Raw genomic sequence first — 57671 nt, 5'->3', positions numbered from 1 at the left:
CCTTGTGGCTTTTCTGAATGACGATCCGCAAACCAGCCGGGTGCTGCAGCCCGTCCTTCAGGGCATCGCCCAAGGCAGCTGGCAAGGGGTGATCAGCAGCATCAGCCTGATGCAGGTCATGGAGACTGCCCTCTGCCAAGGAGATGAAGCCCTGGCCTTGCGTTACAGCACCGCCTTTGCAAACCCCAGACAGTGGCTGCAGGTGCCGCTCGATGGCGGTCTCGCCCTGGCCGCCAGCCGTCTCAAGCAACAGGAACCGCAACTGGAGCTCCACCACGCGATCGAACTGGCCACAGCAATTCAGAACGAGGTGGCTGTGTTGGTCACAGCCGATGGGGATCTGGCGCAAACTGCACTGCACCCTGTGCTGCCATGCCGATCCATCTGATCTGGGGCGACGACGAAGCCGCGCGCAGCAGAGCCGTCGAAGCACTGGTCAAGAACCAGGTCGATCCCTCCTGGCAGAGCATCAACCTCAGCCGTCTAGACGGCAACGACACCAATCAGGCCGCTCAAGCCCTGGAGGAAGCGCGAACGGCCCCCTTCGGCGGCGGCGATCGGGTGATCGTGTTGCAGCGCAGCCCCTTCTGCAATCAGTGCCCGGCTGATCTGGCGGAGCAGCTGGAGGCCAGCCTCAATCTGGTGGCGGAGAAGTGCCATCTGGTGTTGGTGAACGCCGCCAAACCGGATGGGCGGCTCAAGACCACCAAGGCCCTGCAAAAACTGGTCAAAAGTGGCGAAGCCCAGGAACGCAGCTTCCAACTGCCAGCGATCTGGGATGGATCAGGGCAAGTGGAACTGGTGCAACGCACAGCCCAGGAGCTGGGCCTGAAACTGCAGCCCGACGCCGCCCAAGCGCTGAGCGATGCCATCGGCAGCGACAGCGCCAGGCTGGCGAGCGAACTGGAAAAACTCTCCCTTTACGCCGGAGCAGGCCAGGCCATCACATCCCAAGCCGTGGACGCCCTGATCGGCAGCCAGGCCACCAATGCCCTGCAGGTGGGTGATGCCCTGCTGGCGGGACAACCTGCAGCAGCCGTAGCGCTGGTGGATGTGCTGCTGGCCGCCAATGAGCCCGCCCTACGGATCGTGGCCACCCTCTGCGGGCAAATCCGCGGTTGGCTTTGGGTGAGCCTGCTGGATCAGCAGGGCGAGAACGATGTCAATGCCATCGCTAAAGCCGCCGGTATTGGCAATCCCAAGCGGATCTACGTGATGCGCAAACAGATCCGTGGCCGCAAACCCGAACGCTTCCTCGCTCTACTCAGTCAGCTCCTGCAGGTGGAGGCCAGCCTCAAACGCGGCGCCGACCCCGCTGATGCCTTCCGCGACGGGTTCCTACTGACGCCATAGGACAATCATCGATCACGCACTTGCGCCCACCCATGGCCCTGCTGGTCCAGAAATTCGGCGGCACCTCCGTGGCCGATGTGGAGCGCATCCAGGCCGTGGCCAAGCGCATTGCCGCCAGCAAAGAGGACGGCAACGATCTAGTGATCGTGGTCTCGGCCATGGGGCACACCACCGATGAACTCACCGGGCTCGCCCAGGCCATCAGCAGCAACCCGCCCCAGCGGGAGATGGACATGCTGCTGGCCACCGGGGAGCAGGTCTCGATCGCGCTGCTCTCGATGGCCCTACATGCCGAAGGCATCCCGGCGGTCTCGATGACTGGACCCCAGGTGGGAATCCTGACTGAATCCGCCCACGGCCGCGCCCGGATCCTGGAGATCAAAACCGAGCGGGTGCGCCGGCTGCTGGATGACGGAAACGTCGTTGTGGTCGCCGGATTCCAGGGCACCAGCAACAGCCTCTCAGGGGTTCCCGAGATCACCACACTGGGGCGGGGCGGCTCAGACACCTCCGCTGTGGCCCTGGCCGCGGCGATCGGAGCCGATGCCTGCGAGATCTACACCGACGTCCCCGGCGTCCTGACCACCGATCCCCGCAAGGTGGCCGATGCCCAGTTAATGGAGACGGTGACCTGCGACGAGATGCTCGAGCTAGCGAGCCTGGGAGCCGCTGTCTTGCATCCGCGCGCCGTCGAGATCGCCAGGAACTACGGCGTGCCCTTGGTGGTGCGCTCCAGTTGGAGCGATGCACCGGGCACGTTGCTCACCAGCGACAGCACCAGCCATCGCGGTAGCGGTGAGGGCCTGGAGCTGGGCAAGCCCGTCGATGGCGCGGAGCTGGAGACGGATCAGGCCGTGCTCGCCCTCTCCCATGTCCCCGATCGCCCAGGAGTCGCGGCTCAACTGTTTGAAGCGCTCTCTAATGCGGGCTTGAGCGTGGATCTGATCGTGCAGTCCACCCACGAGGGCAGCAGCAACGACATCGCCTTCACCGTGGCTGAGGCGCAACTGGAGGAGGCCAAGGCGGTCTGCCAAAACGTCTTGGACGCCATGGATGCCGCCGCGGCCGGCGCCACCCTGAGCACCCAGGCCGGGATGGCGAAGCTCAGCATCGCTGGCGCCGGAATCATGGGCCGTCCGGGGGTCGCAGCACGCCTGTTCGACACCCTGGCCAAAGGGGGCATCAACCTGCGCCTGATCGCCACCAGCGAAGTGAAGGTGAGCTGCCTGGTCGCGGGTCATCAGGGCAACAAGGCCCTGCAGGCGGCAGCCCACTGCTTTGAACTGAACGAGCGGCAGCTGCATCTCAACCCAGCCCCCTCTGGAGCGGGTCAACCGGAGGTGCGGGGTGTGGCCCTTGATCGGGACCAGGCCCAAGTCGCCGTGCGGCGCATTCCCGATAAGCCGGGAACGGCCGCGGCGGTTTGCCGTGCTCTTGCGGACGCAGGGGTGAGCCTGGACGCCATCGTGCAGTCGGAGCGCACCCATGGCTCAGGCGAACAACTCAGCCGTGACATGGGCTTCTGCCTCAAGCGCGAGGACCTGGGCCGGGCGCGAACTGCCCTGCAACCGCTGCTGAATCAGTGGCCCGGCGCCAGCTTTGAAGAAGGAATGGCAATCGCTCGGATCAGTGCCGTCGGTGCGGGCATGCCCTGCACCGCTGGGACGGCCGGTCGCATGTTCCGCGCCCTCGCTGACGCACAGATCAACATTGAGATGATCGCCACCAGCGAGATCCGCACCAGCTGTGTGGTTCCCGAAGGGGAGGGCATCAAAGCCCTTCAGGTGATCCACGACGCCTTCGGCCTCGGGGGCGAGGTGAAGCACCAGGCCCAGGGAACCGAGGCACCGGTTTAAACCGTTGCTGCGATGCCGGCAGGCTCAAGCATCAGCTTGCTGCCGCTGACGGAGGAGTCCATCTCAATCGGATAGGCCCCGTCAAAGCAGGCGGTGCAGAAGTTCTCGGCATTGGCGTGGGCTGCCTCAACCATGCTCTCTTTGCTCAGGTAGGCCAGGGAATCGACCCCCAGGTGCGCGGAGATCTCCTCAAGGGTCAGTCGGGCCGCGATCAGCTGGTCCTGGGTGTCGGTGTCGATCCCGTAGAAGCAGGGGTGGGTCACCGGCGGTGAGCTGATGCGCATGTGCACCTCGGTCGCACCGGCATCGCGGATCGCCGCCACCAACTTGCGGCTCGTGGTGCCGCGCACAATCGAGTCATCGATCACCACCACGCGCTTGCCAGCCAGGACATCCGGTAGGGGGTTGAGCTTCACGCGAATGCCGGCTTCGCGCATGGCCTGGGTGGGCTGAATGAAGGTGCGGCCGACGTAGCGGTTTTTGATCAGGCCGTCACCGAAGGGGATGCCGCTGTACTGGGAATAGCCAATCGCGGCGGGGATCCCGGAGTCAGGAACACCGATGACGATGTCCGCTTCGATCGGGGTTTCGCGGGCTAACACCTCGCCGATGCGAACCCGGTAGCTGTAGAGGGATTCGCCGAAGAAACGGCTGTCGGGCCTGGCGAAATAAATCATCTCGAAGACGCAGAGCTTGGAGGGCTCCTCCACCCAGCGACTGCGGACCGGCTCGGACTGCCCCAAGCGGAAATGGACGATTTCGCCGGGCTCGATGTCCCCATCGAAGCTGGAACCAATAATGTCCAGGCCGCAGGTCTCGCTGCTCACCACCCAGCGGGCCTCGCTGATCTCACCCATGTGGCCAAACACCAGGGGACGGATGCCATGGCCGTCGCGCAGGGCAAACAGGCCTTCGGGGGTGCCGATCACCAGGCTGAAGGCGCCTCGGCAGCGTCCGGCTGCTGCACGGATGGCGCTGTCCCAATCACTGCCAGCGTTCACGGCCTGCTGAATCGCAAAGGCGATCAGCTCTGAATCGGTCGTGGAGGTGAATTCCGCTTCAGGGAGATCACTGGCTAGGGCCGTCCGCAGTTCGCCGGCGTTCACCAGGTTGCCGTTGTGGGCAAAGGCCATCGGGCCCAGCCGAGTGTTGAGCAACACGGGCTGGGCGTTGCAGGCCTTGCTCGAACCCGTCGTGGAATAGCGGTTGTGGCCGATGGCGAGCTGGCCGGGGAGGCGCTCGAGGACTTCGGGGGTGAACACCTTGCTCACCAGGCCCATGTCCTTGTGCAGGCGCACCTTGAGGTCGTCAAAGACGGCGATGCCCGCCGATTCCTGACCGCGGTGCTGAAGCGCGTAGAGACCGAAGTAGGTGAGGTTGGCCACCGGCTGGTCACTGGCCAACACCGCAAACACGCCGCAGGCCTCTTCCGGCTTGTCCGGACGATCGAAGCTGGGTGTGGCGTCTGTCACAGCAAGTCCCAGCTTCAGATTTCCTTCAACATTGTGCATCAGGGTTCTCCTCAGGCTGTCGGAGGCAGGTCGACGCCCATGCGCCGCGGAATCGCCTGCTCAAAGCGCTCACGTATCTGGGCAATGGGCGTGGTGAGCAGGTTCGAGCCCGCCTGGGTGATCGAGAGCTCACTGTCGTCCTCCACCACACCGAGGCACTGCGCCGGAATGCCGCTGGCATCCACAGCCTCCTGCCAAGCCACCGTTTGAGCCGGGGAGACGCTGACCAAGATGCGGGCGCCGCCTTCGGCAAACAGCAGGCGATCGAGGCGAGCGGCGCTGGAGGGAAGTTCCAGGTGGGCACCCAAGCCAGAGGCCATGCAGCACTCCGCAGCGGCCACAGCCAACCCACCATCGCTGAGGTCATGGGCGGACTTCACCAGACCCTGGGTGATGGCCTGGCGCAGGAACGCCTGAACCGAGCGCTCCAACTCCAGGTCGATCTCCGGCGGGCGCCCCGTCACGGCTCCATGGATTCGCTCGAGGTAGCTCGTGCCAGCCAGGCCCAAGCGGCCATCGGCTGGAGTCTCCCCCGCTTCCAAAGGCACACCGAGCATCCAGATCACATCACCGGCGTCCTGCCAGGCCTGGCCACGGACCTGGCTGAGGTCATGAACCAAGCCGACCATGCCCACCACCGGGGTCGGATGGATCGGCAACATCGAGCCATCGGGCATCCGCGTCTCGTTGTAGAGGGAGACGTTGCCGCCGGTCACTGGGGTATCAAGGGCCGAGCAGGCGGTGGAGAGACCGCGGCAGGCCATGGCCAACTGCCAATAGCCCGTTGCAGTCTCTGGGGAGGGGAAGTTGAGGTTGTCAGTGACCGCCAGGGGCTCAGCGCCCACGCAGCTCAGGTTGCGGGCGGCTTCGGCCACGGCCGCCATGCCGCCACGCTCTGGATCGAGGGCCACCCAACGGTTGGGGCAATCCACCACCGCCGCCACGCCACGGGTCGCGGCCTGGGTTTCAGCCTGGGGGCGCAGCCGCACCACCGCCGCATCGGCGCCGCCCGGGGGAACGACCGTGTTGGCCTGCACCTGGTGGTCGTACTGGCGATAGACCCAGCGCTTGGAGGCGATCGTGGGATCGTCCAGCAGGGTCAGCAGGGTCTCGCTCCAGCTGACTCCATTGATCCCCGAGGGGGATGCAGACGGGAGCCGGTCCTCAGACCAGCGCCAGTGCTCCTGAATGGGCGAAGGAGGCTCACTCAGCAGTTCATGGCGGTTGATCGGGGTGTCATCCGCCAGGGCGCTGGCGGGCACCTCAGCGGCGACTTCGCCGTTCTGAAGCACCCGAACGATGTTGTCCTCAAGGACGCGGCCCACCACGGCAGCCTGCAGGCCCCAACGGGTGAAGCGCTCCATCAGCGCCGCTTCCCGCCCGGGCTTCACCACGAACAGCATCCGCTCCTGGGACTCGCTCAGCAGGAACTCGTAGGGGGTCATCCCGGCCTCTCTGGCGGGCACGCGATCGAGATCCAGCTCAATGCCCAGACCGCCCTTGGCGGCCATCTCTGAGCAACTGCAGGTCAAACCTGCGGCTCCCATGTCCTGCGCCGCGACAACATCACCGCTCTGGAAGGCATCGAGGCAGGCCTCAATCAGGCCTTTCTCCAAAAAGGGATCGCCGACCTGCACGGCCGGACGATCGTCCAGGGAGGCTTCCGTGAGTTCCGCCGACGCAAAGCTGGCGCCGCCCATGCCATCCCGGCCAGTTGTGCTGCCGACGTAGACCACCGGGAAGCCGACGCCCTCGGCCCCGGAGCAGACGATCGTCTCGGTCTCCATCAAGCCCAGGGCCATGGCGTTGACCAGGGGGTTGCCGGAATAGCTGGCGTCAAAGGCCACCTCACCGCCCACCGTGGGCACACCGACGCAATTGCCGTAGTGGGCAATGCCCGCCACCACACCCTCCATCAGGCCGACGTTGCGCTCGTCCTCCAGCGGGCCAAAGCGGAGGGCATTCAGCAGGGCAATCGGGCGGGCACCCATGGTGAAGATGTCCCGCAGGATGCCGCCCACGCCCGTTGCGGCGCCTTGAAACGGCTCCACCGCTGAGGGGTGGTTGTGGCTCTCGATCTTGAAGGCCAGGCGTTGGCCTTCTCCTAGGTCAACGACGCCCGCGTTCTCACCGGGTCCCACCAGGATCCGCGGGCCGGTCGTGGGGAAGCCCTGCAGCAGGGGTCTGGAATTGCGATAACAACAGTGCTCAGACCACATCACACCGAACATGCCGAGCTCAGCTCGGTTGGGGGCTCGGCCGAGGCGGCGGCAAATCTCGTCGTAGTCGGCTTGGCTGAGGTTCTCCTTTTTCAGCGCGTCAGCAACGGAGTAGTCAGGGGCTGCGACCACGGACCAGGGAGCGAGATCATTCCAGTCTCGCTGAGCGACTCACCCCCTCTCAAACCCAGGGATCGTCCTGGTGGCGGCGGGGCTGTGGCTCGTCGGTTTCAGTCCAGTCATCCCAGGCCTCCTGGGATCGCGCTGGGCGGTCCAGGTCTGGTTCCCGCTCATCCCAGGGGGGTTCCTCCAACCACCCCTCGAGCCGCTCTTCGAAACGATCGCCGGCGTTCTGGACTTGATCGCGCCAGCGGGAGGTTTCCTCCTGCATCTGCTCGCGCCAACGCCTGGAGCGACGCAGGAACTCCTGACGAACACTGGCTTTCGCCAGGGGAAGGTCATCCAGACCCGACAGGGACGTGAAAACCGTTCCGGGTTGTTGATCGTTGATGCGCGCGGGGGCCAAGCGCCACCGACTGGTTCCGGGCAGTCTCGGATCACTGCGGGACACCAGGTAGTGGAGGATCTGACCACTGCTGAGATCGACTGCCGCATCTGCGATCTGCCCCAGGGGTTCGCCATCTTGGCCGAGGAGAGTCGCCTCGATCAAGGTGGGCAAGCGATCCATGGTGGCGATTTCGGTCGCAGCCGCATCCCCACGGACAAAGAGCTCCAGTTCCGCCAGACCGCACAACTGATTCAGACGCCAGACCTCACGGCGATCACCCAAGGCGGATGGCTTGGAGAACCAGCCAAGGAGCCGATGCACCGGAGGGTGCATCCAAGCGGCGACACCAACCCCATGGTCGAGGCCTTGATCGCAGCGAACGCGGCGGCGCAGCAATTCGCTGAGCAGCAGCTGTTCGGGGAGGCTCACTGGCGGATCTGAACCGGCATCACCAAGTAGGTGAAGCTGGAGTCGTCTTGGGGAGCCAGCACCACCGGAGTGGTCGGGGCATTGCACTGCAGCTGGACCTGCTCGCAGCCCATGGCCTTGAGGCCTTCCAGGACGTAGCGGACGTTGAAGGCGATCTGGATGGCGTCGCCGCTGACCTGGGCTCCGATGGCCTCTGAGCCACTGCCCACGTCTTGCGCATCGGCACTGATGGACAGCTGACCGGCTGCGGGGTCGCTCGTGAGTTTGACGACGTTGTTGTGTTGATCGGCCAAGACCGCCACACGCTCCAGGGCTCTCAGGAGACCCTTGCGATCGACCTGAAGCTGGCGACCGAAGCTTTCGGGGATCAGCTGCCGGTAGTTGGGGTAGGTGCCATCGAGGCTGCGGCTGGTCAGGACCTGGTCAGCCCATTGGAAGACCACCTGACCGCGATCACAGAAGAGGCTCACAGCATCGCTGCCGCCGCGGCTGGAGAGCAACCGCTCCAACTCCCGCAGGGAGCGGGCGGGGACCGTCACATCCAGCTCCGCTTCACTGCTGGAGGCGTTCTGCAGACGCAGGACGGCCAGACGGTGGCCATCAGTGGCGGCGCATTCCAAACCGTTCTGATCCAGGCCCAGGTGAACACCGGTCAGCAGCTGCTTGGCCTCATCACCACTGCTGGCGAAGAGGGTTGCGCGCAAACCCTTGATCAGGACCTCGGGATCCAACTTGATCGGAGTTCCCGCTTGAGCCAGAGGGAGCTCAGGAAAATCATCGGCGGGCATCCCCCGCATCTGATAACTGCCCGAGAGGCTGGTCAACTCGACCTGCTCACTGCCCTCTTCGCAGCTGAGGGTGATCGGGCTGTCGGCCGGCATCCGCGACACGATCTCACCAAAAAGTCGGGCGGGAAGGGTGATGGCACCGCTGGTGGCGACTGAGGCGCTCAGGCTGGTCTGGATGCCCAGGCTCAGATCAAATCCGGTCAAGCTGAGGCGCCCCGTTCCGGCATCTGCGGTCAGCAGCACATTCGCAAGGACCGGATGGGTGGGACGTGCGGCAACAGCCCTGCTCACCAGTTGAAGACTGGAATTCAGTTCGGCCTGGGAGCAGACCAGCTTCATGGCAGGACTGAAGGGCCCTCCACGCTTCCACAACCCAAGCGGAAGCGCAACGGGTCGAGCGATCGGGTTCCCCGGCAATCCCCAGACGACCGATTAAGGATTAAAGGATCAAGAAGAAAGAAAACCAAATCCGTAGTCGTAGGTCTTGGGGAAACCCTGGGAAATTACCAACTCCTATTGACTGCAAAGGGTTTCGCTTCCCGCAGGCCTGTGGAACCAGGATTTGGAATGCGAGCCATCGAAGCCCTTTCCCCTTTTTCCAGGGATTGCGGAAAAGGAGGTGAGCCTCAGCGGTTTCCGGTTCTCGCTGTTTCCAGTCTTCTTTCCACAGGTTGTGGGCAGTCGCTTTTTGGATTGGTTGGCTTTCTTGGACGCAAAAAAAGCCCGGCTTGTGGCCGGGCAAAGCGGTCTCGGGGGCTCAGAAGCCCATCACTTGCGCCACCTTGGCGGTGTCGGCATCGAGTCCGGTATGGAACTTGGAGTCGTTGTGCTCGATTGCGGTTGTCGGGTCCTTCAGGCCGTTGCCTGTGAGGACACAGACCACCGTGGCGCCTGCAGGGACTTCGTCGCGCCGTTTGATCAGACCCGCGACGGAGGCTGCGCTGGCGGGTTCGCAGAAGACGCCTTCGCCACTGCCGAGCAGTTTGTAGGCCTCGATGATTTCGGCGTCTGTGACGGCCATGAAGTCGCCGTTGCTCTCAGCCCGGGCCTTCAGCGCGTTCTCTTTGTTCACCGGGTTGCCGATTCGGATCGCAGTCGCGATGGTGTCGGGCTGCTCGACGGTGTGCCCCAGGACCAGGGGGGCTGAGCCGGCCGCCTGGAAGCCCATCATTCGGGGCAGTTTGCGGCTGTGGCCGGCGGCCTTGTACTCGTTGAAGCCCATCCAGTAAGCGCTGATGTTGCCGGCGTTGCCGACGGGGATGCAGAGCCAATCCGGGGCCTCGCCGAGGGCATCCACCACCTCGAAGGCCGCGGTTTTCTGGCCCTGCAGTCGGTAGGGATTCAGGGAGTTCACCAGCGTGACGGGGTATTGGTCCGCCACCTCACGAACGATCGCCAGGGCCCGGTCAAAGTTGCCCTTCACCGCCAGCACTTCCGCGCCGTAGAGCAGGGCTTGGGCCAGCTTGCCCTGGGCCACATAGCCATCGGGGATCAAGACGAAGGCCCGCATGCCACCGCGCTTGGCATAGGCCGCTGCCGCCGCCGAGGTGTTGCCTGTACTGGCACAGATCACCGCCTCGGAACCCGCTTCCTTGGCCTTGGAGATGGCCATGGTCATACCCCGGTCCTTGAAGGATCCGGTGGGGTTCAGGCCGTCGTATTTGAGGTAGACCTTGACCCCCTTGCCGATCCGTTGAGCAATGGAGGGGGCAGGGATCAACGGGGTGGCCCCTTCCCGCAGGGTGATCACCGGGGTCTTGTCGCTGACGGGCAACCAGCGGCGGTAGCCCTCGATCAGGCCCGGCCAGTCCTGCATTGTTGCTGTCTTCAATCCCAGTCGCCGGCGGATGGAAGTCAGCAGGGGCACGGTCGACTGGGACGTTCTAGACCCGAATCTACGGGGCAGCCTTGTTGTCGCCCCTCAAACCGTCTAACGGCGAATCGGAGAAGAAGGAGATCAACTGGCTAATGGATTTTGCCTTCTCCAGCACGCTCATGAGCGCTGGGATGCTCACCTCCAACTCATCGACTGGGTAGGCCTGCATGAAGTTGACCGCATTGAGCTTGTCGTCCCCAGCGACCAGTGCATTGATGACACCGGCTCGCAGGGCGGGGATGCCTGCACCCGGGGCCTTGAGCGGATAGATGATCTTGGCCACCCGGGCCAGGATCGCTTCGCCCAGACGGGTGTTCAACAAGCGGCTGGTGAGCACCAAGGGGATCGCGAGCTCCGCCTTCAGCAGCTTGGAGACCTCCTTGGGCTCCATCTTCGTGAACTTCAGGAGATCCGAGAGCAGACCCCTGGCCTGATCGGTCTCGGCCAAGTATTCGAAGTCCGCAACCGGGATCGAACGCCGGAAGGCGCCGGTGACGAACACCACGTTCTCTGCCGCTAGTGCTGGCGTCCCACCGAGTAACCCCAGGCCAAGCGCTGCAGCGAGGAGGCGCTGGCGTTTGCAGGTCGGCATGGGGCCTCGAAACAGTGCGGTGACCCTAGGCCGGACTCACCAGGACGTCGCGCACGAGCCTGACCATGCTGCGTTCCGCCAGTCCTTTGGCCATCTCTGTCCCCATGCGCCGCAGTTCGGTTTCCTGCAGCAGCCTTGGGACCCGTTTCAGCAGCAATTGCGGATCGAATCCAGGCAGTTGGTTGAGGATGGCGACGAGGCGTTGGATGGGCTCCAAGGAGAGCAATTCCACGTCGCTGGCGGTGATCGCCACGCGATCCCGCAGACCAGGTGGCCTCAGGGCTCGAGGCAAGCGTTGGCTCAGGCGGACCGCGGTTTGCCAACCCAGGGCATCGAGTTGGTCGACGGCGGCTTCAACGAGTTGGTTGCGCAGCAGCCCCGCCTTGGGGGAGAAGAGGAAGTCGAGGACTTGATCGAGCAGTCCCTCCAGATCCAACTGGCTGCCGCTGGCGGCACTGCTGATCAGGTTGTCCAGCCGCTGCCAACGGAAGATGTCGCCGTCGAACAGCATTTCCTTGAGGCTGTTGCGCAGTTGCGGGTCCGGGTCCTCCATCAGCCGGCGGGCGAAGTAGGGGTAGGCCGCACCCAGGATTTTGAAATCAGGATCGACGCTCAAGGCGATGCCCTCGAGCGTCACCAGGGAGCGAATGATGAGTGCGTAGTAAGGGGGGACGCGGAAGGGGAAGCGGTACATCACACCGCTGAGGTCGTCCGTGACCGCCTTGAAGTCCATCCGGCTGACGCCCATTTCCAGGGCTTGGCCAAAGACCTGCTCAAAGGCCGGAACGATCGGCTCGAGATTCACGTCCTCCGCCAGGAAGCCCAGGCTGACGAAGTCATTGCTCAGCTTTCCGAAATTGCGGTTCACCAGGTGGACCACCGCTTGGATCAAGCCGGTGCGGCTTTCACGGCTGACCTCGCTCATCATTCCGAAGTCGAGATAGGCCAGGCGACCATCGGCCAGCGCCAGCAGGTTCCCGGGATGGGGATCGGCGTGGAAGAACCCGTGCTCCAGCAGTTGCTGCAGGGAGCAGTTCACCCCCACGGTGACCATGTCGTCCGGGTCGATCCCCAGTTCGCGCACGGCCTCAAGGTTGGTGAGTTTCACCCCGTCGATCCACTCCATCGTCAGCACACGCCTGGCCGTGGCATCGCGGAAGATCCGGGGTACGGCGATGCGGGGGTTGTGGGCGTGGAGCTCTGCGAACGTTTCGGCGTTGGTCGCTTCGTTGCAGTAGTCCATTTCCTCGAACACCCGCTTGCCCAGCTCGTCGATCAGGGCCACCAGATCGGAGCGGATTAGGCCGATATTCCGGTTGAGCCAGGCAGCGATGTTGCGCACGATGTAAAGATCGAGCGTGATCTGTTCGCGCAGGCCCGGCCGTTGCACCTTCACGGCCACCTTCTCGCCACTGAGCAGCACACCCCGGTGGACTTGGCCGAGGGAGGCCGCTGAGATCGGCTCCCGTTCCAGCTCGGCATAGATCGCTGAAATCGGAGCACCGAGGTCTTCTTCGATGCAGGCCATCGCCAGGCCGGAATCGAAGCCGGGCAGTTGGTCCTGGAGTCCGGCCAGCTCCTCCAGTAGGAGTGGCGGAATGATGTCGGGGCGGGTGGAGAGGGCCTGACCGGCCTTGATGAAGGCGGGACCGAGGGAGGCCACCAGATCGGCGGCTTCTTTGGCCCGCGCCCGGGCGTACTCGGGATCCTTGAGCCTGCGGGTCAGCCAGTCGAAGCCGACACCGAAGAGATAGAGGCCGATCGGAACGAGCGTTTGCCACAGCCGGCGGATCAAACGCTGGGGGGCGCCGGCGTAGATCCGACTGATCGCGGCTGGGTCGTATTCGAGTAGGCCAGCGGCCTCAATGAAGTCGGAGAGCTCCTCGCGCTGGGGCTCCACCGTTTTGGTCGGTTCAGCAGGGGTGTTCGGTTCGGCGTCGTCACCGAACACGCTGCGTTGCATGGCAGCCGCCGCTGCTTCGGCAGGGGTGAGGCCGGTCTCTGACATGACCCCCTTCTAAACGAAAGAGACAGCCGCTACGGTCGGGCCCAACACCAGGCTGCTCGTGCTTACCGGTCTGCGCCTCGAGAACATTGCTCTGATCGAGGAGCTGCAGCTGGAGTTTGGAGAGGGCTTCACGGTGCTCACCGGTGAGACCGGAGCCGGTAAGTCCATTCTTTTGGATGCCCTGGATGCCCTACTGGGTGGACAGGGGCAGCGGCTGTTGCGGCAGGGCAGCAGCAAAGGGGTGATTGAAGCCAGTTTTTCCCTCAGTCCCCCTCTGCTGGAGTGGTTGAACGAGCAGGAGTTGGAGTGCGATGAGGAGGAGTTGCTGCTGAGCCGTGAATGGCGCCAGAAGGACCATCGCCTCAGCAGTCGCCATCGACTCAATGGCGTTGCAGTCAACCGTCAGCAGATTCAATCCCTGCGCCCCCTTCTGTTGGACCTGACGGTTCAGGGTCAGACCCAACAGTTGGCTCGGCCTGGTCAACAGCGCCGTTGGTTGGACCGTTTTGGTGGCGCTGAACTCCAGCAGCATGCGGCTCCCGTTCAGGAGAGCTATCGCTCCTGGCGCCAAGCCTCGGCGGCCCTGGAGCAGGCCAAGGCCGATTGGTTGACGCTGCAGGCCGATTTGGAGCGTCAGCAACAGCTCTTGGATGACCTGGAGGCGGCGCAGCTGGAGGACCCTTCAGAGCGCAGCCAACTGGAGAACGAAGAGAACCGTCTCGCCCATGGGGTGCGTTTACAGGAAGGGGTGATGACCCTGATGGGACGGCTGGTGGATGGCGCTGAGGAGGCGCCATCGGTGTTGGACCACCTGGCGGCCTGTGAGGCCGAGTTGGCTCAGATGCAGCAACTCGATGGCAGCTTGTCGGCGGTAAGCGCTCGTTTTGGCGATGGCTTAGCGGAGCTCCAGGACTTCATCCGTGAACTCGATCGCTACGGCTCGAGCCTGGAGAGTGATCCAGACAGCCTGGGTCAACTGCAGGAGCGGATGGCCTTGCTGAAGGCGCTCGAAAGGCGCCATGGCAAGGATCTTGCCGAGCTGATCGTTTGCCGTGATCAGCTGCGCGAGCAGCTTGTCCCCGGCGGCGCTCAAGCCAGCCTTGAGGCTTTAGAGCAGGACGAACTCCAGGCCCGCCAGCGCCGTGATCGCTGCAATGCCCAACTGACTCAGGCTCGCCGCGTTGCCGCTGAGGCCTTGGAACAAGAGCTGATGCAGGCCCTGCGGCCGATGGGTTTGGCCAACGTTCGCTTTCAAGTGGGTATCGAACCCGCGGCCCCCGCGGAAGAAGGGGCGGACGCGGTCCAGTTCCTGTTCTCCGCCAACCCCGGGCAGCCGTTGGCTCCCCTGTCTGAGGTGGCCTCAGGGGGTGAGATGTCGCGCTTTCTCTTGGCGTTGAAGACCTGCCTGGCCGCGGCTGATCAGCACGTCACCTTGCTGTTCGATGAGATCGATACCGGTGTCAGCGGCCGAGTCAGTGGTGCCATGGCGGAGCTACTGCAGCGCCTGGCCCAACAGCGCCAGGTCTTCTGCGTCACCCACCAGCCCTTAGTCGCCGCTGCTGCGGACCATCACTTCCAGGTGGCGAAGGAGGTGCGGGATGGGATGACCCACACGCGAGTGTCCCAACTGCGGGACACTCAGGCCCGGCAGTCGGAACTGGCGGAATTGGCCGGTGGTGATTTCGGCGAGACCAGGAGCTACGCGGCCAGCCTGCTCAAACGTGCTGCCTAGACTCCATCCCTCTTAGAGCCGCCTGGATGCCCCGCGCCCTCGCCAAAAGCGTGAACGAGAAGGCTGCGCTTCAGGCCCTCAACGGCGGCTCCTTGGAGGATGTGATCCGGGTGCGGGGTGCCCGTCAGCACAACCTCAAAAACGTCGACGTCACGATCCCTCGTAACCAGCTGGTGGTCTTCACCGGGGTGAGCGGCAGCGGTAAGAGCTCCCTGGCCTTCGACACGATCTTTGCTGAGGGACAACGCCGCTACGTCGAAAGCCTGTCGGCCTACGCCCGTCAGTTCCTCGGCCAGGTCGACAAGCCTGATGTGGACGCGATCGAGGGCCTCTCTCCGGCGATCTCGATTGACCAGAAATCCACCAGCCACAACCCCCGTTCCACGGTGGGAACGGTCACGGAGATTCAGGACTATCTGCGTCTGCTGTTCGGTCGTGCAGGGGAACCCCACTGCCCTGAGTGCGATCGCTCGATTCGGCCCCAGTCGATCGACGAGATGGTTGACCAGATCCTCACCCTGCCGGAGGGCACCCGTTATCAGCTTCTGGCGCCCGTCGTCCGCGGCAAAAAGGGCACCCACGTCAAGTTGTTGTCCGGTTTGGTGGCCGAGGGCTTTGCTCGGGTGCGCATCAACGGTGAGGTGCGCGAACTCGCCGACAACATCGAGCTCGACAAGAACCACTCCCACAACATTGAAGTGGTCGTGGATCGCCTGGTGGCCCGCGAGGGCATTCAGGAGCGCCTGACCGATTCCCTCCGCACCGCCCTCAAGCGCGGCGATGGTTTGGCCTTGGTGGAGGTGGTGCCGAAGTCCGGTGAAGAGCTTCCGCCCGAGGTGGAGAAGGAGCGCCTCTATTCCGAGAACTTCGCCTGTCCGGTTCACGGGGCGGTGATGGAGGAGCTCTCGCCGCGGCTGTTCTCCTTCAACAGTCCCTATGGCGCCTGCGCGGATTGCCACGGCATTGGACACCTGCGCCAATTCACCAAAGAGCGGGTGATTCCGGATCCTTCGCTGCCGGTGTATGCGGCGGTGGCTCCTTGGGCAGAGAAGGACAACTCCTATTACTTCTCTCTGCTCTATTCGGTGGGAGAGGCCTTTGGCTTTGAGATCAAGACCCCCTGGAATGAGCTGACGGAGGACCAGCACGACGTGCTGCTCAATGGTTCAAGGGAGCCGATTCCCATCCAGGCCGACAGCCGCTACAAGAAAAACCAGACCTATCTGCGGCCGTTCGAGGGAATCCTGCCGATCCTCGAGCGCCAGTTGCGTGACGCCAGCGGTGAGTCCATTCGCCAGAAGCTGGAGAAGTATCTGGAGTTGGTGCCTTGCTCCACCTGCCACGGCCTGCGACTCAAGCCCGAGGCCCTGGCCGTTCGGGTTGGTCCCTACCGCATCCATGAGCTGACCAACAGCAGCGTTGGCGAGAGCCTGCGCCGCATTGAGGAGCTGATGGGCGTTGAGGGCCCGGCTTTGCTCAACGCCCGTCAAATCCAAATTGGTGACCTGGTGCTGCGGGAGATCCGCATGCGCCTGAAGTTCCTGTTGGATGTGGGCCTGGACTACCTGAGCCTGGATCGTCCGGCGATGACCCTCTCCGGTGGTGAGGCCCAGCGCATCCGGTTGGCCACCCAGATCGGAGCAGGTCTGACGGGCGTGCTTTACGTACTCGATGAGCCGAGCATCGGTTTGCACCAGCGCGACAACGACCGGCTGCTCAACACCCTGGTGAAGCTCAGGGATTTGGGCAACACCTTGATCGTGGTGGAGCACGACGAGGACACGATTCGCGCCGCTGACTACATCGTCGACATCGGTCCCGGCGCTGGGGTCCATGGCGGCAAGATCGTTGCCGAGGGCGACTTCCAAACGCTGCTCGCTGCTGAGGAGTCGTTGACCGGTGCCTATCTGAGTGGTCGGCGGGCTATTCCGACCCCCGCGGAGCGCCGCGCCAATGGTTCTCGCAAGCTCACGCTGGTGGGTTGTGCGCGCAACAACCTCAGCGGTTTTGATGTGGAGTTCCCCTTGGGTCGCCTGGTCTGCGTGACCGGGGTGAGCGGCAGCGGCAAGAGCACCATGGTCAATGAGCTCCTACACCCCGCGCTGGAGCACAAGCTTGGGATGAAAGTGCCCTTCCCGGCTGGGGTGGAGGACCTCAAGGGCATCAAGGCCATCGACAAGGTGATCGTGATCGACCAATCACCGATCGGCCGCACGCCTCGCTCCAACCCAGCGACCTACACCGGAGCCTTTGATCCGATTCGTCAGGTCTTTGCCGCGACGGTCGAGGCCAAGGCTCGCGGCTACGCCGTCGGTCAGTTCAGCTTCAACGTCAAGGGCGGTCGCTGCGAAGCCTGCAGCGGCCAGGGCGTAAACGTCATTGAGATGAACTTCTTGCCTGACGTCTACGTCCAGTGCGACGTCTGCAAGGGTGCTCGCTACAACCGCGAGACGTTGCAGGTCAAATACAAGGGCCACACCATCGCCGATGTGCTGCAGATGACGGTGGAGCAGGCCTGCGAGGTGTTCTCGGCGATTCCTCAGGCGGCCGATCGGCTACGCACCCTGGTGGATGTGGGCTTGGGTTACGTCAAACTCGGCCAACCCGCACCGACCCTCTCCGGTGGTGAGGCCCAGCGGGTGAAGTTGGCCACCGAACTCTCGAAACGGGCCACCGGCAAGACCCTCTATCTGATCGATGAGCCGACGACGGGTCTGAGCTTCTATGACGTCCACAAGTTGATGGACGTGATGCAGCGTCTTGTCGACAAGGGGAATTCGATCTTGGTGATCGAGCACAACCTGGATGTCATTCGATGCTCCGACTGGATCATCGATCTCGGCCCCGAGGGTGGTGACAAGGGAGGCGAGATTGTGGTGACGGGGACCCCAGAAGAGGTCGCGGAGCATCTGAGCTCCCACACCGGGCGCTACCTCAAGCAGGTGTTGGAGCAGCACCCGCCCGAGCCGGTTGCGGCGTAGTTCAGCTCAGCAGGGGGACCAACTCCGCCAGCGCTTCCTTGCTGCCGAGCCCCAGTTGTTGCGTTCCATCAGGGCTTCCAGTGAGTTCCGCCGAGTCGATCCTCACGCTGCGGCCGTCGCTGAGCAGAGCCCCGAGGACAGCAGCGTTGCTGCTTTGCAGGTCCACGACTTGATCATCCCGTTGACCAAACCGAATGCAGATCTGACCGATGTCTCCTCGATGGCATTGGCGGATGTCAGAGGCATCCAATTGCTTGATGGAGCCTTGCCTCGTTGCAACCCAAACAGCCCCATCAGTATTGACTGCCGCAGCGCCGATCACCTCTTCCCCAGGCAGCAAGCGCAACAGCACAGGACCTTGGGCATTACGGCCCATCACGGGTAGGTTTTCCTCATTGACCTCCAGGCGCAGCAAGCGACCGGTGCTGCTGCCCACCATCAGATCGTCCCCGTCCTGGCAAAGCACGACGCGCTTGAGGCTGACCCCTTCCTTGAGCTTGAGGATTGACGTGGCTCGACCGGAAAGGTCCTGGAACTCAGCGAGGGGAAGACGCTTGAACCGGCCATCACTGCTGAGCAGGCCCACGCTTTTTCCTTCCGCTTCTTGCGGCAGCGGCAGTAGTTGCACTACCCGCTCCCCGCTCATCCCCTCGGGCAGGAATTTCTCGAGGGTGCCTGGGTTCTGCCCGGCAAACTCCCAGCGCAGCAAGGCCACACGACCTGCATCGGTGAAGGCCAATAGCGCGGGCCTGCTGCTGATCGGCAGGATCAGTCGTGCGGGTGAGGGGTTGTCCCCTAGGGGCGCTGGCTCATCGAGGTGAAGTCGTCCCAGCAATTGCGGCCCAATCACCTTGACCTGCCCATCGGCCTGGATCACCAGGCGGCCATCGCTGGGCAGCCCTTCAAAGGCACGCTGGCGCAGTAGTTCCGTGTTGGGCCGTTGGGCCGCGGTGCGCTGGGCCACCAGCTCATCACCACCTTCCACCAGCCGCGTCCGGCGGGGGGTGGCAAAGCGCTTTTTCAGGGCCTTGAACTCCGCCACCATCGTGTCGAGCAGCGCCGGACGTTCATCCAGCAGGTGCCGCAGGCGGGCCCGCTCCTGGCGCAGGTCGTCCGCCTCCTTGCGCAGGCTCTCCTGCTCGAGGCCGGTCAGCCGGCGCAGGGGCATGGCCAACACCGCATCGGCCTGGCGCTCATTGATGTCGAGGTGGACCTGCAGGCGGGCCTTGGCGCTGGAGGCATCGGGTGCGGCGGTGATCATCTCGATCACCCGTTGCAGGGCATTGAGGGCGGTGATCAAACCCTCGACGACTTCCAGTCGATCTTCCGCACGCTTGAGGGCGTGCTTGGTCCGCCGAATGATCGTCAGCTCGCGGTAGTCCAGGAACTCCTGCAGGAGCTGGCGCAGGCTCAACTGGATCGGCTTGCCGTGGACGAGGGCCAGCAGGATCGCGCCGTAGTTGCTCTGCAGCGCCGTGCGCCGCTGCAGATCGGCCAACACCTTCTCCGGGTTGGCGTCCCGGCGCAGCTCCACCACGACCCGCATGCCGTCCCGGTCGGACTCGTCGCGAATGTCGGCGATTCCATTGATCTTGCCGTCGTTGACCTGCTCGGCCAGCTTCTCGATCCAGCCCGCTTTGCTGAGTTGATAGGGCAACTCGGTGATCACCACGGCTCCGCGCTTGTGGCGTCCTTTGCCCGGCTGAATCTCCTCGATGTGGGCGACCCCCCGCATGGGGATGCTGCCGCGGCCGTAGAGATAGGTGTCGCGTAGGCCGCTGCCGGTCAGGACTTCGCCGCCGGTCGGGAAGTCGGGGCCCGGCACCAGCTCCAGCAGCTTCTCGTCGCTCAGCTCCGGCTTGCGCACTAGAGCAATCAAGGCATCCACCACCTCTCCCAGGTTGTGGGGAGGGATGTTGGTCGCCATGCCCACGGCGATGCCGGTGCAGCCGTTCAGCAGTAGGAAGGGCAGCTGGGCCGGGAGCACGGTTGGCTCCTGCTGGGAGCCATCAAAGTTGTTGGCGAAATCGACTGTGTCGCTGCCGATCTCATCGAGCATCGCCTCATTGGCGATGGGCGCCAGCCGCGTCTCGGTGTAACGCATGGCGGCCGGTGGATCGTCGTCCACCGAGCCAAAGTTGCCGTGGCCATCCAGCAGCGGATTCCGGCTGGCGAAGGTCTGCACCAGCCGGACCAGGGCGTCATAGACCGCTTGGTCGCCGTGGGGGTGGTACTTGCCCAGTACGTCGCCGACGACACGGGCGCATTTCCGGTAAGGGCGATCGGGGGTCAACCCGAGCTCATGCATCGCAAACAGGATGCGCCGCTGCACGGGCTTCAGACCATCGCGGGCATCGGGCAAGGCCCGTCCCACGATCACGCTCATGGCGTATTCCAGATAGGAGCGCTGCATCTCCTGATGCAGCTCAATCGGCTGGATACGACGCTCGTCGGATGGGTCGGGCAGCGGCTTTTCGGGACGCGCCTTGGCCATCCGAGGTCAGAAAGTGCGGCTTAGCCTACCGAGGTTGTTCCGCGGGCTCAGCATCGGCATTGGCCTGAGCTCGCTCCACATCGCCCTTCAAGCTCGTGTTTGCCAGCAGAACGCTGGTGGCTTCACGAAGGCGTGTGCCCCAGAGCTGCTCCTGCTGATAGCTGCTGAGCACGTAGTTGGGATCACCCGCGAGGGCGCGCTTGGCCAGGTCCAAGCTCTCGCTGTTGCTGGGGTCTTGGGCATTCAGTGCCGCAGCCAAGGCCAACATCGGTTCTGCCGCCGTGGGCCTAATTGTCAGGACCGAGCGCCAGCGTTGGATCGCTTCGGCGTCCTTGCGCTGTTCGTAGAGCACCAGCGACTGGTTGTTGATGGCCTCCCAGAAATCGCTGCGCAGCTTCGAGGCGCGCTCAAAGGCCGAGAGCGCCGCTTTGGATTCCCCCAGCAGGATGTAGCCGTTGCCCAGATCGAAGTAGGAACCGGCGTTCCTGTCATCGATCCGCTGACCTTCGCGAATCAGCTCAACGGCGCGGGCCGGTTGGTTGGCTTTGAGGGCCAGGGAGCCCTGGGCAAAGAGGATCCCGGCATTACGGGGGTCCAGGTTTCGCGCCTGCTCGAGCGATGCCGAGGCTTCGGCGTCCTCGCCACTACGCAACTGGGCTTCCGCCAGCAGCAGCCATCCCCGGGCATCCGTTGGGATCAGCTGAACGGTCAGCGCCGCGAGGCTGGCGGCCTCTTCCGCCTGTCCCAATTTCAAGAGCCGGCTGGCGGCCTGGGCAATGCCCAGACCAGCCGCTTCCAGGTTGCGCTCGCTGGGCAGCACGACGTAGGGCACCAGCGCCTTGGCGGGGGTCCCAGCGAGGCTTGCCAGCATCAGGGGCGCTGTGGCCAGAACCTTCAACCAGCGCGCGGCCATCGATGCAGGGCGATCGAGCGCTCAGCCTAGGGCTGCTGCAATGTTTCGCCTCCACATTGAGGGCTTGATCCGCCGCAGGGCGGAGGCCCGCAGCTTCTCGTCCCACTCGCCGTCGCTCCAGCCCAGGGCATCAGCCCCCTGGAGATCCAGCCACCACGGCCTGGGCTGCAGATCGGGATCGCTGCTGGAGACCAGTGCTTGCTGGTTCCAGGGGCAGACGTCCTGGCAGATGTCGCAGCCGGCCACCCAGCCGTTCAAGTCCGAGGCGATGTCTGCCGGCAACTGCTCCGCCCGGTTCTCGATTGTGTGGAAGGCGATGCAGCGGCGGGCATCGACAACAAACGGCTCCGTGATGGCCTGAGTCGGGCAGGCGTCCAGGCAGGCGCGGCAGGCCCCGCAGTGGGGCGTTGCGGGTTCATCGGCGGGGAGCTCCAGGTCGGTCAGCAGATGCCCGATCAGCAGCCAGGAGCCCCAGTCGCGGTTGATCAGGCTGCTGTGTTTCCCGATCCAGCCCAGGCCCGCTTCCTCGGCCCAGGCCTTGTCCAGTAGGGGTGTGCTGTCGACGCAGGCGCGCCATTGGGTCTGCGGTTGGTTGCTCTCGAGCCAACGCCCCAGGGCCCGTAGGCGCCCATCGATCACCCGGTGGTAGTCCCGGCCCCAGCCGTAACGGGCCACCTTCAGGCTGCCGGGCGCAGGCTGGCGATCGACGTAGTAGTTCAGCCCCACCGCCACAACACTGCGGACCCCCGGCAGCAAGGTCTCAATGGCTTGCCGTCTGGGGTCCTTCATCCAGGTCATCTCGCCCTGATGCCCCGCGCTCAGCCAGCGCTGCAGGGCGGCGTTGCGCAGGCGGATCCGCTCGCTACCGCTCGCTGAGGCAATCCCCACCAGGTTGAAGCCCAACTCCAAGGCCTGGGCCTTCAGCGCGCTGGCCAGCTCTCCAGCCGGAAGGGGCTGTGGCTTCGGTTGATCGCCCCTACGCTTGCCCAACTTCCAAGGCCCTCCCGGTGAGTTCAGCAGTTGCAGGACGCTTCTCCAGTTTGTTGCGCTGGCTAGGGATCACCCTGGTGCTGCTGCTGGCGCTGCAACTGCTGGCGGTGCTCTCGGTCAACGGTTGGGGCGATGAGAGCTTCCGTCAGCTGCTGAGCTCCACCCTGATCACCCAGTCGCCGATGGCTCTGGTGGGGATGCTGTTGATGCTCATCGCTGTGCGGCTCGAGGATCCCCAGTCCGGTCCGACGCCCCTGCGTTGGACGGTGTGCGTGATCAGTGGTGTTCTGGCGCTGGCGCTGCTGTTCACGGTTCCCGCCACCATCGGCGGTGATCAGAGCCTGAGCGATCAGACGAACCAGTCTCTTCAGGCCCAACGCGGTCAATTGGAGATGGCGAAGGCCCAACTCGACAACCCCAAGGTGCTCGAGCAGGTGATCGAGCAGGGGGTTCAAACCGGGCAGATCCCGGAGACGGCCAGCGAAGACGAGAAGAAGAAGGCCGCTCGCGCCTTCATGCAAAGCCAGCTGCAGCAGGCCGAGAACCAAATCAAACAGGCCGAAACCCGACGTGATTTGGCTTTGAACCAACGCCGGATTGGTGGCACAGGCACCGCTGTTGTTCTGGTGATCGCCTTTGCCCTGCTCGCCCTGGCGGCTGTTCAGTAGGGCGACTGGCTAAGTTGCAGGTTGGCCCTTTGTGACCGGAATTCCGGCCAGTTGAGCGACGCAACGTAGTGGTGCAATCGAGTCCCAGACCTGAGCAACCGCTGGGCGATCGTCTCCAGCAGGACCTCAAGAACGACCTGATCGCCGGTCTGTTGGTGGTGATACCGCTCGCCACCACGATCTGGTTGGCGACGACGGTGAGTCGCTTCGTGTTGGCGTTTTTGACGTCGATTCCGAAGCAGCTCAATCCGTTCAACACCCTCAACCCTGTGCTGCAGGAGTTGATCAACCTGGGCCTGGGTCTCCTGGTTCCCCTGCTCGGGATCCTGTTGATCGGTCTGATGGCCCGCAACATCGTGGGTCGCTGGTTGCTGGAGTTCGGCGAGGGCACCCTGCAACGGATTCCCGTGGCGGGTTCCGTCTACAAGACCCTCAAGCAATTGCTGGAGACCTTCCTGCGGGATAACTCCAGCCGTTTCCGCCGCGTCGTGCTGGTGGAGTACCCCCGCGAGGGGCTCTACGCCCTGGGCTTCGTGACTGGCGTTCTTGGGGCGACCCTGTCGGCTGGCTTTGAGAAGCCGATGCTGAGCGTCTTTATCCCCACGGCTCCGAACCCCACGACCGGCTGGTATGCCGTGGTGCCGGAGTCCTCCGTTCAGGATCTCGATCTGTCGGTGGAAGACGCCTTCCGCACAATCATCTCGGCGGGCATCGTCAATCCCGATGAGCGTGAGACGCCGGCCAGCCGGAGTTTCTCCAGCCTTCTCGCCCAGCTGCGGGCGCCCGCTTACTCCCCCCTTCCTTCCAATAAGGCCTGATGCAGAGCCGCTCCGTAGCCCGCGAACTGGCCCTGCTGATGCTCGGTCAGGTCAGTGACCGTCAGCCCAGCGCCGAAACCTCCCTGGACACCTTGCTGCAACAGGCTCTGGCTTCCCTGAGCCAACACGTGCGGGAGGCCCTGGATCAGGCTGCCACCGAATTGCAGGCCGCCCAACAGCAGCTTCTCGACAGCGAGTTGCAGGACCAGGGCGCCGTTGGTCAGTTGCCCCGCATTCGTCAGCACCTGCAGGACGGTCTGGAGCATGCCGAGAACGGCCTAAACCGCCTGTCCGCCAGCCTGGAGCTTCCGCGGCTGCTGATGCTCTCGGATCAAGAGGAGATCCGCCGCGGTGCCATCGAGCGTGCCCGGGCGGTGCTGTCTGGTCGTGCTGATCTGGATCAACGCTTGGATGCGGTGATGGAGGGCTGGCGCCTGACGCGGCTGCCTCGTATCGATCGGGACATCCTGCGGCTCGCAGCGGTTGATATCGAGCAGTTCAACACCCCTGCGCCGGTGGCTTGCAATGAGGCCGTCGAGCTGGCCAACCGCTACAGCGATGAGCAGGGGCGCCGCATGATCAACGGCGTGCTGCGTCGTTTCACCAACGCCCCCGCCAAGAGCTGAGAGACGGCATGGTTTACGACTGGTTCAATCGCAGCGCGGACCCTCAGAACCCCCAGGATCCCCAGCCGGAACAGGCCGCTGAGCCCCCTGCCCAGGACCAGGCCCCTGCTGCTCCCACTCCTGCAGCTGCGGAGCCCTCAGACATCGATCAGGACGCTCTTGATTGGGCGCGACAGGCCTATGCCCGCCTGAAGGCCCAGCAAGAAGCGCAGAAGCAAGAAGCCGCCGCTGCTGCTGAGCCACAACCCAAACCAACGCCCCCGGCGGAGCCCACACCGGTCTCGACGCCTGATCCCGTTCAGGCCGCCAAGATCCCCGAGCCTGCTGCCGGCTTGTCCTTGCTGGAGCAGGCTGCGGCCCAGCGGGCCCAGCGCCAGCAGGAGCAGCTGGAGCGGGCAATTGAGACCCCGGCCGCTCCCGTCGAACCGACTCCAGCGGCGACCGATGAAGCAGCCCCGAGCCTGGGGGACTTCGATGAGGACTTCACTTGGTCGGCCGAGGTGTTGGCCGCCCAGGGCCGCCAGCTCTCTGACATTTCCCTCGAGGAAATCGACTGGCTGGGGCGCCTTCGCCGGGGCATGGAGAAGACCCGCCAGGGCTTCGTCACCCAGTTGCTCGACACCCTCGGCGACGACCCGCTGACCCCAGAGGTCCTTGACGACCTCGAATCGTTGTTGCTCCGCGCGGATGTCGGGGTGCAAGCCACTGACCAGGTCCTGGAGGCCCTGCGCAAGCGCCTCAACGAGGAAGTTGTCGAGCCCGAGGAGGGCATCCGCTTCCTCAAAGACCAGCTGAAGGGTCTGCTCGATCAGCCCATCAAGGCCAGCGGCACTGCGTTGCTTGCTCCCGAGCGCGGTCGCCTGAACGTTTGGCTGATGGTCGGGGTGAATGGAGTCGGTAAAACCACCACCCTGGGCAAGCTCGCCAACCTGGCGATCCGCAGTGGCTACAGCTGCCTGATTGCCGCGGCTGACACCTTCCGGGCCGCGGCGGTGCAACAGGTTCAGGTCTGGGGTGAGCGCAGTGGCGTCACCGTGGTCTCCAACCCCTCCGCGAATGCTGATCCTGCGGCGGTGGTGTACGACGCGATCGGTGCGGCTCAGGCCAAGGGCACGGATCTGGTTTTGGTGGACACCGCCGGTCGCCTGCAGACCAAGCACAACCTGATGGAAGAGCTCACCAAGGTGCGCCGGATCGTCGACAAGTTGGCCCCGGATGCCGAGGTGCAGTCCCTGCTGGTGCTCGACGCCAGCCAGGGCCAGAACGGTTTGAAACAGGCCATGGCCTTCGCCCAGGCCGCCGGTCTCACCGGCGTGGTCTTGACCAAGCTCGATGGCAGTTCGCGCGGCGGCGTCGCCTTGGCGGTGTCCTCGGAAGCCGGGCTTCCCATTCGCTTCATCGGCGCGGGCGAAGGGATTCGCGACTTGCGTCCCTTCAACAGCTTCGAGTTCGTCGAAGCCCTGCTGGCCAAATAAACGCGGCTATCTTGAGCGCAAGTGAGCAACTTGCCGCCTGCCTATCACTCTCATCCCGGCGGAGTGGGCTCCCTGAAGCCGGCATCCGCCGTCGCTTCACTGCGCCAACTGCTGGACAGCCTGGGCAAGGAGCAGCGCCGCAACCAGGAGCTGCTGGCGTCGTTGGCCTTTGCCCTGCGCAGCTTCACCAACCTGGAGCGCTTCCTGGAGTTGGTCCCCCTCGTGGCGACGCGGTTGGTGGAGGCGGAAGGGGCCGTGCTGGTGGTCTTTCACCCCGATGGCCGGCTTTGGCGCGAGCAGCTCCACGGCAGTCACCCCGAGTTGCTGCGGCAGTTGGCAACGCTTTCGGATGAGCAGCTGCAGCAGGCCTCCGGCGATGAGGCGTTGGCTCAACTGTTGGATGGTCTGGTGCGCCGGCAGTTGGCGGATCGCCCCTTGGTCGCCACCTCCCTGGCCGCCCGCAGTCGTGTGCGCGGCCGCCTCTATGTCTTCGGTTCCAAGGCCGGCCTGAGCTGGAGCGAGAGTCACCGCCGCCACGTCCAGCTGGCGGCGGATCTCGCCGGAGTTGCGGTGGAGGGGGATCAGTTGCTGCAGGAGGCACGGCGTCATGAGCGCCTCGATCGTCAGCTCTCCACCGGCGGTGAAATCCAGGCCCAGTTGCTCCCAGACCACTGCCCCGTGATCGAGGGGGTGGAATTGGCCGCGCGCTGTCGGCCTGCCTTTGAAGTGGGCGGCGATTACTTCGATTTCATCCCCACCCGGCCCCAGCTGATTGGCCGTCAGCGGGAGCAGGGGCGTTGGGCCCTGGTGATTGGCGATGTGATGGGCAAGGGGGTCCCCGCGGGCCTGTTGATGACGCTGCTGCGGGGCATGCTCCGGGCTGAGGTCTCCAGCGGCCTGCCCCCTGATCAGATCCTCCATGACCTGAACCAGTTGGCTCAGGAGGACTTGGCCCAGTCCCATCGCTTTGTCACGCTCTTCTATTCCGACTTCGACCCCCGCACGCGGCTGCTGCGCTACGCCAACGCGGCCCACAACCCGCCCTTGATCTGGCGGCGGATTCGCCATGCGGTCGAACGTCTGGATGCACCGGGTCTGTTGATCGGTCTGCAGAGCGAGGCGGAGTACGGCTGCGAGCAGATCGTGCTGGAGCCAGGCGATGTCCTGCTCTGCTACACCGACGGCGTCACGGAAGCCTCTGGCCTCAACGGCGAGCGCTTTGACGAGGAGCGTCTGGTCCAGGCCTTGCAAACGGCCTGCCGCTCCGGCGGTGGGGCCCAAGGAATCCTGGATCAGCTGTTCGCGCGCTTAGATCGCTTTGTTGGAGCGGATCGCCCCCTCGATGACGATGCCTCGATGGTGGTGCTGAAGGTGCGCGAGGAGGTCGCCCTGCCCTCGTTGCCCAATGCTCCTGCAGGATGGCCAAACGCTGATTGATTCGGTCCTTTGTCTGAGCTGCGCGAGACCCGCCTCGAGAAAGGCAAGGCCCTAGCGGAGTTGGGTCAGGGTCCCTATGCCCTGCGCTTTGAGCCCAGTCACCGCACCGCAGAGCTCCAGCAGGCCCATGCGGACTTGCCGAATGGCGAGGAGCGGGATGTGTCCGTCTCCGTCGCCGGTCGGGTGATGACGCGCCGGGTGATGGGCAAGCTCGCCTTCTTCACCCTGGCGGATGAAACGGGCCCGATTCAGCTGTTCATTGAGAAGGCCACCCTGGAAGAGGCCTTTGGCCACCTCACTTCCTTGGTCGATGCCGGTGACCTGATTGGTGTCAAGGGCAGCTTGCGCCGCACGGATCGCGGTGAGCTGTCGGTCAAGGTCAAGAGCTGGCAGATGCTCAGCAAGAGCCTGCAGCCCCTGCCGGACAAGTGGCATGGTCTCGCCGATGTGGAGAAGCGCTATCGCCAGCGCTATCTCGATCTGATCGTTTCCCCTGATACCCGGGAAACCTTTCGTCGCCGTGCGATTGCGGTCAGCTCGATCCGCCGTTGGCTCGATGAGCGGGGCTTCCTTGAGATTGAAACCCCCGTGCTCCAAAGCGTGCCGGGTGGTGCCGATGCCCGTCCCTTCGAAACCCATCACAACGCTCTGGATCTGCCGCTGACCCTGCGGATCGCCACCGAGCTGCACCTCAAGCGCCTGGTGGTGGGCGGCTTTGAGAGGGTTTATGAGCTGGGCCGGATTTTCCGCAACGAGGGCATCAGCACCCGGCACAACCCTGAGTTCACCTCGATTGAGGTGTATCAGGCCTACGCCGATTACAACGACATGATGGATCTCACGGAGCAGTTGATTGCTCACGTGTGCCAGCAGGTCTGCGGCACGACCCGCATTAGCTATCAAGGCACGGAGATTGACCTCACGCCCCCCTGGCGCCGGGCGACGATGCACGAGCTGGTGCTCGATGCGACGGGCCTCGACTTCAGCAGCTTTGTCAGCCGGGCTGAGGCGGCTGCAGCGATGCAGGCCCAGGGTTTGGCGGTGCCCGAACTGGCGGACTCGGTGGGACGTTTGCTAGTGGAAGCCTTCGATCAGAAGGTCGAGAGCACCCTGATCCAGCCCACCTTTGTGATCGATTACCCGGTGGAGAACTCCCCGTTGGCGCGGGCCCACCGCAGCAAGCCGGGTCTGGTGGAGCGCTTTGAGCTGTTCATCGTTGGCCGTGAAACCGCCAATGCCTTCAGCGAGTTGATCGATCCGGTCGATCAGCGCCAACGGCTGGAAGCGCAGATGGCCCGCAAGGCCGCCGGCGACGACGAAGCCCAGGAGGTGGATGAGGACTTCATTAATGCCTTGGAGGTGGGCATGCCCCCCACGGGCGGTCTGGGCATTGGCATTGACCGGCTGGTGATGCTGCTCACCGACAGCCCATCGATCCGGGATGTGATCGCCTTCCCACTGCTGCGTCCTGAGGCGCGATCCGGCGCTGCGTCGCCTGCAATGGGATAATCGAACCTAGTAGGCAATCTCCCCCAGTCGGGGGCCCGAGATTCGATGAGTGGCGAACGCGTCGGCTTCCGCTTTAAGCATGCAGATGCTGTGGTGAAGCGCAATCCCCAGGGCCGCTCCCGCCGGGGCTGGGTGATGGAGCCGGTCGAGCAAACCACCAGCCGCGGCACCAAGATGCCCGCCTATCGGATCCGTTGGCGCGATAGCGAGCGCCCTGAGATCGTGCTGCAGCACATGCTGATTGCCGATCCTGACCCCACTCCGCCGCCCGAGGGCGTGAGCCTGGTTCCCCCCGAACCGAAGAAGTGATCTTGAAAGGCCCCGATTTAGGGGCCTTTTTATGCCCAGCCCTTGAGGCGATAGAGCGCCAGGCCAAGGTGCTCCTTGAGGGCCACGCTGCTCAGATAGAGCGCCTCAGCACTGGGTAGCAGGTCCTGAACCAGTGATCCTGGGGTCGGGCTTCCCAAGCGTTGCCGTTCCGGCAGCAAGAAATCACAGGCCACTGGAATCACCTGTAGGCCGCTGCGCCGCTGAAATGTCGCTAGAGAACGGGGCATGTGAAAGGCGCTGGTCACCAGGAGGACCTGGCTCCAGCCCCGTTGCTTGGCCAACTGGCCGATGTCGCGGGCTTCCTCGGCGGTGGTTTTGGAAAGGGGATTGGGCACGATGCGCTGGCTTGGGACCCCCAGTTCTTCAGCGAGGGCCTTGGCGGAGAAGGCTTCAGCGGGTGCGGGATCTGCTGCGGTGAAACTGATCTGGGCGCCGCTGGTGACCAGGGTGCCTGCCTTCTTTTGGCTCATCAGCCGCACTCCCGTCAGCAGACGATCGCCTCCTTCACTGACTTCCACGCCGCGCCTGGGCGGCAGGGCCGGCTTGAGGCCACCCCCCAACACGACAACGGCATCGGCGTTGGGGATCGTCTTGGGTGTCAGTGCCGCGGCCCGTTCCTCCAATCCCCAGATCAATTGCCGACTGGTGATCGGCATGGCAAACAGCCAGACCATCGCGATGCCGCTGGCCCCAAGCGCACGGCTGAGTCTTGGCCGGCGCCCGCTTCCCAGGCCGGCGAGCTGGAGCAGCAGGCCCAGGCCCAAGGGATAGACCAGCAGCGGCAGCAGCTTGGAGAGCAGAAAGCCCATCAGATTCCCTGCCGCCGGCGCAGCTCTTCGAGGGCCTGCTCGGTTTCAAAGCGGGCCCAGGCCGCATCCAGGTTGTCGCTGGGACTGGGGGCGGGTCTCGGTTGGGATTGGGCCGGGCGCTGCTGCAGTTCCTGACCAATGGCTTCCAGGCGCTGCCAGTGGCCCCGTCCCTGCTGCATCAGCCCATCGAGGTGATCCTGCGCCCGCTTGGCCAGGTCATGGGCACCAGCGGCTTGTGCCCATTGCGTCCGCTCTTGCCACTGCTTGATCTCCGCTGCGAGTTCCAGCAGGGTCCGCCGCAGTTGGGCGGCTTCGCTGAGCAGCTCCTCCCGTAGCCGTGCGCTTTGTTCGGGGTGGGACCTCAGGAAGGCCTCGAGCTGCTGCTCGAGCTTGTCTTCGAGCTCATCCCACCAGGACCAGGAACTCACGTCGAGGGAGGACGGGTGATCAGCGGGGCTTCGATCTCCTCCTGCAGAGGGGTGATAGCCGCTTCCCGCGAGCGCAGCAGCAGTTGGGTGAGGCGGGCAATGGCGCCCTCTCCGAGGTTCTGCGTGGTCAGTTGCTCAAAGGCCTCGCCGTAGAGCTCCTCGAGCTGGGCAATCAGGTTTTCCCGCAGTTCCCGGGACGCTCGCCGCTGATCTTCCCTCGCCATCGCAGTTCCGTGAGGGCATTCAGTCTGCCTGCTTCAGCAGGTGCAGCGACAGGTCGCCGCGGGGATCGCTCCAGCGGGCGTCGCTGCTCCAGCCGGCCCGGGCGGCGAGGTCCAAGAAGGCCTCTGGGCTGTACTTGTGGCTGGTTTCGGTGACGAGGGCTTCGCCCGCCGCAAAGTGCCAGCTGCGGCCGCAGGCCTGCACCGTCTGCTCCCGCTGGCTGATGAGGGCCATCTCGATGTGGCTGGCTTCAGGCACCCAGCGGGCCTGGTAGCGGAACTGTTCAAGATCGAAATCGCAGTCCAGATCGCGATTCAGCCGTTGGAGCAGGTTCAGCGCGAAGCGGGCCGAGATCCCTGCCGCGTCGTCGTAGGCCGCCTCCAGCCGTTCGGTGGCTTTCGGTTGATCGATGCCGATCAGCAGGGTTCCACTGGGGCCGAGTAGCCGCCGAAACTGCCGCAAGAGCGCTTCGGCGGCAGCGGTGGTGAAGTTGCCGAGGGAGCTGCCTGGGAAAAAGCCCAGGCGCCGTTGCGTCTTCAGCAGAGGATGGCTCGGCAGCTGCCCCAGTTGGCTGTAGTCGCAGCAGATGCCCAACATCGGCACACCGGGATGGTCCCCTTGCAGGCGCCTGCAGGCCGTAGCCAGATGGTCGGCACTGATGTCCAGGGCGACGTAGGCCGGCTGCTCCAACGCCTCTAGCAGTGGCCCCACCTTGCGGGCGCTGCCGGCTCCGAACTCCACCAGGGTGCCCTCGCCAAGGGCCGCGGCCATCGCCTGAGCCTGGTTCTCGAGCAGGGCTGTCTCGGTCTTGGTCAGGCTGTACTCGGGCTGTTGACAAATCAGGTCGAACAGCCGCGATCCCTCTGCGTCGTAGAGAAACCAGGCGGGAAGTTGCTTGGGGGTTTGGCTCAGGCCCTCGATCACCAGCTGGCGCATGTCCGCCGCGGCGGGATGGAGATCCAGCAGTTCCGGGACGCCGCTGCGTTGCAGGGTGCTGGTCATGGCTGCACTCCCTTCGCCAGTCGGATTCCGCTGGCCATCCAGCGGCTGTGGGGTGGATAGAAGTTGCGGTAGCTCAGGCGCTCGTGTCCGGCCGGCGTCAAAAAGCAGCTGCCCCGCAGCACGAACTGTGAGCTCATGAATTTGCCGTTGTACTCACCAATGGCCCCAGCGGCAGGCGCAAAGCCGGGATAGGGCCGGTAGGGGCTGCCTGTCCACTGCCAGAGGCAGCCGAAGACCTGTGCCAGCTGGTCGTTGGTGGCCGCGAGCTCCCATTCGGCCTCTTCGGGCAAGCGGGCCCCGGCCCAGCGGGCGTAGGCATCGGCCTCGAACCAACTGATGTGCCGCACTGGGGCATCGGGATGACGCGGCCTGCGGCCCGCGAGGCTGAATTCCCATTCGCCCCGCCAGTAGCGCGGAGCCTGCCAGCCCCGGTCCTGCACCAGGGCCCAGCCTTCGCTCATCCAGAGGTCGGCGCGCTTGTAGCCCCCGTCGGCGATGAAGGCGGCGTACTCGGCATTGCTCACCAGCCGTTGGCTGATGGCAAAGGGCTCCAGCCAGACCCGGTGCCGGGGGGCTTCGTTGTCGAAGTGAAAGTGCCCCGAGGCCGGATCGAGGCCGATCTCCACGAGGCCTCCCTCTACGTTCCGCCAGCCCCCTGGCTTCGGGTTGGCCCAGCTGGCCTCGTAGTCCGCTTCGGGTTCGGCGATTGCTTCAGGTTCCAGGGGATTGCGGCTGAAGCCATCCAGCAGATCCATCAACAGCAGCTCCTGGTGCTGCTGCTCGTGTTGCAGCCCCAGTTCCACCAGGGCGGCTGGCAGGTGATCCAGCTCGGCTATCAGGGCGGTCGTAACCCGCTGTCTCCAGGCCAGCACCTCAGCGATGGAGGGCCTGGTCAGGAGGCCACGCTCCGGTCTGGCGTGCCGTTCGCCCACCGATTCGTAGTAGCTGTTGAACAGGTAGCTCCAGCGGCTATCGGCGCAGTCGTAGCCCTCAAGCTGGCTCAGCAGGAACTCTTCAAAGAACCAGGTGGTGTGGGCGAGGTGCCACTTCGCTGGGCTCGCGTCGGGCATCCCCTGCAGGCAGAGGTCCTCCGGTTGCAAGCCTGCGATCAGTTGCTCGGTCGCCCGGCGGATTTCCTGCAGACGCGGCAAGACTGCGGAGGCTGAGGTCGTCACCATTCCGTCGGCTTCCGCTGAACGGACCCTAGAAGCTCAACCTTGTTGCATCAACGCTTCTACGATCGCCGTAACGCAGAAATGGGCATGGGCGCCAGCACTCCGGGGATTGCATCCGGCTTCGTCGGTGCGGTGGGCCAGACCCCGCTCATTCGTCTCAATGCCCTTAGTGCGCTGACCGGCTGCGAGATCCTCGGCAAGGCTGAGTTCATGAACCCCGGTGGCTCCGTCAAGGACCGGGCCGCGCTGGGGATTCTGTTGGAGGCCGAAGAACAGGGCCTGCTCAAGCCCGGCGGCACCGTGGTGGAAGGGACGGCGGGCAACACCGGCATTGGCCTGACGCACCTCTGCAATGCACGCGGGTATCGGGCGGTGATCGTGATCCCCGAGACCCAATCGGCTGAAAAGATTGGCCTGTTGCGCAGCCTGGGGGCTGAGGTGCGCACGGTTCCAGCGGTTCCCTACAGGGACCCGAACAACTATGTCCGCCTCTCAGGCCGCATTGCCGAAGAGATTCCCGGCGCGGTTTGGGCGAATCAGTTCGACAACCTCGCCAACCGCCGCGCCCACTACAAGACCACTGGACCAGAGATCTGGGAGCAAACCAGCGGCAAGGTGGATGCCTGGGTGGCGGCAACCGGCACCGGTGGCACCTATGCCGGCGTGGCGCTTTATCTGAAGGAGAAAAAGCCGCAGTTGCGCTGTGTCTTGGCTGATCCCCACGGCAGCGCCATCTACAGCTGGGCCACCAGTGGCGAACTCAGCAGCGAGGGCAACTCGATCACCGAGGGCATTGGCAACAGTCGCGTGACCGCGAACCTGGAGGGGGCGCCGGTGGATGACGCGGTCCGGATCCACGATCAGGACGCTCTTCAAACGATCTACGACCTGCTCTGGCAGGAGGGCCTGTTCCTCGGCGGCTCCGTCGGCATCAATGTGGCGGCGGCCGTCGAGACAGCACGTCGCATGGGGCCCGGACACACCATCGTCACGGTCCTCTGCGACAGCGGCGATCGCTATCGGTCACGGCTTTATGACGGTGAGTGGCTGAAGGGCAAAGGTCTGGAGCAACCTGAGCGCGCGGCCTGATCCACATTGGTGGAAGACGATCCGAGGTTGGAGCCAGGGGCGCTGATCGGCGGTCGCTATCGACTCGAGCGATCCCTTGCGGAGAACCGGTGGCTGGCCATTGATCAAGCGGCAGCCGATGCGTCGGTGCACCTTCTCCATCTGAGCGGGCTGAGCGATGAGCAGCGGGAGGAGTGGATCAAGCGCTGGCTACAGCTGCAGGGGGTCCTGCATCCCCAGCTGCCTCGCTTTGCCGATCTGATCAATAGCGATGGGGAGCTCTGGCTGCCGCGCCCGTGGCAGGAGGGGGAGTCGTTTCAGGCCTTCCTGGAGGGTGGACAGACTTTCGACGTCCCAGAGGTCCTCGAGCTGTTGCGGCAGCTCTTGCCTCTGATGGCTTTGCTGCACAGCCATCGCCTCTCTTGCGGAGATTGGTCGCCCTCCCAAATCCTGAGGCGATCGGCGGATGGGCTGCCCTTCCCCCTAGCCCTGGAGCAGCCAGCCCCATGGGATCCCCAGCGTGATCTGCTCTCCCTTGCGCAGTGGGCCCAAGACCTGCTGGGGACACAGGCCGCGGCGGCCTTGGAATCCATCGGGCCCCTGCAGGCTTTGAGTAGCGATCGGCCTGAGCTGCGTTTCCCTTCAGCGGCCGCTGCTCTGGCGGCCTTTCAGCACTTCACTCCTGCATTACCTGCTCCAATCCCGCTGGTGAGGCACTCCACCCCATCGCGGAGGCGCAAGCGGCAGCAGGAGCAGGACGCGGAAGGACGGCTTTGGCCGGTGGTGGTTGCGCTGGTGCTCGCTGCCTTGGTGGGGACCGCCTTGGGGTGGTTGGTCTTGAGCCGGGGGAAGGTCACTAGCCCAATGGCGCTTCCCAGCTTTCGGCTCCGCTCGAGCTTGCCGGCGGCGGAGATCAATCAGCGGGAGCAGTTGCTCAATCGCCTGCGGGCCCTGCAGGTGGATCGCCGCTGGTTCCTCAAGTTGGTGGACGCCAGCTTTCTGGAGCGTGGTGGCCGGCTGCCATCGGATAGCCAGGCGGATGCACCCCTGCGCATGGTCTGGAGTGAACTGGCTGAGGACTGGCTGAGCCGCGTGGAGCAGTTGCCGCTGCCCTTGCGGCCGCGCTTGGGCAATCTCACCGCCACCGATTGGAATCGCCGTCAGCAGGGCCTCGTGGCCCAGGGACTCAGCCCGGAGGTGGTCCAGAAGTTGGTCTCTGGGAGCGCGCTCAACCTGCTGAACGGTTCCCAGGCTGCCGAGATCCCCGCGGAGCCCTTTCGGCAGCTCTGGTATGCCGCCGCCGAACAAGCCCTGGGCAACCTGCAGATCGAGCTGATCGAGGGGAAGCGCAACAGCACCAAGACCGTCTCTGCCTGGGTGCCGGCTGGGGGGGCCCGGGTGTTCCCGATTCAGGTTCCGTCTGGCAGTCGCTTGGTCCTTGGGGTGAGGGGATCGGCCTTGATGCAGATGAGCGTCTTCGCCGCCGATGGACAGCTGCTGGAGGCGCGTGGACCACTGCGGGTGGTGAGCCTTGGGGAGGTCAAACGCTCCCCGGTTCAGGTCCTGATCAGCAATGACGGATTGTCCTCGGCGAGCTTGACGCTCTCCCTGCGGGTTGACCCGAATCAGTAGCGGGCGATGGCTTTTTTGGCGTCCTTGATGTCCTGCTTGCGCCGCTCCTCCTGACGCTTGTCATGGAGCTTGCGGCCCTTTCCCAGGCCGATGGTGGCTTTGATCCAGGAGCCCTTGAGGTGGATGTTGAGGGGAATCAGGGTGAGGCCCTTCTGATCGACGGCGATGCGCAGTTTGTCGATCTCTTTGCGGTGGGCCAGCAGCCGGCGGGTCCGGAGGGGCTCGTGGTTGAAGTAGGCACCGGCGTGGGTGTGGGGGGAGATGTGGACGTTGTGCAGTTGCAGCTGTCCCTTGCGGATCAGGCAGAAGCCATCCCGCAGGTTGACCTGCCCAGCCCGGATGGACTTGACCTCGGTGCCCATCAGCTCGACACCGCACTCGAGAGTTTCGAGGATTTCGTACTGGTGCCGCGCAAAGCGGTTGTCCGCCAGCAATTTGTTGGCGGCGTCCCGAAGGGCCTTGGCGTTCTTTTTGCCCCCGCCCTTAGCCATGGCGCCGCGATCTCAATCCAGTGACCCTAGGGATGGATCCGCTGGCCGGTGGTCGTCCGCTGCCGATACCCTCGGGCGATGGCCATCGTTTCTTCGGGATCAACAGCGCCGCGTCAGCCGGCCCCGAGGTTGGTGGATCCTGCCGTCAGTGAGCAAGAGAAGCCGCTCCAGCGCGAGGATTCCCTCAGGCCCAAGCAGTTAGCCGATTACATCGGCCAAAGCGAGCTCAAGCAGGTTCTTGGGATTGCGATTGAGGCAACCCGCGCCCGCGACGAAGCCCTGGATCACGTGCTGCTCTACGGCCCTCCGGGTCTGGGCAAGACCACCATGGCGATGGTCCTGGCCGAGGAGCTGGGGGTGCGGTGCCGCATCACCAGTGCGCCTGCCCTCGAGCGCCCCCGCGACATCGTTGGCTTGCTGGTGAATCTCCAGCCGCGGGAGCTGCTGTTCATCGACGAGATTCACCGCCTGACGCGGGTCGCCGAAGAACTGCTCTATCCGGCGATGGAGGACTTTCGCCTGGATCTCACGGTCGGCAAGGGGACGACGGCCCGGACCCGAACGATTCCCTTGGCGCCCTTCACCTTGGTGGGAGCTACAACACGGGCGGGTTCCCTGAGTTCACCCCTGCGGGATCGCTTCGGTTTGATCCAGCGGCTGGAGTTCTACGGACTGGAGGATCTGCAGGCGATCGTGCAGCGGGCGGCCGGTCTGCTCGCCTTGGATCTGGCGGAAGAGGCCGCTCTGGAGGTGGCGCGCCGATGTCGGGGCACCCCGCGAATCGCCAACCGCCTGCTGCGGCGGGTGCGTGATGTGGCCTCCGTCGGCGGCCATGCGCGGGTGAGCGCTGAGCTGGTGCAGCAGGCCTTGAGCCTGCACCGGGTGGACGGCCGCGGCTTGGATGCCAGCGACCGGCGGTTGCTGGATCTGCTCCATAACGGCTATGGCGGTGGCCCGGTGGGCCTCGACACCCTCGCGGCCGGACTGGGTGAGGACCCCGTCACCCTCGAATCAGTGGTGGAGCCGTTTCTGTTGCAGCAGGGGCTGCTGCAACGCACCCCGCGCGGACGCGTGATCACCCAGGCGGGCATCGATCACCTGCAGGATCAGGCCGCATGACAGCGCTTCTGGCCGTTTTGCTGGCGGTGCAGCTGAGCCTGCCCCAATTGTTTGATCAGGCCCTGACGGCGAGTCGTGAGGGGGCGTTCCCCCAAGCCTTGGATCTTTGGAACCAGGTCCTGGAGCTGGCGCCCGAGGACGCTGCGGCTTGGAGCAATCGCGGCAATGTCCAGCTGGCCCTAGGTGACCCCGAGGCGGCGATTGCCGACCAGTCCAAGGCGATGCAGCTGGATCCGAGCAACGCCGATCCCCATCTCAACCGCGGCACAGCTGAAGAAGCCCTGAAGCAGTGGGATGCCGCAGAGGCGGATTACCGCTGGATCCTCGAGCGCGGCGACGATGCCTCGGCCCTCTACAACCTCGGCAATGTGCAGGGCTCCAAGGGGGACTGGGAGCAGGCCCGAGGCAGCTTTGATCAGGCAGCCGAGACCCGTCCAGGTTTTGCGATGGCCCGCTCCAGTACGGCCCTGGCGGACTTTCAGCTGGGGGATCTGGACTTGGCGGAGAAGGAGCTCCGCAGCATTATTCGCCGCTATCCCCTCTTCGCCGACGCCAGGGCTGCTCTGACTGCGGTGCTCTGGCGTAAGGGTGAGTCCGGCGAGGCCGAGAGCCATTGGGCTTCGGCTGCGGGCTTGGATCCGCGTTACCGCCAGCCAGAATGGCTCCTAGAGATTCGGCGCTGGCCGCCGGTTCCGGTTCAAGCCCTGTCTGACTTTTTGGCCCTGAGCAGCTGATGCCCGATCTGCTCTCCCGCGATCAGCTCAAGGCGGAGGTCAAGGCCGCCCAGCAGGAGCTGCTGGCGATTCGCAGGCATCTGCATGCCCATCCGGAACTCAGCGGCAATGAGCATCAGACCGCCGCTTTGGTGGCCGGCGAGTTGCGCAAGCTGGGTTGGCGTGTCCAAGAAGGGGTGGGCCGCACGGGGGTGCTGGCGGAACTGGGTCCGAGCGGTGGCCCCGTGGTGGCCCTGCGGGTGGATATGGATGCGTTGCCGGTGGAGGAGCGAACGGGCCTGCCCTATGCCTCGTTGAACCAGGGCCTGATGCATGCCTGCGGCCATGACATTCACACCACCGTGGGCTTGGGCGTGGCTCGAATCCTGGGGCCCCTGGCCGAACAGTTGGTCGGCACGGTTCGCTTGCTGTTTCAACCGGCGGAGGAGACCGCCCAAGGGGCGGCCTGGATGGTGGCCGATGGGGCGATGCAGGGGGTGGATGCCCTGTTTGGCGTGCATGTCTTTCCCAGTCTTTCGGTCGGAACGATCGGGGTGCGTAGCGGCAGCCTGACCGCCGCCGCTGGGGAGCTGGAGGTGGAGGTCTTGGGTGAGGGTGGCCATGGTGCGCGGCCCCACCAGAGCACCGATGCCATCTGGATTGCGGCTCGGGTGGTGAGTGGCTTGCAGGAGGCGATCAGCCGCCGCTTGGACGCGTTGCACCCGGTGGTGGTCAGCTTCGGCCGGATTGAAGGGGGCAAGGCCTTCAACGTGATTGCCGATCACGTCCGGTTGCTTGGAACGGTCCGCTGCTTGGATTTGGAGTTGCATTCCCTGCTGCCGGGCTGGATTGAGGAGACCGTGCAGGCCATCTGCAAGGGCTATGGCGGGGAGGCCCGGGTGCGCTACCGCTGCATCTCCCCGCCGGTCCACAACGACCCCGAACTCACGCAGCTGTTGGCCGATGAGGCGGTGGAACTGCTGGGCCGGCCGCAAGTGGAGTGGCTCGAGCAGCCGTCCCTGGGTGCTGAGGACTTTGCGGAGCTGCAGCGCGACACCCCCAGCACGATGTTCCGTTTGGGTGTGGCTGGGCCGAAGGGCTGCACACCCCTGCACAGCAATACCTTTGCGGCCGATGAGGCCGCGGTCGGGGTGGGCGTTGAGGTGCTCAGCGCCAGCGTGCTGCGTTGGCTGGAGCGAGCAGGCTCATGATCCGTAATTTGCTGGCCTGCTCAACACTGTTGTTGGTGCTCATCGGCCTTGCGGGGGTGTTGCTGCGCCAGGGGCCGGATCGGCTGCAGGCCCTGCCGGCTCTTTTGATTGGTTTGGCCCTGTTGGCCCAGAGCACCTGGAGCTGGCGCCGGCGCCGCCGGGCGATCCTGCAGACCCTGCGGGACCAGCAGTAGAGGCAGAGTGTGCCGATGAACTTCGACGACCTGCGCGAGGCCATCGCCTCCGATAACCCCGGCAAGGCCCGTCCTGCCCTGGCCAGCCTGATCCAGGCCAGTGCCGAGGAGGCCGAGCCGCTGCTGCTGCTGGGTCTCGAGCAGAGCGACATGATCATGCGGCAACTGAGCTGCTCGGGCCTGGGGCACAAGCCCACGGCGTCGGGTTGGGAGCCTCTCGTTCGCACGCTGAAGCACGACCCTGAGGTGGCCGTGCGCGCCGAAGCGGCCAATGCGCTGGTGAGCCATGGGATTGATCGGGCCTGGCCGCTGCTGCTGGAGTCGTTCCAGTCCGAGAGCGAGTGGCTGATCCACTGCAGCATCCTCTCGGCTGTGGCGGAGCACCCAGAGATTGCCCCTGAGCAGTTGCTTGAGTTGGCGCGCCTGGCGGTGGCCGAGGCCGATGGCACGGTCCGGGTGGGCGGCACCGAAATCTTGGGCCGTCTTGTGCGGGAAGGCAGCAGCGAGGCCCGCGAGGTGCTGCAGGGCCTGCAGCAGGACAGTGATCACCGCGTGGTTGCGGCAGCCTTGAACGGGCTGCAGTCTCAGACTTGCTAGGTTTTGGGAGTCACTAGGGGTGCCTCCCATTGCGGGGGCTGAGATCACACCCTCCGAACCTGATCCGGGTCATGCCGGCGCAGGGAAGTGAGAAGAGACACTCAGGTTGCGCCCCCGCCCAACGCCATAGCGGTTATGCGTAGCGCCTGGATCGAAAAGCGCAAAGGTCAAGCCAATGTCTCCCAGATGCACTACGCCCGACAGGGGGTGGTGACTGAAGAGATGGCCTACGTGGCGAAGCGGGAGAACCTGCCCGAGTCGCTGGTCATGGAAGAGGTGGCCCGCGGCCGCATGATCATCCCGGCCAACATCAACCACTCCAACTTGGAGCCGATGGCGATCGGCATCGCCTCCAAGTGCAAGGTGAACGCCAACATCGGCGCCTCCCCCAATGCTTCCGATGCCTCTGAAGAGGTCAAGAAGTTGGAGCTGGCCGTGAAGTACGGCGCGGACACCGTGATGGATCTCTCCACCGGTGGCGTGAACCTCGATGAGGTGCGCACGGCAATCATCAATGCGTCCCCGGTGCCCATCGGCACGGTGCCCGTGTATCAGGCCCTCGAGAGCGTGCATGGCTCGATCGAGCGTCTCTCGGAAGATGACTTCCTGCACATCATTGAGAAGCACTGCCAGCAGGGCGTCGACTACCAGACGATCCACGCCGGTCTGCTGATTGAGCACCTGCCCAAGGTCAAGGGCCGCCTGACTGGGATCGTCAGCCGCGGCGGCGGGATCTTGGCCCAGTGGATGCTCTATCACCACAAGCAGAACCCCCTTTACACGCGCTTCGACGACATCTGCGAGATCTTCAAGCGCTACGACTGCACCTTCTCCTTGGGCGATTCTCTGCGTCCTGGTTGTCAGCACGACGCCTCTGACGCCGCTCAGCTGGCTGAGCTGAAGACTCTGGGCGAGCTGACCCGTCGCGCCTGGAAGCATGACGTTCAGGTGATGGTCGAAGGTCCTGGTCACGTGCCGTTGGACCAGATCGAGTTCAACGTCAAAAAGCAGATGGAGGAGTGCAACGAGGCACCCTTCTATGTGCTCGGTCCTCTGGTCACCGACATCGCCCCCGGTTACGACCACATCACCTCAGCGATCGGTGCGGCCATGGCCGGCTGGCATGGCACGGCGATGCTCTGCTACGTCACCCCCAAGGAGCACCTGGGTCTGCCCAATGCAGAGGACGTGCGTGAAGGCCTGATCGCTTACAAGATTGCAGCCCACGCCGCCGACATCGCCCGTCACCGCCCCGGTGCTCGTGATCGTGACGACGAGCTGAGCCGCGCCCGCTACGCCTTCGACTGGAACAAGCAGTTCGAACTTTCCTTGGATCCCGAACGGGCCCGTGAGTATCACGACGAAACCCTGCCGGCTGATATCTACAAGCAGGCTGAGTTCTGCTCGATGTGTGGACCCAAGCACTGCCCGATGCAGACCAAGATCACCGAAGAGGATCTAGAGGGGCTTGAGAGAGTCCTCGCCGAACAGCAGAGCAATAGCGAAGTCGCTGCTGTTTAATTCCACGCTTCTTGTTTGAGTTCAGGACCCGGGCGAAAGCCCGGGTTTTTTTATTGCTGATGCATCAGGTTGTGTGGACACAAAAAAGCCCCGCCATCGGCGGGGCTTTGAGTGGAATCAATGACTCTTGTCTAATCAGCCGAGGGCCTTGGCCTTGGCGACCACGTTCTCAACAGTGAAGCCGAACTTCTCCATCAGCAGGGGGCCGGGGGCAGAAGCACCGAAGCGGTCGATGGAGACAGTGTCGCCTTCGAAGCCGGTGTACTTGTGCCAGCCGAAGCTGCTGGAGGCCTCGACCACCAGGCGCTTGCGGCAGGCGGCGGGCAGCACGCTTTCGCGGTAGGCGGCGTCCTGCTCTTCGAACAGGTCTACGCAAGGCATGGAGACCACGCGGACGTTCTTGCCTTCGGAGCGCAGTTTGGCAGCGGCCTGGACGCAGAGGTCGAGCTCGGTGCCGGTGCCGATCAGGATCAGATCGGGGGTGCCGTTGCTGTCCTCAAGGATGTAGCCACCCTTGGCCACGTGGTCGGCGTTGGAGTTGGCCTGGTTGGCCATCGCCTGACGGCTGAGGAACAGGACGGTGGGGCGGTGACGGTTGGCCACGGCGACCTTGTAGGCACCGCTGGTTTCGTTGCCGTCGCCGGGGCGGATCACCAGCATGTTCGGGATCGAACGCAGGCTGGCCAGGGTCTCGATCGGCTGGTGGGTGGGGCCGTCTTCACCCAGACCGATGGAGTCGTGGGTCAGGACATAGATCACACCCAGTTCGCTCAGGGCGGACAGGCGCATGGCACCCACCATGTAGCCAGCGAAGACGCAGAAGGTGCCGCCGTAGGGAACCAAGCCGCTGCCGTGATAAGCGAGGCCATTGAGGATCGCGCCCATGGCGTGCTCGCGCACACCGAAGTGCAGGTAGCGGTTGCCCTCGGCACCCTTCTGGAAACCGGACTCACCCTTGATGTCGGTGAGGTTGGAGTGGGTCAGGTCAGCCGAACCACCGATCAGCTCGGGCAGGTTGGGGCCGATGGCATTCAGGCAGTTGTAGGAATGCATCCGGGTGGCCACGCCCTTGTCGTCAGGGGTGTAGCTGGGGAGGTTGGCATCCCAGCCCTGGGGCAGCTCACCACGCAGCTGACGCTCGAACTGAGCGGCTTCAGTGGGGTACTTGCTGCGGTAGTCAGCCAGGGTGGCGTTCCAGGCGGCCTCAGCGGCGGCGCCACGCTCGATGGCTTTGCGCCACTGGTCGTAGGACTCCTGGGGAACTTCGAATTCGCCGTAGTTCCAACCCAGGTTCTGGCGGGTTGCGGCAGCTTCATCAGCACCCAGAGCGGCGCCGTGAACACCGGCGGTGTTGGCCTTGTTGGGGGAGCCGTAGCCGATGGTGGTGGTCACCTTGATCATCGAGGGACGATCGGTGATGGCCTTGGCCTCTTCAATCGCCTTGGCGATCGCACCCAGGTCGGTGTTGCCGTCCTGAACGTGGATGGTGTGCCAGCCGTAGGCCTCGTAGCGCTTCAGCACATCCTCGGTGAAGGAAACGTTGGTGTTTCCGTCGATGGTGATGTGGTTGTCGTCGTAGAGGGCAATTAGTTTGCCCAGGCCCAGGTGACCGGCCAGGGACGCAGCTTCACCGCTGACGCCTTCTTGGTGGCAGCCGTCGCCCATGATCACGTAGGTGGTGTGATCAACGAGCGTGCAGTCGGGCTTGTTGAACTTGGCCGCCAGGTGTGCCTCGGCCATGGCCAGGCCGACAGCGTTGGCGATGCCCTGACCCAGGGGACCGGTGGTGACTTCGACGCCTGCGGTTTCGAAGGTCTCGGGGTGACCAGGGGTCTTGGAGCCCCACTGGCGGAATTGCTTGATGTCCTCGATCGTGACCGAGTCGTAGCCGCTCAGGTGCAGCAGCGCGTACAGCAGCATGCAGCCGTGGCCGGCCGAGAGCACAAAGCGGTCACGGTTGAACCACTTGGGGTTCTTGGGGTTGTGCTTGAGGAACTTGTCCCACAGGGTGTAGGCCATGGGAGCGCAACCCATGGGCAGTCCGGGGTGACCGGAGTTGCTCTTGTTGATCGCGTCGACGGCCAGGAAGCGGATGCTGTTGACGCAGAGCGTGTCGACAGAAGCGGGAGCGACGACCATGGGTTACGGGTAAGGGAAGGGTGTACGGGCGGGGGAGACCGCGGGCTAGGTGAACCGGCGGAACGCCAGGCAAACGTTGTGGCCGCCGAACCCAAAGGAATTCGAAAGCACCACGTTCAGTTTGTGTTCCCGGGCCTGATTGGGAACGACATCCAGATCACAGGCCGGATCCGGATTTTGGTAGTTGATCGTAGGCGGCACCACGTTGTGGCCAATCGCCAGGACCCCGGCAACGGCTTCAATGCCGCCGCTGCCGCCCAGCAGGTGACCGGTCATCGACTTGGTCGAGCTCACCGGAATCTGCTTGGCCCGATCCCCGAGCGCGGACTTGATCGCCGAGGACTCGTTGGAGTCATTGGCCGGGGTGCTGGTGCCGTGGGCGTTGACGTAGTCGACCGCATCGGCCTCGATGCGTGCGTCTTGAAGAGCCAGGCGCATGGCCTCAGCCCCGCCCACGCCACCGGGGGTGGGTGAGGTGATGTGGTGGGCATCACAGGTCATGCCGTAGCCAACCACCTCAGCGAGGATCTCGGCCCCGCGGGCCTGGGCGTGCTCGAGGCTCTCAAGAACCAGCACGCCTGCGCCCTCGCCGATCACAAAGCCATCACGCTCGGCATCGAAGGGCCGGCTGGCGGTTGCCGGATCGTCGTTGCGGAATGACAAAGCCTTGGCGCTGGCGAATCCAGCCACTCCCAACGGGGTGATGGCGGATTCGGCGCCACCGCAGACCATCGCGTCGGCTTGACCCAGCTGGATCAACCGGAAGGCATCACCGATGGCATTGGAGCCGGCGGCGCAGGCCGTAGCCACAGCACTGCTGGGGCCCTTGGCCCCAATGGCGATCGCTGTCAGGCCAGTGGCCATGTTTGGGATCATCATCGGAACGGTGAAAGGGCTCACCCGAGATGGACCCTTGTCTGCCAGCACGTGGGCCTGGGTCTCCATCATCAGAAGACCGCCCACGCCAGAACCGATCGCGGTTCCGATCCGATGGGCGTTGCTGTCGTCGATGGTCAGACCTGCATGGGCCACAGCCTGCTTGGCGGCTACCACCCCGAACTGGCAAAACCGATCCCAGCGCTTGCTTTCTTTGGGCTCGATGTAGGCGGAGGGATCGAAATCCTTCACCTCGGCCGCAAAGCGGCAGGCATGGGCAGACGCGTCAAACAAGGTGATCGGCGCCACCCCGTTACGACCGCTACTCAGTCCTTCCCAGTAGGAAGCGACGTCATTACCAATTGGTGTGACCGCGCCAAGGCCGGTGACGACGACGCGGCGGAGACCCTCCACCATCAATTCCTTCCTCAGGCCTGCTTGTCCAGGATGTATTTGACGGCGTCGCCAACGGTGGCGATGCCTTCAGCGGCTTCGTCGGGAATCTCGATATCGAAGGCCTCTTCCAGGGCCATCACGAGTTCAACGGTGTCGAGGGAGTCAGCGCCCAGATCGTTCTGGAAGTTGGATTCGGGCTTGACCTCGCCGGCATCAACGCTCAGCTGCTCAACAACGATCGAGCGGACTTTCTCGAAGATCGCTTCCTGGGACATGGCCGGAGTGTCGGACGCCGCATCCTACGGGTATGTGTGCCAGGCACCCCCCGTATGAACAAGGATGACGGCCAGGGAGGCCTGTGGCTTGGATGCTGATTGCCATGGGTACCTTGGGCGTCGCGTCCACAGACGACATGTCCCACGCCGTCAAGATTTACGACACCTGCATCGGCTGCACCCAGTGCGTTCGGGCATGTCCTCTCGATGTTCTCGAGATGGTGCCCTGGGATGGCTGCAAGGCCGGCCAGATCGCCTCGTCTCCCCGCACCGAAGATTGCGTCGGTTGCAAGCGCTGTGAGACCGCTTGCCCCACCGACTTCCTCTCCATTCGCGTCTACCTCGGCGACGAAACCACCCGCTCCATGGGCCTGGCTTACTGAGCCCAGCTCCCATAAGCTCAAGCCCGGCCCAGCCGGGCTTTTTTATTGGTTCCAGGCGCTATGTGCGGCATCGTTGCGGTGATTGGTTCGCGCGAGGCGGCACCGCTCCTCTTGGAGGGTCTGCGTCAGCTCGAATACCGGGGCTATGACTCCGCGGGAATCGCCACGGTGGCCGATGAGTCCGGCTTGGCCTGTCTGCGCGCTGAAGGCAAGCTCGCCAACCTCACGGCTCGTTTTGAGGCGCAGGGGGCCCAGGGGCAGTGCGGTATTGGCCACACCCGTTGGGCGACCCACGGCAAGCCGGAAGAACGCAATGCCCACCCCCACCTCGATGGTCCCCGTCGTCTGGCCGTGGTGCAGAACGGGATCATCGAGAACTACAGAAGCCTGCGTGAGGAGCTCCAGGCCAAGGGTGTGGTCTTCCGCTCGGACACGGACACGGAGGTCATTCCCCATCTGCTGAGCCAAGAGCTCGATCGGTTGGAGGCCCTGGGCCACGCAGCCTCTCCCCAGCTCCTGCTTGAGGTCGTGCAAGCGGTTTTGCCGCGGCTGCATGGGGCCTATGCCTTGGCCGTGGTTTGGGCTGCGCTCCCGGGTGCCCTGGTGGTGGCCCGCAAAGCAGCGCCTTTGCTGATTGGCCTGGGGGAAGGGGAATTCCTCTGTGCCAGTGACACCCCGGCTCTGGCTGGCTTTACGCGCACGATCCTGCCGATGGAAGACGGGGAGGTGGCGCTGCTCACCCCCCTGGGAATCGAGCTGTATGACGAGGCAGGAGCGCGGGTGCAGCGGGCCCCCACCCTCCTGAGCGGCACGGATCACGTGGCGGATAAGCGCAGCTTCCGTCACTTCATGCTGAAGGAAATCCACGAGCAGCCCGAAACAGCCGCTCTCTGGGTGGCACGCCATCTGCCAGAGACCAGTGGATGTGTGGCCTTGCCCCTCGATGAGAGCGTGTTTGAAGGGGTGGAGCGCATCCAAATCCTCGCCTGCGGCACGAGCCGTCACGCAGCGCTAGTGGGGGCTTACTTGCTAGAGCAGCTGGCTGGTATTCCCACAACCGTTCACTACGCCAGCGAATTCCGTTATGCCCCGCCGCCGCTGAGCTCGAACACGCTCACAATCGGGGTGACTCAGTCGGGTGAAACGGCAGATACCTTGGCGGCCCTGGCGATGGAGCAGGCTCGCCGCCTAGCCGTGCCGGATTCCTCCTTTTCCCCGAGACTCTTAGGTATCACTAACCGCCCGGAAAGTTCCCTTGGTCGCCTGGTGCATCACATCCTTGATATAGGTGCTGGCATTGAAGTGGGCGTGGCGGCCACCAAGACCTTCCTTGGACAATTGCTGGCGTTCTATGCGCTGTCGATCGCCTTCGCCGAACGCCGCGCCGGGGCCGTGGGGGTGCTGGGGACAGAGCAGCTTCAGGCTCTGATCGCTGGTTTGCGGCAACTTCCCGAACAGTTGAGAAACCTGGTGGATGACCATGACAGCCGTTGCGAGCAGCTGGCCCATCTGTTCGCCGACACCCAGGATGTGATTTTCCTGGGTCGTGGAATCAACTATCCGATTGCCCTGGAAGGAGCCCTGAAACTCAAGGAGATCAGCTACATCCACGCGGAGGGATACCCTGCCGGTGAGATGAAGCACGGGCCGATTGCGCTCCTGGATGCACGGGTGCCGGTGGTCTCGATTGCCGTTCCAGGCACGGTGTTCGATAAGGTGCTGAGCAACGCTCAGGAGGCCAAGGCTCGCGATGCCCAGCTTCTCGGGGTCGCGCCTGAAGGTCCTGATGCCGATCTCTTTGACACGCTGCTGCCGGTACCAGTGGTGGATGAGCTGCTCAGCCCTCTGCTGACAGTGGTCCCGATGCAGCTGCTTAGTTATCACATCGCGGCTCACCGGGGGCTGGATGTGGACCAGCCCCGCAATTTGGCCAAGAGCGTTACTGTGGAGTAGCCGAGAGAAGGGGTATTAGTTGATATCATTATCGAATGATTCGCCTTTCTTTCTGCTTTAATAGTTGCGAATCTGGCCATGAATCATTCAATCACGGGTTAATCGCTCACGCGTGGTTTTGTTCACTGCCTTCACCTTTGCTTGTCTAGTCTCGTCCCACTGCGTTGTGTTCGACGCAATGGTGAGCATTTGTCTTGCTGCTAGTGCCTATGCAATCTCAAGTGCTCTTCCACAGCGTTGGCGAGGAATCTCGTCGTGGCGGATGGATTGCCGTCAGGTCGTATGCATGTTTGTCATAATCCTCTGGCCGTCGTGGATAGTGAGTGATTCACGGATGATTATGGCGCCTTGATTTGACAAGACCGTTTATGGACCAGTAGCTTAAGGAAAGCTTTTTGGCAGGGGTTTTGCTTGGTCTCGCCTCGGGTCTCAAACACATCTAGAGCAACTGTGGCCCGCAACTCTTCTTTTGTGCATCCTCTTTGGCGACATCGAGAGTTGATTTATCGCTTAGCAGAGCGAGATGTTTTAGGTCGCTACAGAGGATCTCTTGTTGGTTGGCTTTGGACCTTCATGCATCCGTTGGCGATGCTGGCGATCTATACCTTTGTGTTTTCACAAGTCTTCAAGGCCAGGTGGAGCTCAGCTGGGGCACCGCAGGGACCACTTGAGTTTGCGATCAACCTATTCGCAGGCCTCATCGTCTTTAATCTTGCCTCAGAGTGCATTACGCGTTCGCCACTGCTAATCCCGGCCAATCCAAATTTCGTTAAGAAGATCATCTTTCCGTTGGAGATCCTATCAGCTGTTAACCTTGCCAGTTCATTAGTGCATGCATTGACAAGCCTTTTTGTTCTAATGATATTTGAGATCTTGGCCTATGGCTCTGTGCAGCTCACTGTGCTTTGGCTGCCAGTTGTATGGCTGCCACTGATTCTGTTGTCGCTCTCAGTTTCCTGGATCTTGTCTGCGATCGGGGTATATTTTAGAGACCTTGGCCAGTTGTCTGGGGTCTTTATGAGTGCGCTGCTATTCTTAAGTCCGATCTTTTTCCCTTTATCCGCTCTACCCGCGAGGTGGCAGCCTTTTCTTGCTTTAAACCCCCTTTCGTTTCTTATCGAGCAAACAAGGGTCGTTGTTGTATCGGGACATGCTCCTAGTTTTCGGATGTTGCTCTTGGTAGTTCTCATGACTGGCCTGGCGGCAGAGCTTTCTTATCGGTTTTTTATGCGTATGAAGCCTGGTTTTGCCGATGTCATCTGAGATGTCAAGATCTGATCAGCAAGGAGAGCCGATCATCCGTTTGCTCAATCTTGGCAAGCGTTACAAAATCTACGAGAAGCCCAGAGATCGCATTAAGCAGATACTTTGGAGTAATCGGCGTCAATACTATCAAGAGTTTTGGGCGCTTAGAAATCTCACTCTTGACATTTACCCTGGTGAGCAGCTTGCTGTTATTGGCAGGAATGGGAGTGGAAAGAGTACACTGTTGCAGATGATATGTGGAACCCTCTCGCCAAGCGAAGGCACTGTGCAGTGCAATGGTCGCATCGCTGCATTGCTTGAATTGGGAAGTGGTTTTAATCCTGAGTTTACTGGGGTAGAGAATATCTATCTCAATGCGGCTCTGCTCGGCTTGAGTCGAGAATCCGTTGATGCCAAGCTAGAGGATATCTTGGCCTTTGCGGACATTGGAGACTTTGTCTATCAGCCAGTGAAGTCCTTCTCCAGCGGAATGCAAGTTAGACTTGCTTTTGCAGTGATTGCGCACGTTGATGCCGATATACTAGTGTGTGACGAAGCACTGTCTGTTGGCGACGCTGTCTTTACGCAACGCTGTATGCGATTCATTCGCAACTTTAGGGATTCGGGCACATTGCTATTTGTCAGTCATGACAAGGCATCGGTGTCTTCCTTAACTCAAACCTGTTTGTGGATTCATCAGGGTTCCGTTCAGTTCTATGGCCCTACAAAGCAGGGTTTGTATCAATATGACACCTTCTGTCAGCAGGCCTCAGGGATCATGCAAGAGCCTGCAGTTGCGTCAGCAGTCGAAGAGTTAGATCACCTGTCGCCCTGGTCAGCTTCTCCAGACGCCCACACCGACGGTGCTGCGACGATAACCAATGTTCAACTGATTGATTCTGATAGTCGTCCATGCCATGACTTGATCTCTGGCTCTCCAATCCGTTTGGTTGTCACGGCCCTTCTCCATACCAAACTCGATCATCCTTTTATTGGCTATCAAGTTTTAAATTCTCGTGGTCTGGTCATTTTTGGAGACAACACGATTGTTGGCGGCCAGTCTCAGCAATACTCAGCCGCTTGTGGAGATCAATTGATGGCGACCTTTGTGATTGACTGGCCTGCTTTGGCGGCTGGTGATTACAGCATCACCGTTGCTCTTTCCTCGGGTTCTCAGGCTTCGCATTGCAATCACCACTGGATTAACAGTGCGATTCACTTTCAACAGCAGCACACTTCAAACGTGAAAGCTGGGATATTCTCTCCATGTAACTTAGGGATCAGCCTAGACGTCCTTCCTCAGGAGACCGGGCAGGCATGAAATCAACAGACTATTCAGACTTTGAAGAAGCGTTTCGTGGCAGTCGAGATCAGATCGTTGGTCGGCTGAGTGGTTACAACGGGATTTTACAAACGTGGCCACATACTCACGGCAGGAAAGCTTTGGACTTGGGCTGCGGTCGTGGTGAGTGGCTTCAACTTCTAGAACAGCATTCTTATAAAGCAGTTGGAGTCGATGCCAATCCAGATTTTGTTGAGCAGTGCCGCATGCTTGGCTTCGATGTAACTTGTAGCGACGTTTTTACGTACCTTGCGAGTCTCCCGGATCAAAGTCTCAATCTGATATCAGCATTCCACCTTATTGAACACTTAACAACTTCTCAGCTTCGCATCTTGCTTGAGCATGCGCGGAGGCTGCTTCTGCCAACCGGCCTCTTGATTTTGGAGACTCCCAGTATTGACAATCTCTTAGTTGCTAGTAAGTCTTTCTACCTCGATCCAACTCATATCACTCCGATTCATCCTGATTCCCTTGGTTTTACCCTCCAAGCTCTTGGCTTTGCTTGGCGTCAATCCATCTATCTCAATGGAGGACCGGAGCAGGGAACAGCACACCATCGACTTGTCCGGGTTTTGAATGGTGTTGCCCAGGATGTGTGTGTAATTGCGAGCCCAACTCTGCCCTGCTCGAACTTTCTTCAAGCGTCGACGTGGAGAACTAAGCTTCATCTTGCACCCACATTATTAGAATCACTATACCAATACCAGCAGGCTCATGATAGTTTGATTGCTGGACTTGAGTTAAAACTCGATAACCATGACCAACAGCTCGGCAAGCTAGCGCATGATCTTTCATGGCTCTTAAAAGTTGCCTCAAAGCTTCGCCGGCTAGGCCGTAAACTCTCTAAAAGACTCGTTCAGCCGCATTTACTTCTTATTGATATTGCTCACCGCTCTGGGTTGACAAGCCGAAAAAATCGCAAACTTCTCTCGAGGGTGCTAAGCATTCTTGGTTTGTATTATCCGCTTCTTGCTCTCTATGAGCGTCAGGAGCGTAAGCCTGGTTTCGTCATGCCACCACCCCTCTATGCTCAATTGCAGCCCCGCGTGCATCAGATCGTTTTAGATCTTAGGTCGCCTAGTGCTCTGCGCCGACTTTCAAGACATGAGAATTTTAATTGATCTCCAGGCTTGCCAAAGTGGTGGAAGTCGGTTCCGTGGCATTGGTCGTTATTCGTTATCCCTGATCAAGGCGATGCTTGATGAAGGTCCAGAGCATGAATATATCTTGTTTGCCAATGCCAATCTCTATGATCTGAGATCAGTCTTTTCAGCGTATTGCAGTGATTCAAATCGGCGTGTTCACTATTGTCAATGGTATGCGCCTTCTCCCTCGTCAGCTCGATGGCCAGAGAATCATCACCGTCGTCATATCGCAGTAGCGATTCGGGAGTACGCAATCCGACGCTGCTCTCCAGATTGGGTGCTCATTACAAGCCTTTTCGAAGGCTATGGCGATGATTGTGTTCACTCAGTTGATCGTGCGGCTGGCGCATGTCCTACAGCTGTGATTCACTATGATCTAATCCCGCTTATTCAAGCGGATACCTATCTCAAGCCTCAGCCAGGATATGCATCATTCTATTATTCACTTCTTGAAGAGCTTAAACAAGCCAGTCTTCTGCTGGCTATTTCTAACTATGCAGCACAAGAGGCCTCGGAGTCGCTCGGCCTAGCCCAAGAGCGTCTTAGAGTTATTTCGTCAGCATGTGACACCAAGCTCTTCTCGCCTGAAGAGTCTGATGCTTGCCTTAGCCCATTACTGCAGGAGCTACCTAAGAGTGGTTTTATTCTCTACTCCGGTGCAGGCGATCCACGAAAGAACCTCAAACGATTAGTTCAAGCTTTTGCCAAGCTTTCGGATCAGACTCAGTCATTCCATCCTTTGCTTCTTGTCGGCAAGCTTTGTGATGAAGAAGTTTCTGACATTCATCGTTTAGTTGCAAGTCTACGACTCAATCCAAAGCACGTTATTTTGGCTGGTTATGTCGATGACTTGGTGCTGGCTACTCTCTATCGACGCGCCTCTGTGTTTGTCTTGCCTTCGCTCCATGAGGGCTTTGGCCTCCCTGCCTTAGAGGCGATGAGTTGTGGCGGAATTGTCATTGGCTCAAACTGCACCAGCATTCCGGAGGTGATTGGGGATGAAGAGGCATTATTTGATCCTTACGATGTTGATTCAATCGCATCGGTCTTGATGCGCGCACTCACGGACTCTGACTTTCAATCAAGGTTGCGCAACAACGCACCGCGTCGAGCCGCTCTCTTTTCATGGTCAGCAACGGCTCGTGAAGCTCTCAAGGCGCTCGAGGATTGTCGACTTCATGACTTTCCAACGAACCTCACCTCTGCCTCTGACTGGTCACAAATCACTCAGGAGCGCGAACAGGACTACCGGGCGCTTTGCTGCCAAGTCCTTCAGCTATCGCGGTCCAAGCGTACTTTTTTTGGCAACGCTCACTACCGATAGCCTCCGCTGAAGCGATTGCATTTGCTGAATATCAAACGGAACATCTGCAGCGCTCTTTAAAGGTGTCCTCGCCACTTTCGTGGCGAATTGAGGGACCTTTTGACACCTCCTATAGCCTTGCCATTCTCAATCGAGAACTTGCCAAGGCCTTGGATCAACGCGGCCAGGATGTTGCACTCTTCGCAACTGAAGGACCTGGGGACTATGCTCCAGACCCACAATTCCTCAAGGATAATCCTGATCTCGCGCGCCTCTGGCAGCATTCCTCTGCGCTTTCAGCTGAGAAGGCACTGATTACCAGCCGAAACCTCTTTCCTCCCCGTGTTGCTGATCTCTCCAGTCGACTCAATACTCTCCACGCCTATGGCTGGGAGGAATCAGGTTTTCCCAGCACTTGGGTTCATCAGTTCAATGCTCAACTGCAGGGTATAACAGTGATGTCTGAGCATGTCCGTAAAGTGCTGATTGATAATGGTGTTGCGATACCTCTTGAAACCTGTGGCCTTGGAACTGAGCACCTTCTGGCCGTCGAGGCTGAGCCATTCGAGCTGCCTCACCTCAGGAGTTACTGTTTTCTCCATGTGTCTTCTTGCTTTCCCCGTAAGGGAGTTAAGGAGCTCTTAGAGGCCTATCGCTTGGCTTTTACGGGCAATGACGAGGTCACTTTGATCATTAAAACGTTTCCCAACCCTCATCACAGCATCTCCTCACTTGTTGACGACTTCCGCAACTCTTGCGAGCAACCGCCACATGTTGTTGTCCTGCAGGACGACCTAACATCGTCTCAGCTTCGTTATTTGTATTCCAAGTGCCACGCTCTTGTTGCACCGAGCAAGGCTGAGGGATTTGGTCTCCCCTTGGCTGAGGCAATGCGTTTTGGCCTGCCAGTTATCTGCACGGCATGGGGGGGGCAGCTTGACTTTTGTACTCAAGAGACGGCATTTCTAGTCGATTATGCCTTTGAGTGGGCCGAGTCACATTTTGAGCAGTGGTGTTCTGTTTGGGCCAAACCAGATGTGGCTCACCTGGCTGCGGTCATGATGCGCGTCTACCGCTCTTCACAGTCAGATCTTGCTGCCAAAATCTCAGCAGCCCAGCATCTCCTTCATCACTCTTTTTCTTGGCCACGGACTGCAGAGAGACTTGAAGGTGCTGCGCTGAAATTCCTTAGTGACTCATCGATGCCCGTGCCTCGTTTCGGCTGGGTCACAACATGGAATGTTCCTTGCGGTATTTCCAGTTACTCCAAGCATCTTATCGATTCGATCGACCCAGATTTACCCATCTTTGCCAACCATGTAGCTACAACTCTTCAGACTGATCAGTCTTCGGTATCACGCTGCTGGACCGCAGGCGTAGACAATCTAGATGACCTTCTTCATTCCATTGAACGTTCCAACCTTAATGGAGTAGTCATTCAGTTTAACTACGGATTCTTTGTCTTTTCTCGATTCTTGTCCCTTCTCCTCGAGCTGCGACGGAGAAACTTGTGCATCATTGTCGTTTTGCACAGCACTCAGGATCCAGTGGACCAACCAGACCGTCGTTTGTCACTGCTCTTGCCTGGATTGCGTTGCTGTGATCGCCTACTCGTTCACAGCCCTGATGACCTCAATCGTCTCAAAGCTCTTGGCCTCGTCAACAACGTAGCTCTCTTCCCACATGGCTTACCCTCGTCACCGTCAGCGCCTCGTTTCCATCGTCGTCTGCTGAGTCGAGCGCGCCGACATCTGTTCCACCGTTATCATTTGGCAAGCTACGGATTCTGCTTGCCGCATAAAGGGCTTATAGAGCTAGTCAAAGCCATTCATATTATGCGGCAAAGCGGTATTTCTGTGCATCTCGATCTTTTCAATTCTGAATATCCAAACCTTCAATCAGCAGCTCTAGCAGCCGAAATTGCCACGTTGATCCAAAGTCTAGACTTGTCACGGCATGTTGTGTTGCATCAATCCTATAGCTCTGATCTGGAGAGCTTGGCAAACCTTGCTGCGGTTGATTTAATTGTTTTCCCCTATCAGCAAACCCAGGAATCATCGAGTGCTGCTGTTCGTCACGGCCTCTCTGCTGGTCCACCTGTCTGCACTACACCGTTAGCCATTTTCGGCGATGTCGCTCGGGTGACTCATCGTCTTGATGGCACGAGTGTTGACCAGATCGCCACTGGGCTAACACGCCTCTTGCAGCAGCTTCGTCACCCTGATGATACTTTCTCTGAGATCCAGCGAAATGCTCAGGTATGGCGCGTGCAGCACCAATTTCCTTTGATTGGACGCCGTCTATACGGGATCATGCAAGCACTGCTTTATCAACTAGGCTCTAACCACCTCGCATAGGTGCGTATTCCCGAACAAAATATTCTGCCGCACCTGCTATAAAGATGTGAACGCTTAGAGCTCGTGTCCCTTTCTCAATGGCCTCCTGAGATTCTTATTGATCTGCATCGTCACAATCTCCTGCAAGAGTTGATTGTCAGAACAGTGAGAGCCCAAGCTGTAGGTTCTGTTGATCTGACAGCCGAAGAAATAGAAGCTGTGCGACAGGCCCGTGCAAAGCAACTCCGACTTGACTCTGTTGAGGCACTCGACGCATTTTTCATGTCTCGTGGCCTTGCTGTTGAAGACGCACTTTGGCAAATGTTGATGCCGTTACGTGTTCGCAAGTACGCTCATGCCACTTACGGACCAAAGGCTGAGGCACGCTTCTTGGATCGTAAGTCGGACCTTGATCAGGTGGTTTACAGCCTTCTCCGTGTTAAGGATGCTGGCTTGGCCAATGAGCTCTACCTGCGCCTCTCCGGACGTGAGGCCACCTTTGCCGACCTCGCATCCGATTTTTCAGAAGGCCACGAGAAAAAGACATGCGGTATCGTTGGTCCAGCTCCTCTTGCAAAATCTCACCCGCACCTACGCGATCAACTTCGATCTGCCGATGTCGGCGTCGTCAATCCACCCATCGCAGTCGAGGACTGGTTTTTGATCGTTCGTTTAGAATCTACTATTCCCGCCATTCTGGACGATTCCATGCGTCAGCTGATGGAGCATGAGCTCTTCGAGGCCGACGTCCAGCAGCAAGCTGCAGAGCTGCTGGGCCAGCTGACCCCCAAGCTCTCGACCCCTTCCTCTGAGCTCTGATGTCCGAGGCAAGCTTTGAAATTCTTCGGCATGTCGAGCCTTTCCACCTGCTCAGCGATGAGCAGCGTACTTTGCTTGAGAAAGGTGCGAGTGTCCTTAAGTATAAGGTTGGACAGCTCATATCCGATAGCGGAGTTCTATCTAATCAGGTCGTCCTCATCCTTCAGGGTCGAGCGCGACTTGTTTTTACGGTCTCAGGTCTTCCGCAAACTCTAGGCAACCTCGAGCCCGGCGCTTTGGTCGGACTGGCTTCTTTGCTTCGGGGTCATCCCTGCGAAACGGTTTCTGCTTCGTCGGAACTTATCGCCCTCTCCATCAGTGATGAACTATTCCTGAGCATTTATCAGGAATCCGCGAAGCTGGCGTCCTGGTGTAGTAATCGGCTTTTCCCTGCAGAACTTGCTGCCCTAACGGAGTGCCTGTTTGAGAAGTCACAGCGCAGTGACTTGGCCTTCGTCGGTTGTTTTAAAGCGATTCGAGAGCAGGCTCAACCAGCAGCATCTCTACAAAGTGTCGGCTCACTTGATCGAAGTACCTTCGTCGCTAGTGTTAATTCTAGCGATCTAGCGATCGGTACCATTTTACAAGCTGGTCAATCTGCTCCAGAGCGCAGAGGGCCTATCCCGATCCGATTAATCAGTCTGCCCAACTCGCTGGCTAATTCTATTCTTCAGCTCCCCGCATCCTCCTCCTCCACAACTTTCGATTCGACCGAGCCCCAGCCAGAGCCGCTTGCAGCTCCGATCACGACACTGGCTGCTAACGCTGTACCCTCGTCTTATCTAACACCCACCCGCCTTGATGTGGGTCAATCTGGGTTGCCTAGAGACTCTGACTTGGTTCGTGGCGAAGGTCTCATTGCCGAAGGCATGGCATGTTTCCAGATGCTCTGTTCAGATCTTGGCGTTCCCTTTCGTCGCGATGCGGTTGAGAAGATCCTCCGTGATGTGCAGCGTCGTGGCACTCAGCCAGACCTTCAACTTTATGGGGGGCTGGCTGGAATGCTTGGCTTGCACGTCAGTGGTGTCTTAATTAAACCTGAGTTAGCCCCTCGTTTGCCAGTCCCTGCGATCCTTCCGTGGCACGATGGCTTCGCTCTACTTCGACGCAGCGGGGCTGATGGACTTTTGCTCGCATCACCACGTGAGGGCTGGGTCACTGTCACGATGGAAGAAATCCGACAGCTTTATCCGGAAGGTATTCCCGTTCTTCAACTTGAGAAGACTAATAGTACTCCCGAACAGCGTTTCGGATTTAGCTGGTTTTTGCCTGCATTAAGAAAGTACAGATCTGCTTTTCTTCAAGTTCTGTTTGCTTCGTTTGTTGTACAGCTTTTTAGTCTTGCCAACCCCCTACTGATCCAAGTCATTATTGACAAGGTCATTACTCAACGTAGTCTCGATACGCTTCAAGTGCTCGGATTTGCTCTTGTTGTCGTTACCATACTTGAATCTGTGCTTGGCGGACTTCGAACTTTCCTTCTGACAGAGACTACAAACCGCATCGATACACGCTTAGGTGCTGAAGTTATTGATCATCTCCTTAGGTTGCCACTTCTATATTTCGATAAACGTCCCGTTGGCGAGTTAGGTAGCCGCGTCTCTGAACTTGAGAAAATTCGCAACTTCCTGACTGGACAAGGCCTAACAACACTGCTGGATGCATGTTTTTCGGTAATCTATATCGTAGTGATGGTTTCCTACAGCTGGCTTCTCACCCTTGTAGCCCTTGCAGTACTTCCGATTCAGGTGTTATTAATTCTCATTGGTACTCCTTTGTTTAGGCGTCAAACGCGTGATGTGACTCAAGAAAACGCGCGTACACAAAGTCATCTCGTTGAAGTGTTAACTGGCATCCAGACCGTTAAGGCCCAAAATGTCGAAATGGTAAGTCGCTGGAAGTGGCAAGAACGATATACAGGCTACATCTCCCGGGCCTTTGAGAAGACTTTAACAGCAACTGCCCTTAATCAAACAACGAATGTTCTTCAAAAGCTTTCTCAGCTTTTGGTTCTTTGGGTGGGTGCAGCTCTTGTCTTGCAATCTCAAATCAGCCTCGGACAACTCATCGCCTTCCGAATTATCTCTGGCTATGTAACTCAACCTCTTTTGCGATTGAGCAGTATTTGGCAAAGTCTGCAGGAGATACGCATTTCTTTTGAGCG

General features: G+C 61.6%; 48 protein-coding genes and 1 riboswitch (1 of these 49 running past the window's edge). Of the genes, 29 read left to right on the top strand and 19 right to left on the bottom strand.

The window, feature by feature from the left end; translation table 11 throughout:
* The 3 genes in view from CB0205_RS0103015 to CB0205_RS0103005 are tightly spaced (at most 32 nt apart) and all read left to right on the top strand, a layout consistent with a single transcriptional unit that may run on beyond the window.
* On the top strand, positions 1-388 hold the 3' portion of the coding sequence (locus CB0205_RS0103015) for a type II toxin-antitoxin system Phd/YefM family antitoxin (RefSeq protein WP_010314169.1). Its footprint begins 308 nt before the window's first position; the window shows 388 of its 696 coding nt (coding positions 309-696); its start codon lies off the left edge, out of view; it ends in the stop codon at positions 386-388.
* Positions 373-1353 carry a DNA polymerase III subunit delta gene (gene holA, locus CB0205_RS0103010; protein WP_010314167.1) on the top strand — a complete coding sequence of 327 codons (981 nt, stop codon included), beginning with the start codon at positions 373-375 and terminating at the stop codon, positions 1351-1353. Before CB0205_RS0103015 ends, holA begins: the two co-directional genes overlap by 16 nt.
* Before the next feature lie 32 nt (positions 1354-1385).
* Positions 1386-3209, top strand: coding sequence for an aspartate kinase (locus tag CB0205_RS0103005; RefSeq protein WP_010314165.1), 1824 nt, complete (start codon positions 1386-1388; stop codon positions 3207-3209).
* On the opposite strand, the gene purF is transcribed toward CB0205_RS0103005, so the two are convergent.
* The 7 genes from purF to CB0205_RS0102970 all read right to left on the bottom strand — a co-directional run bounded on the left by purF (position 3206) and on the right by CB0205_RS0102970 (position 13140).
* Positions 3206-4720: an amidophosphoribosyltransferase gene (gene purF / locus CB0205_RS0103000; RefSeq protein WP_010314163.1), complete on the bottom strand. Its 1515-nt coding sequence runs from the start codon at positions 4718-4720 to the stop codon at positions 3206-3208. The genes CB0205_RS0103005 and purF overlap by 4 nt on opposite strands.
* Before the next feature lie 11 nt (positions 4721-4731).
* Positions 4732-7071, bottom strand: a complete 2340-nt coding sequence (purL, locus tag CB0205_RS0102995) for a phosphoribosylformylglycinamidine synthase subunit PurL (RefSeq protein ID WP_010314160.1) — start codon at positions 7069-7071, stop codon at positions 4732-4734.
* Positions 7072-7120: 49 nt separating this feature from the next.
* Positions 7121-7876 carry a hypothetical protein gene (locus CB0205_RS0102990; RefSeq protein WP_010314158.1) on the bottom strand — a complete coding sequence of 252 codons (756 nt, stop codon included), beginning with the start codon at positions 7874-7876 and terminating at the stop codon, positions 7121-7123.
* Positions 7873-9003 carry a DNA polymerase III subunit beta gene (gene dnaN / locus CB0205_RS0102985; RefSeq protein WP_010314157.1) on the bottom strand — a complete coding sequence of 377 codons (1131 nt, stop codon included), beginning with the start codon at positions 9001-9003 and terminating at the stop codon, positions 7873-7875. The genes CB0205_RS0102990 and dnaN overlap by 4 nt, the downstream gene beginning before the upstream one ends.
* Positions 9004-9421: 418 nt before the next feature.
* Positions 9422-10480 (bottom strand): threonine synthase, encoded by a 1059-nt coding sequence (gene thrC / locus CB0205_RS0102980; RefSeq protein WP_010314154.1) that lies wholly within the window; start codon positions 10478-10480, stop codon positions 9422-9424.
* Positions 10481-10559: 79 nt separating this feature from the next.
* Complete coding sequence (locus tag CB0205_RS0102975; RefSeq protein ID WP_010314152.1) at positions 10560-11132, bottom strand: alpha/beta hydrolase; 573 nt, start codon at positions 11130-11132, stop codon at positions 10560-10562.
* A gap of 25 nt (positions 11133-11157) precedes the next feature.
* A complete protein-coding gene (locus CB0205_RS0102970) occupies positions 11158-13140 on the bottom strand; it encodes an AarF/ABC1/UbiB kinase family protein (protein WP_010314150.1) in 1983 nt (660 codons plus the stop codon).
* Between the two features lie 58 nt (positions 13141-13198).
* Here CB0205_RS0102970 and recN point away from each other — a divergent pair, with 58 nt between their 5' ends.
* Both recN and uvrA read left to right on the top strand, forming a co-directional pair.
* The gene (gene recN / locus CB0205_RS0102965) at positions 13199-14872 is read left to right on the top strand and encodes a DNA repair protein RecN (protein ID WP_010314148.1); all 1674 of its coding nucleotides are present in this window, start codon (positions 13199-13201) and stop codon (positions 14870-14872) included.
* A 26-nt stretch (positions 14873-14898) separates the two neighbouring features.
* Positions 14899-17853, top strand: a complete 2955-nt coding sequence (uvrA, locus tag CB0205_RS0102960) for an excinuclease ABC subunit UvrA (protein ID WP_010314146.1) — start codon at positions 14899-14901, stop codon at positions 17851-17853.
* 1 nt (position 17854) lies between these two features.
* Here uvrA and CB0205_RS0102955 read toward each other — a convergent pair whose 3' ends face one another.
* From CB0205_RS0102955 to queG, 3 genes are read right to left on the bottom strand one after another with little or no spacing between them, the layout of a single operon-like run.
* Complete coding sequence (locus tag CB0205_RS0102955; RefSeq protein ID WP_010314144.1) at positions 17855-20347, bottom strand: DNA topoisomerase (ATP-hydrolyzing) subunit A; 2493 nt, start codon at positions 20345-20347, stop codon at positions 17855-17857.
* A gap of 25 nt (positions 20348-20372) precedes the next feature.
* A complete protein-coding gene (locus tag CB0205_RS0102950; protein WP_010314142.1) occupies positions 20373-21260 on the bottom strand; it encodes a tetratricopeptide repeat protein in 888 nt (295 codons plus the stop codon).
* A 21-nt stretch (positions 21261-21281) separates the two neighbouring features.
* The gene (gene queG / locus CB0205_RS0102945; RefSeq protein ID WP_010314140.1) at positions 21282-22250 is read right to left on the bottom strand and encodes a tRNA epoxyqueuosine(34) reductase QueG; all 969 of its coding nucleotides are present in this window, start codon (positions 22248-22250) and stop codon (positions 21282-21284) included.
* Between the two features lie 17 nt (positions 22251-22267).
* Here queG and CB0205_RS0102940 point away from each other — a divergent pair, with 17 nt between their 5' ends.
* The 7 genes from CB0205_RS0102940 to CB0205_RS0102910 all read left to right on the top strand — a co-directional run bounded on the left by CB0205_RS0102940 (position 22268) and on the right by CB0205_RS0102910 (position 29092).
* Complete coding sequence (locus tag CB0205_RS0102940; RefSeq protein WP_043705296.1) at positions 22268-22918, top strand: HpsJ family protein; 651 nt, start codon at positions 22268-22270, stop codon at positions 22916-22918.
* 68 nt (positions 22919-22986) lie between these two features.
* Positions 22987-23736, top strand: a complete 750-nt coding sequence (locus tag CB0205_RS0102935) for a DUF502 domain-containing protein (RefSeq protein ID WP_010314136.1) — start codon at positions 22987-22989, stop codon at positions 23734-23736.
* Complete coding sequence (gene nusB / locus CB0205_RS0102930; protein ID WP_010314134.1) at positions 23736-24362, top strand: transcription antitermination factor NusB; 627 nt, start codon at positions 23736-23738, stop codon at positions 24360-24362. Before CB0205_RS0102935 ends, nusB begins: the two co-directional genes overlap by 1 nt.
* Before the next feature lie 8 nt (positions 24363-24370).
* On the top strand, positions 24371-25837 hold the full coding sequence (gene ftsY, locus CB0205_RS0102925) for a signal recognition particle-docking protein FtsY (RefSeq protein ID WP_010314133.1): 1467 nt from the start codon (positions 24371-24373) through the stop codon (positions 25835-25837).
* Between the two features lie 21 nt (positions 25838-25858).
* On the top strand, positions 25859-27274 hold the full coding sequence (locus CB0205_RS0102920) for a SpoIIE family protein phosphatase (protein WP_010314130.1): 1416 nt from the start codon (positions 25859-25861) through the stop codon (positions 27272-27274).
* Between the two features lie 9 nt (positions 27275-27283).
* Positions 27284-28783: a lysine--tRNA ligase gene (gene lysS / locus CB0205_RS0102915; RefSeq protein ID WP_010314127.1), complete on the top strand. Its 1500-nt coding sequence runs from the start codon at positions 27284-27286 to the stop codon at positions 28781-28783.
* Between the two features lie 45 nt (positions 28784-28828).
* Entirely contained in the window at positions 28829-29092 is a 264-nt protein-coding gene (locus CB0205_RS0102910) for a hypothetical protein (RefSeq protein WP_010314125.1), read from the top strand.
* Between the two features lie 29 nt (positions 29093-29121).
* Here the strand turns inward: CB0205_RS0102910 and CB0205_RS0102905 are convergent, their stop codons facing one another.
* The 5 genes from CB0205_RS0102905 to egtB are packed head-to-tail and all read right to left on the bottom strand — an operon-like array spanning position 29122 to position 32752.
* Positions 29122-29922: a YdcF family protein gene (locus tag CB0205_RS0102905; RefSeq protein WP_010314123.1), complete on the bottom strand. Its 801-nt coding sequence runs from the start codon at positions 29920-29922 to the stop codon at positions 29122-29124.
* Entirely contained in the window at positions 29922-30350 is a 429-nt protein-coding gene (locus CB0205_RS0102900) for a hercynine metabolism protein (protein WP_010314121.1), read from the bottom strand. Before CB0205_RS0102900 ends, CB0205_RS0102905 begins: the two co-directional genes overlap by 1 nt.
* On the bottom strand, positions 30347-30574 hold the full coding sequence (locus CB0205_RS0102895; RefSeq protein WP_010314120.1) for a hercynine metabolism small protein: 228 nt from the start codon (positions 30572-30574) through the stop codon (positions 30347-30349). Before CB0205_RS0102895 ends, CB0205_RS0102900 begins: the two co-directional genes overlap by 4 nt.
* A 19-nt stretch (positions 30575-30593) precedes the next feature.
* Positions 30594-31574, bottom strand: a complete 981-nt coding sequence (gene egtD, locus CB0205_RS0102890; RefSeq protein ID WP_010314118.1) for an L-histidine N(alpha)-methyltransferase — start codon at positions 31572-31574, stop codon at positions 30594-30596.
* Positions 31571-32752 (bottom strand): ergothioneine biosynthesis protein EgtB, encoded by a 1182-nt coding sequence (gene egtB / locus CB0205_RS0102885; protein WP_010314116.1) that lies wholly within the window; start codon positions 32750-32752, stop codon positions 31571-31573. Before egtB ends, egtD begins: the two co-directional genes overlap by 4 nt.
* Before the next feature lie 84 nt (positions 32753-32836).
* Here egtB and CB0205_RS0102880 point away from each other — a divergent pair, with 84 nt between their 5' ends.
* On the top strand, positions 32837-33838 hold the full coding sequence (locus tag CB0205_RS0102880) for a cysteine synthase A (RefSeq protein WP_029626075.1): 1002 nt from the start codon (positions 32837-32839) through the stop codon (positions 33836-33838).
* A gap of 9 nt (positions 33839-33847) precedes the next feature.
* Entirely contained in the window at positions 33848-35449 is a 1602-nt protein-coding gene (locus tag CB0205_RS0102875; RefSeq protein ID WP_156797779.1) for a serine/threonine protein kinase, read from the top strand.
* On the opposite strand, the gene smpB is transcribed toward CB0205_RS0102875, so the two are convergent.
* Positions 35443-35940 carry an SsrA-binding protein SmpB gene (gene smpB / locus CB0205_RS0102870; RefSeq protein ID WP_010314107.1) on the bottom strand — a complete coding sequence of 166 codons (498 nt, stop codon included), beginning with the start codon at positions 35938-35940 and terminating at the stop codon, positions 35443-35445. The two genes, CB0205_RS0102875 and smpB, sit on opposite strands and share 7 nt — an antisense overlap.
* A gap of 78 nt (positions 35941-36018) precedes the next feature.
* On the opposite strand from smpB, the gene ruvB reads away from it, so the two are divergent.
* The 6 genes from ruvB (at position 36019) to thiC (ending at position 41295) form a co-directional block, all read left to right on the top strand.
* A complete protein-coding gene (ruvB, locus tag CB0205_RS0102865; protein ID WP_029626074.1) occupies positions 36019-37059 on the top strand; it encodes a Holliday junction branch migration DNA helicase RuvB in 1041 nt (346 codons plus the stop codon).
* Entirely contained in the window at positions 37056-37793 is a 738-nt protein-coding gene (locus CB0205_RS0102860; protein ID WP_010314104.1) for a tetratricopeptide repeat protein, read from the top strand. Before ruvB ends, CB0205_RS0102860 begins: the two co-directional genes overlap by 4 nt.
* Positions 37793-38983 (top strand): amidohydrolase, encoded by a 1191-nt coding sequence (locus CB0205_RS0102855; protein WP_010314102.1) that lies wholly within the window; start codon positions 37793-37795, stop codon positions 38981-38983. The genes CB0205_RS0102860 and CB0205_RS0102855 overlap by 1 nt, the downstream gene beginning before the upstream one ends.
* Positions 38980-39177, top strand: a complete 198-nt coding sequence (locus CB0205_RS0102850; protein WP_010314098.1) for a DUF3188 domain-containing protein — start codon at positions 38980-38982, stop codon at positions 39175-39177. Before CB0205_RS0102855 ends, CB0205_RS0102850 begins: the two co-directional genes overlap by 4 nt.
* A gap of 15 nt (positions 39178-39192) precedes the next feature.
* A complete protein-coding gene (locus CB0205_RS0102845) occupies positions 39193-39774 on the top strand; it encodes a HEAT repeat domain-containing protein (RefSeq protein ID WP_010314096.1) in 582 nt (193 codons plus the stop codon).
* 5 nt (positions 39775-39779) lie between these two features.
* A riboswitch (TPP riboswitch) is annotated at positions 39780-39877 on the top strand.
* Positions 39878-39909: 32 nt separating this feature from the next.
* The gene (thiC, locus tag CB0205_RS0102840; RefSeq protein WP_010314094.1) at positions 39910-41295 is read left to right on the top strand and encodes a phosphomethylpyrimidine synthase ThiC; all 1386 of its coding nucleotides are present in this window, start codon (positions 39910-39912) and stop codon (positions 41293-41295) included.
* A gap of 135 nt (positions 41296-41430) precedes the next feature.
* Here the strand turns inward: thiC and tkt are convergent, their stop codons facing one another.
* The 3 genes from tkt to acpP are packed head-to-tail and all read right to left on the bottom strand — an operon-like array spanning position 41431 to position 44981.
* Complete coding sequence (tkt, locus tag CB0205_RS0102835) at positions 41431-43434, bottom strand: transketolase (protein ID WP_010314092.1); 2004 nt, start codon at positions 43432-43434, stop codon at positions 41431-41433.
* Between the two features lie 45 nt (positions 43435-43479).
* Complete coding sequence (fabF, locus tag CB0205_RS0102830) at positions 43480-44727, bottom strand: beta-ketoacyl-ACP synthase II (protein WP_010314090.1); 1248 nt, start codon at positions 44725-44727, stop codon at positions 43480-43482.
* Between the two features lie 11 nt (positions 44728-44738).
* Entirely contained in the window at positions 44739-44981 is a 243-nt protein-coding gene (gene acpP, locus CB0205_RS0102825) for an acyl carrier protein (protein WP_010314088.1), read from the bottom strand.
* 137 nt (positions 44982-45118) lie between these two features.
* On the opposite strand from acpP, the gene psaC reads away from it, so the two are divergent.
* The 9 genes from psaC to CB0205_RS15825 all read left to right on the top strand — a co-directional run.
* Complete coding sequence (gene psaC / locus CB0205_RS0102820; RefSeq protein WP_006850103.1) at positions 45119-45364, top strand: photosystem I iron-sulfur center protein PsaC; 246 nt, start codon at positions 45119-45121, stop codon at positions 45362-45364.
* A gap of 60 nt (positions 45365-45424) precedes the next feature.
* A complete protein-coding gene (glmS, locus tag CB0205_RS0102815) occupies positions 45425-47317 on the top strand; it encodes a glutamine--fructose-6-phosphate transaminase (isomerizing) (RefSeq protein WP_010314086.1) in 1893 nt (630 codons plus the stop codon).
* A gap of 450 nt (positions 47318-47767) precedes the next feature.
* Positions 47768-48580, top strand: coding sequence for an ABC transporter permease (locus CB0205_RS0102810; protein WP_071777932.1), 813 nt, complete (start codon positions 47768-47770; stop codon positions 48578-48580).
* Positions 48570-49883 carry an ABC transporter ATP-binding protein gene (locus CB0205_RS0102805; RefSeq protein ID WP_010314081.1) on the top strand — a complete coding sequence of 438 codons (1314 nt, stop codon included), beginning with the start codon at positions 48570-48572 and terminating at the stop codon, positions 49881-49883. Before CB0205_RS0102810 ends, CB0205_RS0102805 begins: the two co-directional genes overlap by 11 nt.
* The gene (locus CB0205_RS15225; protein WP_010314080.1) at positions 49880-51025 is read left to right on the top strand and encodes a class I SAM-dependent methyltransferase; all 1146 of its coding nucleotides are present in this window, start codon (positions 49880-49882) and stop codon (positions 51023-51025) included. Before CB0205_RS0102805 ends, CB0205_RS15225 begins: the two co-directional genes overlap by 4 nt.
* Positions 50985-52373, top strand: a complete 1389-nt coding sequence (locus CB0205_RS15220; RefSeq protein ID WP_156797777.1) for a glycosyltransferase family 1 protein — start codon at positions 50985-50987, stop codon at positions 52371-52373. The genes CB0205_RS15225 and CB0205_RS15220 overlap by 41 nt, the downstream gene beginning before the upstream one ends.
* Positions 52307-54709, top strand: coding sequence for a glycosyltransferase (locus CB0205_RS15215; RefSeq protein WP_156797776.1), 2403 nt, complete (start codon positions 52307-52309; stop codon positions 54707-54709). The genes CB0205_RS15220 and CB0205_RS15215 overlap by 67 nt, the downstream gene beginning before the upstream one ends.
* 63 nt (positions 54710-54772) lie before the next feature.
* The gene (locus CB0205_RS0102785) at positions 54773-55507 is read left to right on the top strand and encodes a peptidylprolyl isomerase (RefSeq protein WP_029626072.1); all 735 of its coding nucleotides are present in this window, start codon (positions 54773-54775) and stop codon (positions 55505-55507) included.
* A partial coding sequence (locus tag CB0205_RS15825) for an ABC transporter transmembrane domain-containing protein (RefSeq protein ID WP_156797774.1) occupies positions 55507-57671 on the top strand: 2165 nt, incomplete at its 3' end. The genes CB0205_RS0102785 and CB0205_RS15825, both read left to right, overlap by 1 nt.

The sequence above is a fragment of the Synechococcus sp. CB0205 genome, from assembly GCF_000179255.1.
Taxonomy (GTDB): domain Bacteria; phylum Cyanobacteriota; class Cyanobacteriia; order PCC-6307; family Cyanobiaceae; genus Vulcanococcus.
The sequence above is the reverse complement of the archived record's forward strand: the minus strand, read 5'-3'. Positions and strand labels throughout refer to the sequence as shown.

What these genes read in the sequence shown, in the direction of transcription:
- ruvB (WP_029626074.1), top strand. Translation starts at nt 36,019, where the DNA reads ATGGCCATCGTTTCTTCGGGATCAACAGCGCCGCGTCAGCCGGCCCCG.
- CB0205_RS0102895 (WP_010314120.1), bottom strand. Translation starts at nt 30,574, where the DNA reads ATGGCGAGGGAAGATCAGCGGCGAGCGTCCCGGGAACTGCGGGAAAAC.
- CB0205_RS0103005 (WP_010314165.1), top strand. Translation starts at nt 1,386, where the DNA reads ATGGCCCTGCTGGTCCAGAAATTCGGCGGCACCTCCGTGGCCGATGTG.
- psaC (WP_006850103.1), top strand. Translation starts at nt 45,119, where the DNA reads ATGTCCCACGCCGTCAAGATTTACGACACCTGCATCGGCTGCACCCAG.
- CB0205_RS0102880 (WP_029626075.1), top strand. Translation starts at nt 32,837, where the DNA reads ATGGGCGCCAGCACTCCGGGGATTGCATCCGGCTTCGTCGGTGCGGTG.
- smpB (WP_010314107.1), bottom strand. Translation starts at nt 35,940, where the DNA reads ATGGCTAAGGGCGGGGGCAAAAAGAACGCCAAGGCCCTTCGGGACGCC.
- egtD (WP_010314118.1), bottom strand. Translation starts at nt 31,574, where the DNA reads ATGACCAGCACCCTGCAACGCAGCGGCGTCCCGGAACTGCTGGATCTC.
- tkt (WP_010314092.1), bottom strand. Translation starts at nt 43,434, where the DNA reads ATGGTCGTCGCTCCCGCTTCTGTCGACACGCTCTGCGTCAACAGCATC.
- CB0205_RS0102905 (WP_010314123.1), bottom strand. Translation starts at nt 29,922, where the DNA reads ATGGGCTTTCTGCTCTCCAAGCTGCTGCCGCTGCTGGTCTATCCCTTG.
- CB0205_RS15225 (WP_010314080.1), top strand. Translation starts at nt 49,880, where the DNA reads ATGAAATCAACAGACTATTCAGACTTTGAAGAAGCGTTTCGTGGCAGT.
- CB0205_RS0102910 (WP_010314125.1), top strand. Translation starts at nt 28,829, where the DNA reads ATGAGTGGCGAACGCGTCGGCTTCCGCTTTAAGCATGCAGATGCTGTG.
- uvrA (WP_010314146.1), top strand. Translation starts at nt 14,899, where the DNA reads ATGCCCCGCGCCCTCGCCAAAAGCGTGAACGAGAAGGCTGCGCTTCAG.
- thiC (WP_010314094.1), top strand. Translation starts at nt 39,910, where the DNA reads ATGCGTAGCGCCTGGATCGAAAAGCGCAAAGGTCAAGCCAATGTCTCC.
- dnaN (WP_010314157.1), bottom strand. Translation starts at nt 9,003, where the DNA reads ATGAAGCTGGTCTGCTCCCAGGCCGAACTGAATTCCAGTCTTCAACTG.
- CB0205_RS0102860 (WP_010314104.1), top strand. Translation starts at nt 37,056, where the DNA reads ATGACAGCGCTTCTGGCCGTTTTGCTGGCGGTGCAGCTGAGCCTGCCC.
- CB0205_RS0102955 (WP_010314144.1), bottom strand. Translation starts at nt 20,347, where the DNA reads ATGGCCAAGGCGCGTCCCGAAAAGCCGCTGCCCGACCCATCCGACGAG.
- CB0205_RS0102950 (WP_010314142.1), bottom strand. Translation starts at nt 21,260, where the DNA reads ATGGCCGCGCGCTGGTTGAAGGTTCTGGCCACAGCGCCCCTGATGCTG.
- acpP (WP_010314088.1), bottom strand. Translation starts at nt 44,981, where the DNA reads ATGTCCCAGGAAGCGATCTTCGAGAAAGTCCGCTCGATCGTTGTTGAG.
- CB0205_RS0102805 (WP_010314081.1), top strand. Translation starts at nt 48,570, where the DNA reads ATGTCATCTGAGATGTCAAGATCTGATCAGCAAGGAGAGCCGATCATC.
- fabF (WP_010314090.1), bottom strand. Translation starts at nt 44,727, where the DNA reads ATGGTGGAGGGTCTCCGCCGCGTCGTCGTCACCGGCCTTGGCGCGGTC.
- CB0205_RS0102970 (WP_010314150.1), bottom strand. Translation starts at nt 13,140, where the DNA reads ATGTCAGAGACCGGCCTCACCCCTGCCGAAGCAGCGGCGGCTGCCATG.
- nusB (WP_010314134.1), top strand. Translation starts at nt 23,736, where the DNA reads ATGCAGAGCCGCTCCGTAGCCCGCGAACTGGCCCTGCTGATGCTCGGT.
- CB0205_RS0102855 (WP_010314102.1), top strand. Translation starts at nt 37,793, where the DNA reads ATGCCCGATCTGCTCTCCCGCGATCAGCTCAAGGCGGAGGTCAAGGCC.
- ftsY (WP_010314133.1), top strand. Translation starts at nt 24,371, where the DNA reads ATGGTTTACGACTGGTTCAATCGCAGCGCGGACCCTCAGAACCCCCAG.
- thrC (WP_010314154.1), bottom strand. Translation starts at nt 10,480, where the DNA reads ATGCAGGACTGGCCGGGCCTGATCGAGGGCTACCGCCGCTGGTTGCCC.
- holA (WP_010314167.1), top strand. Translation starts at nt 373, where the DNA reads ATGCCGATCCATCTGATCTGGGGCGACGACGAAGCCGCGCGCAGCAGA.
- CB0205_RS0102975 (WP_010314152.1), bottom strand. Translation starts at nt 11,132, where the DNA reads ATGCCGACCTGCAAACGCCAGCGCCTCCTCGCTGCAGCGCTTGGCCTG.
- CB0205_RS0102845 (WP_010314096.1), top strand. Translation starts at nt 39,193, where the DNA reads ATGAACTTCGACGACCTGCGCGAGGCCATCGCCTCCGATAACCCCGGC.
- CB0205_RS0102850 (WP_010314098.1), top strand. Translation starts at nt 38,980, where the DNA reads ATGATCCGTAATTTGCTGGCCTGCTCAACACTGTTGTTGGTGCTCATC.
- glmS (WP_010314086.1), top strand. Translation starts at nt 45,425, where the DNA reads ATGTGCGGCATCGTTGCGGTGATTGGTTCGCGCGAGGCGGCACCGCTC.
- purF (WP_010314163.1), bottom strand. Translation starts at nt 4,720, where the DNA reads ATGCACAATGTTGAAGGAAATCTGAAGCTGGGACTTGCTGTGACAGAC.
- egtB (WP_010314116.1), bottom strand. Translation starts at nt 32,752, where the DNA reads ATGGTGACGACCTCAGCCTCCGCAGTCTTGCCGCGTCTGCAGGAAATC.